Consider the following 55,656-nt stretch of genomic DNA (forward strand, 5'->3'; position numbering starts at 1 on the left):
GTGTCGCCGTCGCTCGGGCCGCCAACCCGAGGCGGCGACCGCCCGTCGGCGCGACAGTCACGCGGGCGTCATCGCGAGGAGCGAAGCGACGTGGCGATCCAGGGGGGCGGACCAATGTTCGCCGTATGCCGGGCAGCCGCCGCGCTGCAACGTCCGCGCAGGCGGCCCCTCGGCGGCGCGCTACCGCTTCGGCGCGACCAGCGCGAACAGCGCGCCCTGCGGGTCGAACGCCTGGACGATCCACTGACCGCCCGGCACCTCCATCGGGCCGTTGGCGATCTGGCCGACCTTGGCCTTGATCCGCTCGACCGCCGGGTCGAGCGCGTCGACGTTGACGTAGTAGAGCCAGAAGGAAGCGGGCGTCTGCGGCATGCGGGTCATGATCCCGCCCGCCTCGCCCGAACCCGTCTTGAACATGCGGTAGACGCCCATCGGCCCCATGTCCATTTCGCCCGTCTTCGTCCAGCCGAAGAAGCCGCAGTAGAAGTCGAACGCCTTGGCGCCGTCGTCGCAGTGCAGCTCATGCCAGCCGATCGTGCCGGGCGCGCCCTGTGCGGGCGGCGGGGGCGGATTGCCGCCGGCGTCGCGGAACAGCATGAAGGTCCCGCCACAGGGGTCGGCGACGACGGCGAAGCGGCCGACGTCGGGAATGTCGGACGGAGCCTTGAACACCTTGCCGCCGGCTTCCATCAGCTTCGGCAGGGCGAGGTCGACGTTCTCGACCCAGATATAGCCGAGCCAGGCGGGCCGCGCGCCCATCGCCCTCGCGTCGGCCGGAATGGTCATCATGCCGCCGACCGGATGGCCGCCGGCCGAGACGATCTGGTAGGGGAAGTCGGACATGCCGCCGTCCTCGGCGGTCCAGCCGACGACATGGGCATAGAAGTCGACCGCCGCCTTCAGGTCGTCGCCCATGTATTCGTACCAGACGAATTTCCCGATCGGACCGCTCATGGTTTCCTCCTGAAGCGTTGGCGCGACGAGGCTACTGCGAGGGTGCGAAAAGATGAAGACGGGCGCGTCGAGTCCTCGCAGCGCAGCCCTCGCGCGCTCGAACGCGCCGGGGGGCGCCGATTCAGAGTGGCGCGCCGGGACAGCGGGGCCAGCTCAGGCGGCCTCGTCCGTCCGCGCGCGAACGTAGGCCCGCTCGCCGGTTCGGGCGCAGAACCAGACCTCGACGCCTTCGCCCGACCCCGGATCGACGAAGCGTTCGCCGGTGAACGTCCAGTCCCGACCCGGCGGCGCATCCAGCGGCCGGCGCTTGTAGCCGCCCGACCGGAACAGGAGCCAGATCAGAAACAGCGCTGCGGGAACGCCGATCCAGACCGCCACGACGACGGCGCCGGTCACGACGCCGGTTCGATCACGGCGGCCGTGCCGTAGGCGACGATTTCGCTCATCGTATTGCCGAGCTCGGCGCTGTCGTAGCGCATCATCAGAACGGCGTTCGCCCCCATGGTCGTGGCGTTCTGCACCAGCCGGTCGAGGGCGTGACGGCGCGCCTCCTCGAGAAGCTGGGTGTATTCGTGGATCTCGCCGCCGACGATCGCGCGCAGTCCTGCGACAAAATTGCCGCCGAGGCCGCGGCTGCGGACGACGACGCCGAAACACTGCCCGAGGGTTTTCACCGTGCGATGGCCGGCGATATTTTCCGTGGTTGCGACGATCATGGACGACCCCTGAGGTTCGCGCGCCCGCCGACGCGGCGCGTTTGCGCGAGCCTATCGCGAATTCAACCGAACATGCCAGAACCGGGAAATCGCGCCGCGCGCCGCGCTCTGAATCCGGACATGCGGCCACAGAGGGCGCTATATGACTACATCAGTCATATGCTGGGGAACCCATGCGCGAAATCCAGCTCAAGGACGCCAAGGCGAACCTGTCCGCGGTGGTCGACGACGCGGTCCGCGGCGAGGAATTCGTCATCACCCGCCACGGCCATAAGGAGGCGGTCGTCGTCTCGTGGGAGACATGGCGGAAACTGTCCAACGTTCCGAGTTTTGGCCGCTTTCTGGCGGCCGCGCCGCTCGACGACGCAGACCTTGCGGAGCGTGACGAGACGCCGCTGCGCGACCCCGGCCTGTGAAGCACCTTGTCGACACGAACGTCATCTCGGCGCTCGCGCCGACCAGGGCCGAGCGGCCGGCGGCGCTGATCGACTGGCTGGATCGCCGCTCGGACGATCTGTTCGTGTCGGTGGTCACGGCCGCGGAAATCCGCGCCGGCGTCGCCAAGTCGGCGCGCGAAGGCGCGAAGCGCAAAGCGGAGGCGCTCGCCTCCTGGTGGGACGCCGTCGAGCACCTTTACGGCGACCGCATTTTGCCGCTCGATCTCAGGGCCGCGACCATCGCGGGCGCGTTGTCGGACCGGGCGGCGGCGAAAGGACACGCGCCCGGCTTCGCCGACATCGCGATCGCGCCCATCGCCGAGGCGAACGCGCTCGTGCTGCTGACCAGGAACATGCGCGGCTTCGAAGGGGTCTGCGACCGGGTGGTCGATCCGTTCGAGGCGACGCCGAGGTGAAGAGGCGGCAGGCGTATGCCGTTTTCACAGGCGGCAGGGCTGATTCGACCGCTGCCGAAAGGGGGACGTTGGCGCGAGTTCGTCGCTTTCAGGGATATTCTTCCAACTGCGCCTCGATCGCCAACACTGCGGCCTTCAGCGGCGGCAAGTGATCTTGCACGACATTCCAGATCAGAGAATCCGAAACTCTATGGTACTCGTGTCGAAGGATGTTGCCGATCCCCGTGATTTGCGCCCAAGGAATGTCCGGCTGACTCGACTGGAGCTCCGGCGGAATGCGCCTCGCAGCCTCGGACACAATTTCGACGCCGCGCTGGACGCCATGACGCAGGAGCCAATCCGCGCGAAATTCATCGAGCGTCTTTCCCCGCGTCGCGGTCTCGATGCCGTCGATCGCTTCGAGAATCGCGCGAAGGGCTGGACGAACAAGCCGCTCCGTCAAAAGACGCGCTCGGCGGAGGCCTCGATCCGCGCCCGAAGCAGCGGGTCGAGACTGTCTCGCGTCGTCAGGTCGACCGGAACGCCCAGCCGGCGCTCGAGCAACTGCTTGATCCCGACGAGATCGACAAGCGAGAAGCGGCTCAACTCATCGTAGTCAATGAAGAGATCGATGTCGCTTTCGTCGGCCGCCTCGTCGCGAGCGGTCGACCCGAACAGATAGAGAGCCTTGGCCCCGAGCGCCTTCGCGGCTTCGGCCTCGCTGCGGATTGCGGTGATCGCGTCTTCTCTGTTCACGTTCCGACTCTACACCGGGCCTTTGTCGTCCGCCATCGCCCGCAGGCGCTGGTTGGCCGCCAAGGTGGGTGACGAGCGGCGGCGCCACCGCAGGACCCTCATGCCTCAAGTCTGTCGAAGGATGCTCCAGCGGGAGGGACCGTCCCTGCGCCCTGGAGAGTCCCTCGACAGGCTCGAGGTGCGAGGTCGAGGGCTTGGCGGTCACGGGCGGTCCGCGTCAACAGTCGGTGGCGCATCGTGTTCCGCCTCGACGACGGCGACGCCTTCGAGGTCGAGATCGTCGCCTCGGTCGGTCGATTTCGACGCCGACGAGGATGCGGCCCTTTCGCACAAGGCACGCCGTCTCGCTCGCATTCGGCGCCCATGTCCACTACCCGTCGCCCGATCAGCGTGTCACAATGAAGCCTAGTCTCGCCGCCTCGCGCCGATCGGTGGACGCCGTGTCGGGCCCGTGCGCCGAGCAAGAGCGGTTGGCGAGGGCATGTCGGGATCGGGCGAATTCACGACTTGGGTCGTCTTGGCATTCGCCGCGATCGTGGCGGGACTATGCTGGATCGTCTCGTCCTCGCCTTTGGTCCTGATCCCGGCGGCGATCGCGGGCGGCTATCTCGGCTATCGGGCCGAACGCGCCGGCCGGCGCTATCTCGCCCGCCGATTGGCGGGACGACCCTGACCTTTTCTACTCCGCCGCGTTTCTGCTCGCCTTCCCCTTCCGCGCCAGCACCGGCTTCAGATACGCCCCGATGTAGCTGCGCGGATTGCGCGCGATCTGCTCGGCGTGCCCGCCGCCACCACCTCGCCGCCGCCGTCGCCCCCTTCCGGCCCCATGTCGATGATCCAGTCGGCCGTCTTCACCACTTCCAGATTGTGCTCGATCACGATCATCGCGGCGCCCTGGTCGACCTGCCCGGTCCGCGCCGCGGGCTGGCCGGACGGGCGTGCCTTCATGCGCCCCGAATTGCTGGACAGGACCGCAAGTCACGCTGGCCTGCTATACGGCATTGCCGTATACTCCATTCATGCAGGTGGAGTTCGACGCCGACAAGGATGCGGCCAATCTCACAAAGCACGGCGTCTCGCTCGCATACGGCGCCCATGTCCTCGCCGACGCCCATCGGCTCGACCTCCTCGACGTTCGGTTTGATTACGGCGAGGAACGCTTCATTTGCTACGGTTCTGTCGAAGGCCGAATTTGGGTTTGCGTGTTCACCATGCGCGGTGAGATGCGCCGTCTCATCAGCGTGAGGAAAGCCAATGACCGAGAAACGCGACGATATCACGAAACCCCGAGGTGAAGCGGACGCCGACGCGCCGTTGACCGACGATGAATTCGACCGGGGATACGGGGCCACTCTGGCGCGCCGGGCGCGCGCGGCCACCGGCCTGTCGCAGGTCGCCTTCGCCGCGCGCTACGGCATTCCGGCCGCGTCGTTGCGCGAGTGGGAACAGGGCCGTCGGGCGCCGGACGCCGCGACGCAGAGCTATCTGCGGGTCATCGCCCGCATGCCGGAAGCCGTCGCCAAGGCGCTGCACGACGCGGCCTGAGTCCTGCATGGCCGCGCCGCCGCCCTCATCCAGCGCTTCGCGCCGCCTTCTCCGGCGAGCGGGCGAAGGGCTCACTCCGCCGCGTTTCTGCTCGCCTTCCCCTTCCGCGCCAGCACCGGCTTCAGGTACGCCCCGGTATAGCTGCGCGCGTTCCGCGCGATCTGCTCCGGCGTGCCCGCCGCCACCACCTCGCCGCCGCCGTCGCCGCCTTCCGGCCCCATGTCGATGATCCAGTCCGCCGTCTTCACCACTTCCAGATTGTGCTCGATCACGATCATCGTGTTGCCCTGGTCGACCAGTTCGTGCAGCACGTCGAGCAGTTGCGCGACGTCGTGGAAGTGCAGCCCGGTCGTCGGCTCGTCGAGAATGTAGAGCGTCTTGCCGGTCGAGCGGCGCGCCAGCTCCTTGGCGAGTTTGACCCGTTGCGCTTCGCCCCCGGACAGGGTCGTCGCCTGCTGCCCGACCTTGACGTAGCCGAGGCCGACGCGCTTGAGCGTCTCCATCTTGTCGCGGATCGGCGGCACCGCCTTGAACAGGTCCGCCGCCTCCTCGACCGTCATGTCGAGCACGTCGGCGATCGACCTGTCGCGGTAGCGCACTTCCAAGGTTTCGCGGTCGTAGCGCTTGCCCTTGCACACGTCGCAGGTGACGTAGACGTCGGGCAAAAAGTGCATCTCGATCTTGATCACGCCGTCGCCCTGGCAGGCCTCGCAGCGCCCGCCCTTGACGTTGAACGAGAACCGTCCCGGCAGGTAGCCGCGCGCCTTGGCCTCCGGGAGACCTGCGAACCAGTCGCGGATGGGGGTGAAGGCGCCGGTGTAAGTGGCGGGGTTCGAGCGCGGCGTGCGCCCGATCGGCGACTGGTCGATGTCGATCACCTTGTCGATCGCGTCCAGCCCCTCGATGGCCTCGTGCGGCGCCGGCGGATCGCTCGCGCCGTTGAGGTGGCGCGCCGCGGCCTTGAACAGCGTGTCGATCACCAGCGTCGATTTTCCCCCGCCCGACACGCCGGTGACGCAGGTGAACAGGCCGAGCGGCGCCTCGACCGTGACGGTCTTCAGGTTGTTGCCGCGCGCGCCGACGATCTTCAGCGCCTGCCCCGGGGTCTGCGCCCGCCGCCGGGCGGGAATCGCCACCGTGCGTTCGCCGGACAGATAGTGCCCGGTCAGCGAATTGGGGTTGTCGGCGATCTCCTGCGGCGTCCCCCTGGCGACGATCTCGCCGCCGTGGACGCCGGCGCCCGGCCCGACGTCGACCACGTAGTCGGCCGCCCAGATCGCGTCCTCGTCGTGCTCGACCACGATCACCGTGTTGTCGAGGTCGCGCAGGCGCCGGAGCGTGTCGAGCAGGCGGGCGTTGTCGCGCTGGTGCAGGCCGATCGACGGCTCGTCGAGCACGTAGAGCACGCCGGTCAGGCCCGAGCCGATCTGGGAGGCGAGGCGAATGCGCTGGCTCTCGCCGCCCGACAGCGTTCCGGAAGCCCGCGCCAGCGTCAGATAATCGAGCCCGACGTCGCGCAGGAAGACCAGCCGGTCGCCGATCTCCTTGAGAATCCGGTGGGCGATCTCGTTGCGCTTGGCGTCGAGTTTTTGCGGCAGCCCCTCGGCCCAGTCGATCGCCGCCTTGACCGACAGAAGACTGACCTCGCCGATGTGCTTTCCGTCGATTTTTACCGCGAGCGCTTCCGGCTTGAGCCGGAACCCATGGCAGGCGTCGCAGGGCGTCGCGCTCATGTAGCGCTGAATCTCCTCGCGCGACCACTCGCTTTCGGTCTCCTTGTAGCGGCGTTCGAGATTGGTGACGACGCCCTCGAACGGCTTTCGCACCTCGTAGGCGCGCAGGCCGTCGTCATAGGCGAAGCGAATCTCTTCCGCGCCCGAGCCGAACAGGATGGCGTTGCGTCCCGCCTCGGGAAGTTCGCTCCACGGTCGGTCGAGCCGGAACTTGTAGTGCTTGCCGAGCGCGTCGAGGGTCTGGAGGTAATAGGGCGAGCTCGACTTCGCCCACGGCGCGACCGCGCCGCGCTTGAGCGTCAGCTTCGGGTCGGGGACGACCAGCGACGGATCGACGCGCAATTCCGAGCCGAGGCCCCCGCACACCGGGCAGGCGCCGTGCGGGTTGTTGAACGAGAACAGCCTCGGCTCGATCTCGGCGATGGTGAAACCGGAGACGGGACAGGCGAATTTGGAGGAGAACAGGATTCTTTGCGGCTCGCTCTCGCCTTCCCCCTTCTCGGCGAACTCGACCACCGCCAGCCCGTCGGCGAGCTCCAGCGCCGTCTCGAAGCTCTCCGCCAGCCGCGCGGCCATGTCGGGGCGCACGACGATGCGGTCGACCACCACCTCGATGTCGTGCTTGAGCTTCTTGTCGAGCGCCGGCGCGTCGGCGATCTCGGTGAACTGGCCGTCGATCTTCAGCCGCTGGAAGCCGCGCTTCATCCAGTCGGCGATTTCCTTGCGGTATTCCCCTTTTCGCCCGCGCACGACGGGGGCGAGCAGATAGAGCCGGGTGCGCTCGGGCAGCGCCAGCACCCGGTCGACCATCTGGCTCGGCGTCTGGCTCTCGATCGGCAGGCCGGTCGCGGGCGAATAGGGAATCCCGACCCGCGCCCACAGGAGGCGCATGTAGTCGTGGATTTCGGTCACCGTGCCGACGGTCGAACGCGGGTTCTTCGAGGTCGTCTTCTGTTCGATGGCGATGGCGGGAGACAGGCCGTCGATCTGGTCGACGTCCGGCTTCTGCATCATCTCCAGGAACTGGCGGGCGTAGGCCGAGAGCGACTCGACATAGCGTCGCTGCCCCTCGGCGTAGATGGTGTCGAAGGCCAGCGATGATTTTCCCGAGCCCGAGAGGCCGGTGAAGACGACGAGCTTGTCGCGCGGGATGGCGAGGTCGACGTTCTTCAGATTGTGCTCGCGCGCGCCGCGCACGACGATCGCCCGGCCGCCGAACAGCGCCTCGACCGAGGCGCCGTCGCGGACGGGGTCTTTGCGGGAATTGCGCTTGTCGTTGCCGCCGGCCATGGGTCCTCGACCGAAACGCTCGAGCCTCGAGCGGGAATCGCGCTTGCGCGCGTCTGTCGCCGATGCTAGAACAAAAGTAGAACAAGGGGAAGGCGATCCGCCCCGGCTCACGCTTAAATAGGCGCGGCGGCGCGCTTTCCCAAGCGGCAGCCGCCCGCGTTTGTGGACAAGTGGCGTTCGAGCGCGTTTCCAACGCGTCGCTCCCGGCGCCTATGCGCTATGGAAGGCCGAGCGCGCGGCGCGCGAACCGCGCCGCCTCCGGCCGCGCCCAGAGGCGGCGGCGGCGACCCCGCCCTGCAAGGCGATGTTTTGACTGCGCTCGGAGCGCGGCGGGCGCGGGCGACCGCGCCATTTCGAGGAGGTCCCCATGGCGGGCAGCGTCAACAAGGTCATTCTGGTCGGAAATCTGGGCAAGGACCCCGAGGTGCGCCGGCTCAATTCCGGCGATCCGGTGGTGAGCTTTTCGCTGGCGACGTCGGAGAGCTGGCGGGACAAGACCAGCGGCGAGCGCAAGGAGCGCACCGAGTGGCACAACATCGTGATCTTCAACGAGAATCTCGGCAAGATCGCAGAGCAGTACTGCAAGAAGGGCGCCAAGGTCTATATCGAGGGGCAGCTCCAGACGCGCAAGTGGCAGGACCAGAACGGCGCCGATCGCTACACCACCGAGATCGTGCTGACGAAGTTCCGCGGCGAACTGACGCTGCTCGACTCGCGCAGCGGCGGCGGCGAGCGCGACAGCTTCCCGGAGGAAGGCGGCGGCGCGCGGCCGAGCTTCAACCGCGCCTCGTCCGGCGGCGATCGCCGGCCGGCCCTGTCGTCCGGCGGCGGCGGGGGCGGCGGGACGAGTTCGGGACCGATCGACGACGAGATCCCGTTCTAGTCAACACACTTTCTTTCTGTAACGAGAAATTCCACAAGGGCCGCAGACATGCGGCCCCTTTCGCATGACGTTCGCGTCGGCGCGGGCCTGTGGCGCAACCCGGACGATTTCCCAGCCGAGCGCCGCCACTCGTGACGCAGGCCGCAATCGCCGCGCCAATATCCGCATCCCCCACACGGGCCGGATCGATGGCGAGGCCTGCCGGCCGATCGCGCATCCTGCCGGCTTCAAGATGACGCAACTGACCTTGACGGAGAAAACGCGCAATACCACCCTCGGCCCAAAGTCAGGTCGAGACCGTCATCGCCCTGCAATTTTCGACCGAGGTCAAAGACATATTCTCGGAGAATTCTCTTCTCCTTCGGCAAGGAATCGCGCGCGATACTCGGTTGGACTGATCCCGATCCTCTTTCGAAAGTGGTGGCGGAGCGCATGAGGATTGCGGAAGCCCGATGCTTGCGCGATATCTTCCATGCTGGCGCGCTCCAAACGAAGCAGCCGTTGGGCGGCGTCGACGCGTTCGCTGACCAGCCAGTCGCCGGGCGTCTGGCCGGTGGCTTCCTCGAAGCGTCTGATAAACGTGCGTAAACTCATCCGGCAGGTTACGGCCATGCTTTGTACGCTCCAGTCGGCGGCCAGATCGCTGCGAATGGCGTCAAGGAGCGGCGCGATCGCACTGGCCTGGCGTTGCGCGACGGGCCGCACCAGGAACTGCGCCTGCCCGCCATTGCGGTGCGCCGGCATGACGAGACGCCGCGCCACGGAATTCGCCGCCGCCGGGCCGAAATCCCGCCGCACCATTTCGATCATGAGGTCGATGCCGGCGGCGCTGCCCGCGGACGTGAAAATGCCGTTGTGCTCGCGGTAGAGCGAGGCGTCGTCGACCTGCAGATCAGGGTGACGCGCCCGCAATTTGTCGGCGTAGCGCCAGTGGGTGGTGATCGTCCCGCCGGACAACAGGCCCGTTGACGCCAGAACAAAGGCGCCCGAGCAGATCGAGGCCAGCCGGGCGCCGCGCTCGTGCGCCTGTCGCAATCGGGCGATCAGCCCATCAGCGACGGCAATGTCCGCGCCCTTCCAGCCGGGAATGACGACGATATTCGCCTGATCGATCAGATCGGGACCGCCATCGGCCACGAAAACGAGCCCGCCGTGCGCCCGCATCGGGCCATTGTCCACGGCGCAACTGGCGAACCTATACCAGTGCGGTCCCATCTCCGGACGGGACAGTCCGAAGATTTCGGCGACGATACCGAATTCGAAGGTGCAAAGCCCATCATAGACCAGGGCGACAACGAGCGGGCCTGAAAGGTCTGGCATCAAGAGGCCTTGAGAGGGTTGGCATGATATCAACGGATACTGTCATTCACGCCAATTGAACAGACCTTCCGGACCGGCCATGTTGAGCGCGAAAGGAGATCAACATGGCCACATCGGTTACAGCCATCGCGCCAGCGCCCGGCGACCTCGCCCGCGAGCACTTTGCCAGCGCGTTCACCTTCGAGACCGACTGCTGGGACGTTCATGACGCACTTGAAAAGGAAGCTGATTTCGTCTTGCTCGATGTCCGTGGCCCGAGCCTTTTTGCGGCGGGGCATATTCCCGGCGCCATCAACCTGCCGCACGGCAAGATCACGCGCTCGAAGATGGCGGCCTGGCCGGAGGAAACCATCTTCGTGACCTATTGCGCCGGGCCGCACTGCAACGGCGCCGCGCGCGGGGCGCTGCGATTGGCCGAACTTGGACGCCCGGTCAAGATCATGGCGGGCGGCGTCGCCGGCTGGCTCGACGAGGGATTCACGCTGGCGACGACGGCGACCGGATGACGGCGCGGATTGGATCGGCGCTGCCATCTGACGCCGATGGACGGCTTGACCTGATCCTGCAGCACGCGGCCTACGAACGTATCTCCCGAGCCGGCAGCGAACAGCGCCGTCATCGCGAGCGACCCCCGGGTCGAAGAGCCCGGGGGGAAGCGATCCAGGGCCGCTGGGCCGCTGTTGCGCCCTCTGATCGTCCCGCCGCCCTTCGTTGCGAGCAGAAGACGGAGCGATTGCTTCCGCAGGAGGCAAGCGGCGGCATGGGTTGCTTCGTCGCTTCGCTCCTCGCAATGACGGGGTTGGGAGTAACCTACGAACAGGCGGAGGCGAGCATCACGCTGGAGACGCTCGCCAATATCCTCGTGGCCGAATCCCCGCCCACGCGGATAGTCGTCGCCGAATCTCGCGGGGTGCTGGTCGGCTATGCGGCGCTGACATTCGACTACTCCTTGTGGAGCGGCGAGTGCTACGCCCATCTCGACGGACTGTTCGTCCTTGAGACCTCGCGCCGCCAGGCCATTGGAAAACGGCTCTTTCATGAGATGCGCCGGACCGCTCGGGACGCCGGCGCATCGCCTCGAATGGCAGACGCCGGCCTGGAATGAGGACGCGATCCGCTTCGGGCGAGCGAAGGCCATGATCGGCTGCGCCCAGCGGGCGAGGTCTCGGATTGCGACGAACCGCTGATTGTTTGGGCGCCGCTCGGGCCGATGTTCGGATAAGTTGACGGGCCGCCCCGCGCGGCCGGATCAACGCCGGGTTACGGTCCAACCGGGCGTCTCTTCCGTATCAACCGGCGTCCCGCGCGCTTTTTCGGAGCCTCCATGCCCATTCCGTCCGACATCCCCCTGAAGACCATCGACGGCAAAGCCGAGACGCTCGGCGATTTCGACGGCAAGGCGCTGCTGGTCGTCAATGTCGCCAGCAAGTGCGGCTTCACCCCGCAGTACGAGGGGCTCGAGGCGCTGCACAAGCGCTTCCACGACCGCGGTTTCGCCGTCCTCGGTTTCCCCTGCGACCAGTTCGGCCATCAGGAGCCGGGCGACGAGGCCGAGATCGCCAATTTCTGCAAGCTCTCCTACGACGTCAGCTTCCCGATGTTCGCCAAGACCGACGTCAACGGCGCCAACGCACATCCGCTCTACAAGGCGCTGAAGAAGGCCGCGCCGGGGCTCCTCGGCACCGAGGCGATCAAGTGGAATTTCACCAAGTTCCTGCTCGACAAGAACCATGACGTGGTCCGCCGCTACGCTCCGACCGACAAGCCGGAAAGCATGGGCCTCGACATCGAGGCGGTGCTGTAGCGGCGGGCGCAGGGCGGCCCGCGGTCGGGACGGTCCACGGACGGGCGGCGCAGCGCCGCCCCGCGCCGCCGTCAGCCGCGCCCGGCGGCGCGCAGGCGGCGCTCGAGCCAGCGGCTGTAGCGCGACGCGACGAAGCAGATCGAGAAGAAGACCAGCCCGGCGACGAAATAGGCGGTGGTGAAGCACCCGGGCCAGTCCTGCTCGTGGCTCGCCGCCTCGCGCACCGCGCTCAGGAAATCGGTCATGCCGATCACCGCCACCAACGGCGTCGACAGGAGGACGCCGATGCCGAGATTGACCAGCGCCGGGATCACCGCCCTCAGCGCCTGCGGCATGAGGACGAGTTGCACCGTGCGCCAGTAGCTCAAGCCCAGGGCGGCCGCCGCCTCGGTCTGCCCGCGCGGCAGCGCCTGCAGCCCGGCGCGGACGATCTCCGCGAGATAGGAAGCGACGAACAGGATCAGCGCCGTCTCGACGCTGACGAACAGGTTGATCTCGAGGCCCGGCGCCGTCATCGGCACGATGAAGCGGCTGACGTAAAGCGCCACCAGCATCGGCACGCCGCGCACGAGCTCGATCACGACGATCGCCGCGGTCCTGAGGCCGCCCATGTTCGAACGGCGCGCCAGCGCGAGCGGAATGGCGATGACGAACGCGCCGGCGTAGGCGATCATCCAGACGAGCAGCGTCAGCGGCAGCCCGCCCCATTCGTTGGTCGAGACCGGCCGGCCGCCGAAAGCGCCGGACAGGAGGACGCAGACGAGCGCCGGCACGGCGCCCCAGGCGAGCGCGAGCCCGAGGCTCCAGAGGCGGGGGATCATGCTGGCCGCGATCAGCGCGGCCATCAGCGCGAGGCTCGCGGCCGGCCGCCACAGCAAGTCCTGCGGATAGACGCCGAACGTCATCAATTGCGCGTTCGCCCGCACGAACGGCCAGCAGGCGCCGGCGTGGACGCGGCAGGCCTCCGCCCCACCCAACCAGGCGGCGTCGAGAACCGCCCAGCGGAAGAAGACCCAGAAGGCGGCCGCGATCAGGCAGGCGACGACCACGGTTACGGCGGCGTTGACCGGCGACGAGACGAGCCCGGCCGCGGTCCTCCGCCACCCCTCGGCTTTCGGCGGCGCGGTCGGCGCGCCTTCGAGCAGGATCGTCATGACGCGACCGCCCCGCGGCGCGCCAGCACGCGGTTGTAGGCGTTGATCGCCGCCGACACCGGCAGGCTGATCGCGAGAAACACGACCACCAGCACGAGAATCGTCTCGACCGCGTTGCCGGTGTTGTTGGCGCTGGTCTTGATGACGGCGGTGACCTCGGTGAAGCCGATCAGCACGCCGAGCGTCGTGTCCTTGGTGAGGTCGAGCCAGCTCGATGTCATCAGCGGCGTGATCACCCGCATCGCCTGCGGCAGCACGACCAGCTGCAGAATGCGCGCGCGATGCAGTCCGAGCGCCCGCCCCGCCTCCCACTGCCCGTGCGTGACCGACTGCAGCCCGCTGCGCACGATCTCGGCGATGTTGGCGGCGTAGTAGACCGAAAGGCCGGTGAGCATCGCGGCGAATTCCGGCGTGAGACTGATCCCGCCGACGATGTTGAAGCCCCGGAGCGCCGGCAGGTCGGCGGACAGGCGCACGCCGTCCGCCCAGACCCAGAAGGCCGGGACGAGGAGCGCCGCCGCCGCGGCGAACCCCCATTCCGTCGCCGACAACGGCCGCCCGAGTCGCTTGTGGATCTCGTGGACGACGAGCGCGACGAGCAGCAGGAAGGCGGCGATCGGCCACACCGCCCCGCTCTCGACCGTCAGCCCCGGCAGGTAGACGCCGCGCACCGACAGATAGGCGTGCGGCAGCGGCTGAAGCGCCTGCCTGACCGGCGGCAGCGCGCGGGTCAGCGCGATCCAGAAGAACAGCTGCAACACCAGCGGCGTGTTGCGCGCGAGTTCGACGTAAGCCGCGACGAGCCGGGCGAGCAACGGATTGCCGGCGGCGCGCAGGAGGCCGAGCGCGACCCCGAGGACGGTGGCGAGCGCGCAGCCGGCGACGGCGAGCTTCAGGGTGTTGAGCAGACCGACGAGAATCGCGCGGGCGTAGGGGTCGCCGGCGCGGTAGACGATCAGCGATTCCGAGATGTCGAAGTTCGCCGGCTCGGTCAGATAGGTCAGGCTCGGCGCCATGCCGAACCGATGCATGCTGGCGAGCACGTTCGCCGCGAGAACCGCCAGCACGAGGGCGGCCGCGCCGAGGCCGACGCCTTGCGCGAGCCCGTGCGGGCCCCACCAGCGCCGGAGCGCGGCGAGCCGCGTGTCGTCCGCCGGAGGCGGCAGCGCGGATGAGTCCGTCATCGAAGTCGAGTTCGCCTCGTCATGTCGCGATCCATTACCCCTGCCGGCGCGCTCGTCGCCACGCCTTACGCGACGATCTTGATCCGGTGAAGAAGCGCGCGCCGGGGATCCAGCCGTCGCAATCGGCGCCGGCTCCGAAAACCGGGTCCTCACGCGGCGCCGGCGACGCGCGCGGGCGACCAGTCGCCGAGCGTCGCCTGGACGAGCGCCAGCGCCGCCACCGCCGCCGTGTCCGCCCGCAGCACGCGCGGGCCGAGGCTCACGCGCAGGACCTGCGGCAGTCGCAGGATCGCTCCCCGCTCGGCCTCGTCGAAGCCGCCTTCCGGGCCGATCAGGACGGCGACGCCACCGTTCCTGCGCGCGCGGCCGAGCGATTCCAGCGGCGAGGCCGCCGGCGCCGCTTCGTCGCAGAAGACGAGCCATCGCTCGGCCGGCCACGCGCCGAGCGCCTTGTCGAGCGATTCCAGCGGTGACACCGCAGGCGTCCACACGGCGCCGCACTGTTCTGCGGCCTCGATCGCGTTGGCCTCGAGCCGCTCCAGATTGAGCCGCGCGACCTGCGTCCGCCGCGTCGTCACCGGCCGCAGCCGTCCGGCCCCCATCTCGACCGCCTTTTGCGCGAGATAGTCGAGCCGCGCGTGCTTCAGGGGCGCGAACAGCAGGTCGACGTCGGGGGCGGGCTCCGGCGCCCGGGTGCGGCGGGTCGGGGCGAGCGTCAGACCCTTCCTGCCGACGGCGACGATTTCGGCGAGATACTCGCCGTCGCGGCCGTTGAACGCCAGCACCCGCGCGCCCGCGCCGAGGCGCAGCACGTTGGCCAGATAATTGACCTGTTCCGACGACAGCGCCGCCGTGGCCCCGACCGCGAGCGAGGTTCCGACATGCAATCGTGGGGCGCGGAGGTCGTCGGCCATGCGGGCGCTCGCAGATCCAGGCGAGCGGAACTCCAGCGGCCGCATCGCCTGCGGGAGGCGAGCGGCGCCGGACTTCCCCCGCCTTCAGGGAATCGCCGGCGGCGCCACGCCGCCAGCGTCGAGCGACCCGTAACAAGCTTCGGCGTCGCAGCGAAACAGGAAAAACGGCGCCTCCCGGCGCCGCTCGCGGAGACGATCCCGATGAGTCGAACATTCCCGTTTCTCGCTGCGCTTCTGCTCGCGCAGTCCGCCACCGTCGCCGCGGCGCTCGCCGCCGACGCCGCGCGCCCGACCGTGGTGGAGCTGTTCCAGAGCCAGGGCTGCTCCTCCTGCCCGCCCGCGGCGGCCAACGTGCGCGCGGTCAGCGACCGTTCCGACGTGCTCGCCCTCTCGTTCGAGGTCGACTATTGGGATCGCCTCGGCTGGAAGGACACCTTTTCCAAGCCGGAATGGACGGCGCGTCAATACGCCTACGCGCGCGCCATGGCGCGAGACGGCGTCTATACGCCGCAGGTGGTGGTGAACGGCCGCGCCGAGGGCGACGGCATCGAGGCCAGCGGTCTCGCCGACCTGATGCGCCGCGGCGAGCGGGCGGGCGGACCCGAGGTCGCTTTCGCCGGCGGCGCGGTGACGGTCGGGGCGGGACCTGCGCCGGCCGGCGGCGCCGACGTCTGGATCGTCCGCTACGATCCGCGTGTCGTCGAGGTCGCGGTGAGGCGCGGCGAGAACGCCGGCCGCACCCTGCCGCACAAGGACGTGGTGCGCGAGATGGCGTTGCTCGGTCGCTGGGACGGGCGGGCCGCGTCGTTTCCGGCGCCCGCGGCCCCGTCCGGCCTCGCCGAGGCGGTCCTCGTCCAGGCGGCCGGGACCGGCCCGATCCTGGCGGCGGCGAGGAAGTAGCCGGCGCAACGCCTGCTTGCCCTGGACCCGATCGCGGGCATAGACTTGTCGCGGCGGGGTCCAGTCGCAGTGTATCGGCGCGCGTTCAAGCAAGATCCCGCGCGAAGGCGCCCCAGCAAAGGCCGATCGAGGACTCGATAACGCTGATAACCCGCCCGTCTCCAAGGACGACGGGAAAGTGAACGCGCTATTGGAGCGGCGTTGCGGGGCGTTGCTGGAGACGCCGTCGCCGTGGCGGCGACCCGGACGCCGGCGGAGACAAGGCGCGTCCGGCGGCGACGGGTCGATCAACGAGGAGGCGCCCGATGCGTGTCCGCCGGTTTCCCTCCGCCCGGGCGCTCGCCCTCCTTCTTCTGCTCCTGTCGCCCGAGGCGCGCGCCGACGCGTTCTCGACCGCATGGCCGGCGCCGCCGTCGATCGCCTTCGGCGACCTCTATAGCGCCGTCGAGATGAGCGGCCTGTTCGCGGACCAAAAAACCTTCGCCGACGCGATTCCGAAAGAGCCGCCACACGACATACTGGCGGCCTGGGAACGGGAGAAGGCGCTGCCGGACTTCGATCTGCGCGCCTTCGTCGACCGGCATTTTTCGCCGCCGACCCGCCATCTCGTCGCCTTCACGCCCCGGCCCGACGAAGGCGTGCGCGCCTATATCCGCGACACGTGGGACACGCTGACGCGCACGCCGGATGTCGCCGAGCCGTTCTCCTCGCTGCTGCCCCTGCCCCGCCCTTACGTCGTTCCCGGCGGTCGCTTCAGCGAAATCTACTACTGGGACAGCTACTTCGTCATGCTCGGCCTGATCGAGGACGGGCGGGCCGATCTCGCCCGCGACATGCTCGACAACATCGCCTCGCTGATCGCGCGCTACGGCCACATGCCGAACGGCAACCGCAGCTACTACCTCAGCCGCTCCCAGCCGCCGTTCTTCTCGCTGATGGTCGAGCTTCTCGCCGCGCACGAGGGGGACGCGGTCTTTGTCCGCTATCTGCCGCAACTCCAGGCCGAATACGACTACTGGATGGACGGCGCCGACACGCTCGCGCCCGGTTCGGCCGCCCGCCACGTCGTGCGCCTCGCGGACGGGACGCTGTTCAACCGCTACTGGGACGATCGCGCGGCGCCGCGCGACGAGTCCTATCGCGAGGACGTCGAGACGGCGAAGCGGTCCGGCCGTCCGGCGCAGGACGTCTACCGCGATCTGCGCGCCGGCGCCGAGAGCGGCTGGGATTTCGGCTCGCGCTGGCTCGCCGACGGCCGGACGCTTTCGACCATCCGCACAACCGACATCGTCCCCGTCGATCTCAACGCCGCGATGGGTCATCTGGAAGCGACGCTCGCGACGGCCTGGCGGCTGAAGGGCGACCCCGAGGCGGCGCGGCGGCGGCGGGCCGACGCGGACCAGCGGTCCGAGGCGATCCGGCGGCTGCTCTGGAACGGCCGGGACGGGTTCTTCGCCGACTATCTGTGGCGCGAGGGGCGGCTGAGCGACGCGCTGACCGCGGCGACGGCGGCGCCGCTCGCCTTCCGGATCGCAGCCCCGGAGCAGGCGCACGCGGTGGCGGACACGATCCGGAAGCGCCTTCTCGGCGCGGGCGGCCTCGACACGACTCTGACGGAGACCGGTCAGCAATGGGACCGGCCCAACGGCTGGGCGCCGATCCAATATCTCGCCGTGGAAGGCCTGCGCGTTTACGGCGAACCCGATCTTGCGCGCGAGATCGCGCGGCGCTGGATCGCGACCAATGTCGCAAGCTACGCCGCGCTCGGGGTGCTGGCGGAGAAATACGACGTGGACCGGCCGCCCGCGGCCGGCGCGGCGGTCGGCAGGGGCGGCGAATACGGGCTGCAGGTCGGGTTCGGCTGGACCAACGGCGTTCTCGCCGCGCTCATGGCCGACTATCCGGACCTCGCCGCGGAGGCGGAGCGCAGGAACCCGTGACGGGGGAACTTCGCCGCACGGGCGCGGCCGGCGCCCGACCGTCGGCGGCCCCGCATGGGGGCCGCCGATATGATCAGTGGTGCCAGAACAGCGCCAGCAGGATGATCACCGGGATCGGCACGCCGATCAGCCACAGCAAAGCGCCTCGCCCAAAACCCATGACGTCCTCCTCGACAGACAGTCCCCGACGGACCTGCATGCAAAACGTCTTTCACCCCAAATGGTTCCCGGATTTGCGCCGTCGAACGGGGGCGACCGGCCCGCACGCTGGCGCCGGGCGGCGCCGCCCGTTCTCGATCAGCGGGCAGGCGGACGTCGTTCAGGGCTCGCTGTTGCGGCGGCGGCGATCGGCGGCCTGCGCAGAGCAACTTATTTACTTTTTCAGAAATATCGACTACTGTTCTTCCATAACGGGGCAGCGGAGCGGACCGTCAGCGGAGCGGGGCCGACATTGGACGCAGCCGGGTTCGGGGCGAATTCTTTGGCCGGTGTTAGGATGGAGTTTGTCGCGCCGAAGGCGGCCGGCCGAAGACGGCGGGATGACGTTCCGCCCTGTCGCGCGGAGCGATCCGGAACCGGGGACGCGCCGAACCAGGAATCGCTTCGGCGGCGGCGCCCGGATCGCTTCGCTCGCGGCGTCGGAGCGGGCGCGTCCGTCGCCGGCGGGGATTCCCGCCCGGAACACCCAACCCGCCGTCCTCGCCCTCGCCTCGGTGTCGACGACCGCCCGTCATTCCCAAGGCGCGCCAAGGCTTGAGTTGCAACCGCCCGTAACTCCCAAGGCGGGGTGAAGAACGCCGTCATCGCGAGCGAAGCGAAGCGATCCAGGGCCGCTGGGCCGCTGTTGCTCCCTCTGATCGTCCCGCCACCCTTCGTCGCGAGCAGAAGACGGAGCGATTTTTTCCGCAGTGAGCAACCGGCGGCATGGGTTGCTTCGTCGCTTTGCTCCTCGCAAAGACGGGGTTTGGCGTTGCAACCGCCCGGGAATCTCGCCGTAAGTCATTGATAACGCTCGAAACCGGCCCGGACATGCTGGCCGGAGGGCGCGACGGCGCGCTTCGGGCTCCCGTTGGCGGCGCAGGGCGCTGTCCCTGGGAGGGAATCCCGCCCGGGAATCTCGTCGCAAGATCTTGAGAAAGCTCGAAACCGGCCCGGATATCGCGGAGCGCGAGGGCGCGCTCGGTTGGTGCCGGCCCGCCGGGCAGTCCGGCCTTGCGCCACGGTGTCGCGGCTGGGCTCGATTCCTCGCGCGATGATTGTCCCCATCAACTTCGCGCTTGCCTTCCGCGTCACGTTCTGCAAACGTTCTTTCGAGGCGGGCAATCCCGGGGGCGGGACATGGTGGCGCGCGTATCGACGGTGGCGTTCGAGGGAGTCGAGGCGAGGCCGGTCGATGTCCAGGTGCATGTCGCCTCGGGCAACGTCGTGTTCAACATCGTCGGCCTCGGCGACAAGGCGGTGCGGGAATCGCAGGAGCGCGTCCGCTCCGCCCTGATCGCCTCCGGTCTCGCCCTGCCGGCCAAGCGCATCACCGTCAATCTGGCCCCGGCGGACATGCCGAAAGAGGGCAGCCATTACGACCTGCCGATCGCGCTCGGCGTGATGGCGGCGATCGGGGCCATCCCCATGGATGCGCTCGAGGGCTACGCAGTGATCGGCGAACTGGCGCTCGACGGCGCGGTCAGCGCGGTCGCCGGCGTCCTGCCGGCCGCCATCGCCGCCAATGCCGCCGGCAAGGGGCTGATCTGCCCGGCGTCCTGCGGTCCGGAGGCGGCGTGGGCCTCGGCCGACCTCGACATCCTGGCGCCGCGCTCGCTGATCCAGCTCGCCAACCACTTCAAGGGCACGCAGGTGTTGTCGCGGCCCGAGCCCGCCGTGCGCGCGCCGGGCGGCCCACACCCGGACCTGCGCGACATCAAGGGGCAGGAAAGCGCCAAGCGCGCCCTCGAGGTCGCGGCGGCCGGCGGCCACAACCTCTTGATGAGCGGCGCGCCGGGAGCCGGCAAGTCGATGCTGGCGCAGCGCCTGCCCTCGATCCTGCCGCCGCTCACCCCCCGCGAACTGCTCGAAGTGTCGATGATCCATTCGATCGCCGGCGCGCTCGCCGGCGGGGCGCTGACCGATCGGCGGCCGTTCCGGAGCCCGCATCACTCCGCCTCCATGCCGGCGCTGGTCGGCGGCGGCGTCCACGCCAAGCCCGGCGAGATCTCGCTCGCCCACAACGGCGTGCTGTTTCTCGACGAGCTTCCGGAGTTCCAGGCCCAGGTCCTGGACTCGCTCCGCCAGCCGATCGAGACCGGCGAGGTCGCGATCGCCCGCGCCAACCACCGCGTGGTCTATCCGGCCCGTTTCCAGCTCGTCGCGGCGATGAATCCCTGCCGCTGCGGCTCGGCCAACGAGCCGGGCTACGCCTGCAAGCGCGCGCCCAACGAGCGCTGCGTGGCGCAATATCTCGGGCGCCTGTCGGGGCCGCTGCTCGACCGGTTCGACCTCGTCGTCGACGTGCCCTCGGTGTCGGCCGCGGACCTGATGCGGCCGCCGCCGCGCGAAGGCTCGGCCGAGGTTCTGGCCCGGGTCGTCGCGGCGCGGGCGCTCCAGATCCGGCGCTACGCGGAGCTGGGGCTCGACCGCGTGACGTGCAACGCCGCGGCGCCGTCGAGCCTCGTCGAAGAGATCGCCGGCGCCGACGAGTCCGGGCTGCGCCTGCTGCGCGACGCTGCCGAGCGCCTGAGGCTTTCCGCGCGGGGTTTTCACCGCGTGCTGAAGCTCGCGCGCACGCTCGCCGATCTCGACGGCGGCGGGCCGGTCCGCCGCGCCCACCTAGCGGAGGCCCTGTCCTACCGCGGCGCCGCCGACCGCGCCGCGGCGGCCGCCTGACCGGAGTCGGGTCAGGTTGGAGATGACGTCGCAGGGCGTTGAAATCTTGAAACACCGGGTTGGAACGGGCGCGCTCCGCGCCGCCCCTCGAAAGGTTTCAACCTCACACGATCCGGGAAGGGAATCTCAACGGCGCTGCGCGAGGCTCGGCGTCTCGACAGGCGAGGCCTCGATGGATATCGGCGCGGTCAATACGGTTTTCGCTCAGATCGGCGCCGTCGCGTTGCTGGCGGCGTCGCTGTGCAAGCGCGCGCGAACCAGGACGGAAGAGCACGCCCGCCGCGGCGGGCGCGACCGATCCGCGAGCCTGGACGAGGCGCGCTTTCTCGCCACCCTGAGCCACGAGATGCGCACGCCGCTCGCGGGCATTCTCGGGATGGCGGATCTCTTGCGTCTCGCGGGCCTCAGCCCTGAGCATACGTGCTACGTCGAGGCCATCCGCCGCTCGGGCGCAGCTCTGATCGCCCTGATCGACGAGACCCTCGATCGCTCCCGCATCGAAGCGGGCCGGCTCGCGCTGGTGGCGGACGCCGTCGATCTTGCTCGCCTCGTGGAGGACGTGGTCGAACTGCTGGCGCCCTGCGCCCAGGGCAAGGGCCTGGAGATCGCCGCCTCGATCGGCGCCGACGCGCCGAAGGTCGTGCGCGCCGACGCCATGCGCTTGCGGCAGGTTCTGCTGAACCTCGCCGGCAACGCGGTCAAGTTCACCGAGCGCGGCGGGGTCTGCGTCGCCGTCGAGCGCGGCGAGGGCGATGCGCTGCGTCTTGCGGTGATCGACACCGGCCCCGGCGTGCCGCCGGACCGGCGCGAGGCGATCTTCGAGGACTACCAGCAGGGGGACGGCTCGTCCGGCCGGCGTCTCGAAGGCGCCGGCCTCGGGCTGCCGATTTCCCGCCGGCTCGTCGCGCTCATGGGCGGGACGCTGTCGCTTTCGGACACGCCGGGCGGCGGGTCGACCTTCGCCTTCACGATTTCCGCGCCGGCCTGCGAAGGCGCGGCTCCCGACCCGAATCCGGGCCTCCCTCCCGGCGCCCGGGCCGTGATCGTCGCCAATTCACCGTTCGAAGCGCCGGCCATCGCCCTTCGTCTCGCCGAGATCGGCGTGACGGTCGCGCGCGCCGAGGGGCTGGCGTCCGGATTGGCCGCGCTCGCGGGGCGCGACCGCCCGGACGTCGTGATTGTCGATTGCGCCCTCGGTCCCGAGGCGACCGGCCGCCTCGCGGAGGCCGCGCGAGAGGCGGGGGCGCTCAAGACCCTGGCGCTGTTCTCGCCGTTCGAACGACGGGCGTTCGGCCAGAGGTCGCTCGACGGATTCGACGGCTGGCTGGTGAAGCCGGTGCGGGCCCGTTCGCTCTATGAACGGCTCGCGGCTGAGGTTCCGGCAGCGCCGCAGCGCGCGCGGCGCGCCGCGCCGGACGACCCCCCGCCGCGCCGGGCGCTCGTCGCCGAGGACGCCGACATCAACGCGCTGATCGCCGAAAAGGCCTTGCGCCGTCTCGGTTTCGAGCCGGTTCGGGCGAGAGACGGCGTGGAGGCGGTTCGTCTGGCGTCGCCCCGAGGCCAGGGCGCGCCGCCGCCCTTCGACCTGATCCTGATGGATCTCAGGATGCCCCGCATCGACGGCTTCGAGGCGGCGCGTCGCTTGCGTCGCTGGGAGCGGCAGGCGGGCGCGCGGCCGACGCCGATCGTCGCCCTCTCCGCCGACCGCTTCGCCAGGGACCTTGGGCGCGCCCAGGAGCATTTCGACGCCCTGCTGACGAAACCGTTCGATGTCGAGGATCTCGCCAACGCGGTCGATCGCCTTTGCCGTCAGGGCCGGACGGCGGCGGGGGGGCTTTCCAAAGCGTCATAAAAGCTTCGGGCGAACATGGTTCTCCTTTGGATCGTGCATGATGGTGGAGACGCCGGGGTGGCGACGACGATTGGATCGAAGGCGGGGGCGAACGGCGCCGTGCGACCCTTGCTGCAAATATTTTCGCGCAGCTTCGACCTCGGCGGATTGGGACCGTCGCTCGCCCAATCCGGTCCGCTCGAGGCGCGTCTCGCCACGGTCAGGGCCGATGTGCGCAAGGCGCAGACACTTCGTTATCGCGTGTTCTTCGAAGAGGGCGGCGCGACGCCGGATACGACGTCGCGGCTCATTCGCCGCGACGTCTGCCGGTTCGACCGGGTCAGCGATCATCTCGTGGTGGTGGACAGAGCCGCTCCCGACCGGGACGGCTCGCCACGAATCGTCGGCGTCTATCGCCTGCTGCGCCAGGAGGTGGCGGAACGGAATTTCGGCTTTTACAGCGCCTGCGAATTCGATGTCGACCCCCTGATCGCCCGACGACCGGCCACGCGCTTTCTCGAGCTTGGTCGCGCCTGCATCGCTCCGACCCATCGCGGCAAGCACGTCCTCGAACTGCTTTGGCGCGGCCTCTGGGCCTATGCGCGTCACCATCGGATCGACGCCATGATCGGATGCGCGAGCCTGCCGGGCGCCGACGTCTCGGTCCACGCGCCGGCCATTCGCGCGCTGTGCGACCGCGGCGAAGCGTCCTGGCATGTCGCGCCGCGCGCCGACCTGGCCCGACTCTCGAGCGAGACCGACAGCGTCCCGCCCGCCGAACCGCGCACGCTGCTTCGGGTCCTGCCGCCGCTGGTCAAGGGCTACTGGCGGTTGGGCGCGACCTTCAGCCCGACTCCGGTCGCCGACCGCGCCTTCAACACGACCGACCTGTTCGTGGTGATGCCGCTTGCCGACATCGAGGACCGCTATCTCGACTATTTCGGCGTGCAGGCGATTTCGTCGCCGCTCGCCGCGTGAGAAGGGCGCAAGAAGGCCGCCGTTTGGGATTCCCATCGCCGATGAATTCGGCTATGGAGGGAGCGTGGGCGGCCCGGGCCGCCCACGCAATGCGCCCGTAGCTCAGCTGGATAGAGCGTTGCCCTCCGAAGGCAAAGGTCACAGATTCGAATTCTGTCGGGCGCGCCATTCCTTCTCAGATGATCATCGGCGTTTTCCGCGCTGAAGGAGCGCGCCGATCCCGCGTCGCCCGGCAACCGAAGCGGTCAGCCGCGCTCGCCTCCCGCATTCGACACCACGGAGCGCCTCGCTGCCGTCGGTCCCGCTTCGCCCGCCTCCAGCCTGCGCAGGTGCCGGTCGACGCCGAAGTCGGCGGCGACGCGGTTCGCCTCGTGCGCCGGGTCGATTCCGTAGCGGCGCAGGTAGGCGTAGAACGCGCCGCCGCCCAGGTCGACTTTGCGCGCGTGGCGGACCGCGACCGACCCGACCACGCCGACGCTGCCGGGGCCGAACGCCGCCCGGACCGCCGGCCCGAGCAGCAGGTCGGTCCCCCAGCCGCTGACCGTTTCGGAAAACGTCCAGCCCGCCGCCTCGAGCGCGCGGCGGCTCATGATCGGCGCCATGATCTCGACCGACGACACCCGAAACATCGCCTGCGGCGCCTCGGGCCGCTTGAGGAATCCGAAGGCCGATTCGGAATCGGCGGTCAGGGCGGGCTGAGCGAGGTCGAGCCGGCTGCCCTCGAAGGCGGAGAACAGCGCGTCGATGTCGGACGCGCTCGTCTCCACGTCGTCGTCGAGGAAGAGGACCGCGCGGTGGCCGAGCAGGAGGTCGGGTCGCTCCGCGAGCAGGCGGCGAATCGCGGTCGTCTTGGTTCCCGTCTGGACGACCACTGTCTCCGCGCGCGCGTCGGTCTCGGCCTCCTCGAAATAGTTGAGCAACGCGTCGAAGCCGCGCGGGCCCTCGAGCCAGGGCGGATCGAAGTCGCGCCCGCATTGCACGAACACCAGCCGATCGCGCCCGCCGGCGGCGGCCTGCCGTTCGATGCGCAGGCGCGAGGCGGCGTAGAACCGTTGCTGGCGCGCGAACAATTCCTCGCGGCAGAGCGGCGGATCCATGTCGCCGTCGTGCGGCTTGGGATCGAACACGCGCATCGCGGCTTCCTCGATCGACCGTCCCCGGCCGCGGATCGCGTCGCGCACAAAGGCCATGTCGATATCGGCTCTCGGGCGTCGTCCGCTCGCGAGGCCGATCTCGAGGAAATGCAGGAAGGGGTGCGGGTGGGTCACGCGCCAGTCCGGGTTTTCGGCCACGTACCAGGCGGGGTCGAATTGCGGCGATGGCGGAAGCGGTTCGACCGATGTCCGCGCCAGATAATGGTCGAGCAGGCCGCCGACCCGGGCGCCGAGGCCCGCGCGCTCGCGGTAGAAGCGCGGGTCGAAGAAGCCATTCGGCCGAAAACCCATCGCCTCGCCGGCGAGGGCGTAGTGGAGCGGCGCGAGGGCGGCCGCGCGCTCGCTGCCGAAGCGGCGGCGGGCGTAGGCGCGAGGCCAGAAGGCCCGGCGGGCGAGGGGCGAACCGAACAGGGCCATCGCGACGGCTCAGGCCGGGACCGTGGCCGGCGCCAGGATCGCCGTCGCGCCAAAAATCCGCTCGAACGAAGCGCGAAGGGCTGCGTCCACGTCCGCCATCGACGCGGCGCGGCCAAGGTCGGCGAGGCTCGTCACCCCGTAGTGTTGGGCGGCGATCCCGCACGGGACGATGCCGGAGAAATGGGAGAGGTCGGGCGCGACGTTCAACGCGACGCCGTGAAACGTCGCCCAGCGCCGGATTCTCACGCCGATCGCGGCGATCTTGTCCTCGGCCGTCGATCCGTCCGCAGCGCGCGGCCTGTCGGGTCGGGCGACCCACACGCCGACGCGATCCTCGCGGGTCTCGCCCTCGACGCCGAAGGCGGCGAGCGCCCCGATCAGCCAGCTCTCGAGTGCGACCACATAGGCGCGCACATCTGGCCGCCGCCGCCTGAGGTCGAGCATGGCATAGGCCACGCGTTGCCCAGGCCCATGATAGGTGAACTGCCCGCCGCGGCCGGCGCGAAAGACGGGAAAGCGCGGATCGAGCAGGTCGGCCTCCCTGGCGCTGGTTCCCGCAGTGTAGAGCGGCGGATGCTCGAGGAGCCAGACGCGCTCGTCGGCTTCCCCCGCCGCGATCGCCTCGGCCCGCGCCTCCATAGCGGCGAGCGCCTCCGGGTAGCCGGTCAGGCCCGGCGAGACGAGCCATTCGACCGGCGGGGCGCCGGGAGCGGCTAGGAAAGGCGGGCGGGGGGCGAGGCGGGAGGTCTGCATGCGCCGTCACTCCTATCAGGACGGGGGCCACACGCGGAAGCCGGGATCGTGTTCCAGGGCTTGGTGTAGCTCGGATGGTAGCTAGCCGCAGAGATTTCCGGTCCGGGCCGGATTGGTCCGACGACCTTGGCCGGCAATCCGACGATCGCATCCCCGCGAAAGGCGGCCAAATGGTCTCCAGCGTCACGTAGGGGGCGCGCTCGTCCATGAAGCCGACGAGCTTGGGGAGTTTCGGCCGAAGCTGGTCTGCGCCCCTGCGCCTTGGCGGCCTGGGGGCTGTCCTGTTCGAAGGCGGTCGTCGTGAAGGCATGGACGACGCGCGGCCGCTCTTGCCGGCGTGGGCCAGCGCGTTGCGCAGGTGTGGACGCGGCGACGCCGCCAGGCGGCGTTCATCGGCTTGCTGACGGAGGCCTTGATGCGCTCGTGGGCTTCGGGATGCGCAGCTCGACCGTGCCGGCGCGTCTCCCAGTCCGGGTCGCGACAGCCGGTGCGCCGGACGAGCCGGTCGGCGGACTTGTCGCCGAAAGCCGCGCCCGTCTCCGCGCCGACCTCCAGCATTGGTTACGAGCGGGCCGCGCATCTCGACGGGCGACGCGGCCAGATAGGGCGTGTACATAACGTGGATCAGCGACGCGCAGCCGCCTGGGGCAATCGTCCAGGCCGCCTTATTTTTGATGTTCATCGGCTCGCCTCAGAATGAAAACAGGCCCAAGGCGTCGCGGACCTCGGTGTGGGTTGCTGTCGTGACATCGCGGGCATGGGAAGTCCCACTTCGCAGGATCTCCAACACGTAGCCGCGATCCCGTTCCAGCGTCATGCGGCGTTCGCGAATTGGCCCGATGATCTCGCACAGCACGGTCGCGAGACGGCGTTTCACCGTCATGTCGCCGAGGCCGCCACGGATATAACGAGCCTTGAAATCGGCCACCGCTTCACGGTCGCTGTCGAACGCGTCGAGGTAAGTGAACACCACGTTTCCTTCGACCCGACCCGGATCGCTGGTCCGAATATGATCCGGATCGGTGTACATTCGAAGCACTGCGTCCGTAATCTCCGCATCAGTTGCAGATAAAGAAATCGTGTTTCCTTGAGACTTGCTCATCTTGGCCCGACCATCCAACCCTGGCAGCCGACCCATGGCCGGGATCAAGGCGCGCGCCTCGACCAAAAGACCGCGCCCGACCTGCCGATTGATGCGGCGGACAATCTCGTTTGTCTGTTCGATCATCGGAGCCTGGTCCTCTCCGACCGGCACGACCGTCGCCCTGAAGGCGGTAATATCGGCGGCCTGCGCCGCCGGATAGCATAGAAACCCCGCCGGAATGTCACGACCGAAGCTACGGGCCTGGATTTCGTCCTTGATCGTCGGGTTCCTTTCCAGACGCGCGACCGTGACGAAGTTCAGGTAAAGCATCGTCAACTCGGCCAGCGCCGGCAGCGCCGATTGGACGCAGATGGTCGTGGCGTTCGGATCAATCCCGGCGGCGAGATAATCCAGCGCGACCTCCATCACGTTGCTACGCACCTTGGCCGGGTCATGAGCATTGTCGGTGAGAGCTTGCGCGTCGGCAAGTAGAAGGTATTGGCGATGGCTATGCTGGAGCGCAACGCGATTGCGGAGCGATCCGACATAGTGGCCGAGATGAAGCGGGCCCGTTGTGCGATCGCCAGTCAAAATGACAGGGCGCTCATCGTTTGGAGGCGTTGCGTGCATGGACATGGCTCTCCTTGAAGGAGCCGCCGCAATGTCAGACGTTCAGATAGACCCTGCCTGCCAAAGTCGGCGGCGTTGGTCGTTGTATGACGACGACAGGCCGCTCCTCAGAAGGAGCGCCACCAGCAGGTAAGGGTGGGGAAAGCGAGCGAAGCCATCGCCCTATCTTTACATTGGCGGCCCGCGAAAGCAAGGCGGCTTGCCACCGGCGGCTGAACAAGGACCATGGTCGTCGATCCATTTGGAATTGCGACGGAAGCGCCGCGGGCGTCGGTCCGAAGCGCCGCTCTCATCGCCGAGCCCACTGCGGCGCCGCCGGGCCGCGGTTGCCACGACCCTCGCCCTTGGACACGTCATCGACCGGATCGAACTGCGTGCCCCCGCCTGTCGCTGACCGCGAACGGCGCCCTGGACGCCTCACTGACAACTGCCGATCCCGTCGCTGCGAGGGGCAACCCATGCCGCGCAGCGTCCTGCGGAGCGGATCGCCCCGCCTACGGTTCGCAACGCCGCCGCGGAGGACGGCGAGCGCGATCCGCAGCGCCGCGCCCCGTCGCCACGCCGAAAGCCGCAAGCAACCCGTCGAGGCGGACCGGCCGAACAATCAGCACTCGTCCCTCGATGCTGCCAACATCATGATATGGCACACAATTTGCGGAACTCGCTCTTGCCGATCGGCGTTGACTGTGGCGCCATCGCTCCGTTCAACCTTTGGAGACACCGTATGGTGAGCCTGGAGTTCCGCCGTCAGCTCGAAGGGTTCGGTCTGACGACCGCCAATATCCTCTACCGCCTGCCCGACCATCCCGGAATTCTGCAAACCTTCATCTGGCAGCAGCACGATCTGCATCCGCATTTCCCGGAGTTGAAGAAATTCCTCGACTTCTGGACGCGGGAGCTCGACGGACTGCTCCATTCCGTCACGGTTGCGCACGCCCGGCTCATCCGGCCGGCGGAGTTACGCTCCGTGGACGCGGAGTTCCGCCTGCACTGACTTTGGGCGCCCGGACGCCCTGCGGGGCGGCGGGCGCCCCGTTCGATCGAGACTCAGGCGGGGAACGCCCCGACGGTCACGCCGCACGCCTCGAGAAATTTGCGCACCTCGATCACCTCGGCTCTCGACAGCGTGTGATTGGCGAGGTGTAGCGTCGTCTCCTTGCCGTGCAACTTGACCCCAACACGGTTCTTGGTGCGGACGTCCGTCTCGGCGCCGAGGCCATTGAACACCGCTGACACGTCTTTCATCTCGAGGTTGGCGTTGACCGGATGGGCGAAGATCGCATGCAGGATTTTGCGCTGGTGGTGGTTCATGGGGCCCGCTCCTTCGAAGGTCTTTCCGGAACGAAAGGTCAGTCTGCAGCCGAACGCCGCGGCTTTGTTTGACGGCCGTCAAATCGTCGTCGCCGGGCGTCCCTTCGGCCGCGATCTCCGAACCGGCCTGCCGAGCCGTTGGCGGGATCGGCCGGATCGACAGAGCCGCGGCGAGTGTCCTTGGTCTCGTTTGTCTTGACCGAGGCGGCAATTTCCTGTTTGCGGGCGAGATGCTAAGAACCCCGCGTTCGGCTGCGGAGAGGCGCCCGCCCGGTTTACTGGACGCCTCGTCAATCGCCCCGCGCCGGCGAAGGAGAACTCTTGGTGTTTTGGCGCGCGCTTCGCGATCGCATGGCTTCGTTTCTCGACGCCTCCTCCAACGCCACCGTGCGCCGGCTGCTGTCGGACCAGGGCGCCAAGCACTGGAAAGGCTACGCTTTCGCCTTCGCCATGATGGGCCTGATCGCCGCGACCACGTCGCTGTCGGCGTGGATCATCGGCAAGATCGTCGACAAGATTTTCGTCGCCCACAAGCTCGCGGCGGTCTGGGAGATCACCGCGGCCATTGTCGCGATTTACGTCGTCAAGGGGTTCGCCACCTACGGGCAGCAGGTTTCGCTGTCGCGGATCGCCAACAGCATCGTCGCCGACGTCCAGACGCGCATCTTCGACAAGATGCTACGCATGAAGGTCTCCTATTACAGCCGGTCGCATTCGTCGGAATTCATCGCGCGGCAGGCGTTCATCGCCCAGTCGGCGAGCGGTGTCCTCAACCTTCTGATCACCACCTTCTCCCGCGACGCGCTGACCATCGTCGGCCTCGTGATCGTGATGGTGTCACAGGACCCGCTCTTGTCGCTGCTCGCCTTGATGTTCGTGCCGATCGCCGCGGTCGGCGTGCGCCAGATCGGCCAGCGCGTGCGCAAGATCATGGCGACCGAGTTCCAGGGCGCGATGCAGATGATGGAGTCGCTGCAGGAGACGGCGCAGGGCGTGCGCATCGTCAAGGCGTTCACCCTCGAAGACTTCATGCGCCAGCGCCAGGGCGCCGCGATCCGGGGCTTCCAAACGGCGGCCAACAAGCTCGCCTCAGTCAGCTCGCGCACGAGCCCGATCATGGAGAGCCTCGGCGGCTTCGCCATCGCCGCCGTCGTGCTCTACAGCGGCTACACCGTCATTCTGCGCGGCAACCAGCCCGGCAGCCTGTTCTCGTTCATCACCTCGGTCATCATGCTGTACGAGCCGATGAAGCGGGTCGCGCGCTTCCACGTCGATCTGTCCTCCTCGCTGTTCGGCGTCAGCATGCTGTACGACTTTCTCGACGCGCCCGAATTCGAGGAGGATCCGCCAGGCGCGGACGACCTCGTGGTCACGGCCGGCCGGATCGAGTTCCGCGACGTGGTTTTCGGCTATCGTCCGGAAGAGCGGGTTCTCCATTCCGTCAGCCTCGTCGCCGAAGCGGGCAAGACGACGGCGCTCGTTGGACGCTCTGGCGGCGGCAAATCGACGGTGATGAGCCTCATCTTGCGGCTCTACGACGTCGAATCCGGCCAGATCCTGTGCGACGGCGTCGACATCGCGACGGTGACGCGCGACTCGGTGCGCCGGCAGATCGGTTATGTCGCGCAGGAGAACTTCCTGTTCAAGGGCTCGGTGCGGGACAACATCGCCATGGGACGGCCGGGGGCGAGCGACGAGGAGATCGTCGCCGCCGCCAAGGCCGCCTACGCCCACGATTTCATCATGGATTTCGAGCGCGGCTACGACACGCCCTGCGGCGAGCACGGGATGCAACTGTCAGGCGGCCAGCGCCAGCGCATCGCGATCGCCCGCGCCTTCCTCAAGGACGCCCCGATCATCCTGCTCGACGAAGCGACCTCGGCGCTCGATTCCGAATCCGAGCAGGCGATCCAGAAGGCGCTGCAAACCTTGTGCGAGGGCCGCACCACCCTGGTCATCGCGCACCGCTTGTCGACAGTCGCCCAGGCCGACGAGATTTGCGTCATCGACCACGGCCAGATCGTCGAGCGGGGCCGTCACCGCGAATTGCTGGCCAAGGGCCATACCTACAGTCTGATTGCGCGGACCCAATTTCCGAGGGACGCAGCGTAAAAAGAGCAGTGAGACCGCGCTCCGGAATGCGGATTCGGGCCACGAACGCTCAGCCATTGAGGAGCGCCCAAGTGGCCCAAATGAAAGGGTGATGTTACGGATCAACGGCGCACGGACGGTGTCCTTCGCCGGGTTAGTAGCGCGGTGTGAGCGTAGCCCACGTAGATCGTGGCTCTTGGGTCGCCTGAACCAGCCCCCGCACCTTAAGCGTGGACAGACAGCCGAAGTTCAATTACGGACTGGCCACAACAAAGGTGCATTTGCCGGAGAGAGTCCATTGGGCGAGATCTATAAGATGCAGAAGGCCGACGAGAAGCTCCGCTTCACTGGCGAGCGCGTGACTTTCGACACAGAGGGTCAGGCTGTCTATGAGCATCTTCATCGGTACTTTTTCGCGCGTGAGATTTGTCGTGGCCTCGACGTCCTTGATGTCGCTTCTGGAGAGGGTTACGGAGGAGCCTATCTCGCTCAAACCGCCCGCTCGGTCGTAGGCGTCGACATCTCCGCGGAATCCGTTACGCACGCGGACGAGTGCTACGCGACCTCCAATCTCCGCTATGAGGTTGGAAATGCGACGAGCCTTAATTTTGCGGACGCGTCGTTCGATGCGGTCGTCTCGTTCGAGACGATTGAGCACCTCGACGATCAAAAGGCATTCCTGAAGGAAATTCGCCGAGTCCTCCGTCCGAAGGGCCTGCTAATTGTCAGTTCGCCGAACAGAGACTTGTACTCGCCCGTCGATACGCCGCCAAATCCTTTCCACGTCCGCGAACTGACGCGCGATGAACTTCTCGCTGCGCTCGGCGCCGAGTTCCGCTTCTGCATGACCTTCGCTCAGCGGCCCCTGACGGGAACGCTTCTCATCGCTGAGAGTGGGACCGAGAAGGACCACGTCGCCCACTTTAGAACGTTCGAAAGGCGCGGCCAAGCTCACTTCGAGTCATCGGAGGGTCTGGCGCGGCCTCTTTACTTTCTCGTTGTCGCATCAAACAGTAGCCAGGTGCCGCTGTTCAGCAGCGTGTACATCGAAACCGGAGACGTCGACGCCTCAATCCGGTATCGAGGGATCGTCGACGAACTGCGGAGCACGAGCAACGCCGCGGTGCAGCAGGCCCGAGAGGCGGCAGCGAATTCGGAGGCCGAGGCGGAGCGGTTACGAGGCAGACTCGCGAGCGCGATCGAACTTGGAAGAAAGTCGGAGCAAAACGCTGCCCAAAACGCGTGGCTGCATACGCAGATTAGGCTGCTCAGCGACGAGCGCGACAATGTCGCCCGAGAGCTTTCGAAGGCATATCGCCGACCTTGGCGACCGGCAAAGTATTTGATTTACCACTACGTTCTGCGCGCGCTCAGCGCCGCAAGCGGCCCGTTTTCGCGAGAGATGGCGGCGCGGCTCAAACGATCCGCGCAGAAGCGAAGCCCCACGCGGTTCGACAGGAGCGGCCCTGGAGAAGTCGATGTGTCCGCGCCTGTGGGCCCGCTGCCCGTGATGCCGATCGTACGCGGCGGCAGGATCCTCACGCAGGACGATGCGCGGCTGATCACTCGCGCGGACGTAGATGAAGTCAGTTTGCCCACGCACGAAACACCGCTCGTTTCGGTCATAATCCCGAGCTACGGCAAGGCATGGCTGACCTTGCAGTGCCTTCGGTCGATCGCCGACAATCCGCCGTCGACATCTTTTGAAGTCATTGTCGTCGACGATGCTTCGGGAGATCCCGACATCGAACTGCTGCGCTTGGTCAAAGGGCTCCGGCTCGAAATCAATACGAGCAACCTCGGCTTTCTGAGGTCCTGCAACCGCGCCGCCGAGGAGGCCAGAGGCGACTACCTCTTCCTCTTGAACAACGACACTCTCGTGTGTACTGACTGGCTAGAACCCCTGCTGGCCGTTTTCCAAGCATTTCCCGATGCCGGGCTCGCCGGCTCCAAGCTGCTCTTTCCCGACGGGTCTCTTCAGGAAGCAGGCGGGATCGTCTGGAACGACGGCTCTGCGTGGAACTACGGGCGCTCGGACGACCCGGCGAAGCCTGAATACAACTACGTTCGGCAGGCGGATTACATTTCCGGTTGCGCGATTCTGGTGCCCCGGCCGCTTTGGCGCGAACTCCACGGATTCGACGAACATTTCGTCCCTGGGTATTGCGAGGACACCGATCTGGCGTTCCGCATCCGGGCGGCCGGCAAGACCGTGTACTACTGCCCCTTCTCGGTTGTCGTGCATCTGGAGGGCGCGTCGCACGGGAGGGACCTCACGTCCGGAATCAAGGCCTATCAAGTCGTCAATACGAAGAAGTTGTTCGAACGGTGGCGAGAAACGCTGACGGCGGAACACTGGCCCAATGGCTCGCACATCATGCGCGCCCGAGATCGGAGCCGGAACCGGAAGATCGCGCTGATCGTCGACCATTACGTCCCCGAACCGGACCAGGACGCCGGATCGCGCGCGATGATGGCGGTGATCCGAGCGCTGCTGGATTGGGGTTATGTCTTGAAATTCTGGCCTGACAATCTGAACTACAGCGCCGAATACACGCCGCTCCTCCAAGGCCTCGGCATCGAGACGCTGTACGGACACTACCGGTCGTTCGGCGACTGGATTCGGGAGAACGGCGAAGAGATTGCGCTCGCCGTCCTCAGTCGGCCAGATGTGGCCGCACGTTATGTTCCCGAGCTGCGTGCTCATTCCGACGCGACAATTGCATACTACGGTCACGACCTGCATTTCAGACGATTGGGCATGGAAGCAGAAGCGAAAGGCGATTCCGAACTCGCCGCCAAAGCCGCCGATATGGAGGCGCTGGAACGCTCGATCTGGCGCGCGGCCGACATCGTTATCTACCTGTCCGAGGAGGAGGCTGCGGTCGCGCATCAGGAAAACGCTCGGGCGGCGGCAATCGTCCCCTACGCCTACGATGATTTCGCCAATGCGCGCGTCCCACCGCAGGACCGCGAGATCATCTTCGTCGCCGGGTTCGGCCATACGCCGAACGCCGACGCCGCCGTATGGCTCGTCAATGAGATATTGCCGAAGATTGTCGATAAGGTTCCCGATGCGCGGCTGGCGATTGTCGGGTCCAATCCGACCGAGGCCGTGCGGGCGCTGGCGAGCGACCGTGTCGAGGTTACAGGGCAGGTGAGCGAGGAGGAGCTCCGCGCCCGCTACGCCAGCGCGCGCCTTGCGCTGGTGCCTCTGTGTACGGGCGCCGGTGTCAAGTCCAAGGTGGTCGAGGCGCTCCGTGAAGGCTTGCCCCTCGTGACGACCAGCGTCGGGGTGCAAGGGCTGCCGGGCGTTGAGCATATCGTCGTCGTGGCAGATGACGCTCAGCGCTTGGCCGACGCAGGAGTGGAGTTGCTTCGCGACAATTCGCTTTGGGCGCAAGTGTCTCGCCAGCAGATTGAGTATGCTCGCGAAAACTTCTCTCTTGACGCTTTTAGTCGTTCTCTCGAAAAAGCGCTTGGCAGATCGATATAAAGGTTTTCATCACACGTGCTGCTACAAACTTGGCATAAGTCGCGCCACAAGAAAAGAGAAAGCTCAAACACAGATTTAAGACTTGCTGCCGGCTATACATAATACGACGCCGCTGGTGCTCTTTAGAGTCTGGGCTGGAGAGTCTAGGCTAGCGGTCCTTGATTCTCGGCCGGCATTTCTCCGCTAAAGGCGGACAAAGAGCAAGTGAAGATGTCCTATCCCGTGTATCGTTGGGAGTCGAAAGAAAGCGAACAGATCGAGTCGGCCCCAACGAAGGTCACCATTCCTTATGCGTAATATTTCACCCATTCAGGGTCTTTAAGACGAACAGCTGTCGATGCTCTACGATTACGGTAAAATTTCTCTGGCCAACCTTCTTCCGCACTTTTCGTGAAATAAGCCAACATCAGGGTGGGCCTGATGCATCCTGCATCCAAGAGTATATCATTCAAACGGCTCAGAAATTTTATCCACTCGACGTCTTCTGACTTGCTCACGTCGTAGGCGCGCCCATAGCCGCGATCAACGATCAGGTCGACGAAGCCGCCACAGCCAAGAAACTTGTACGGGTGGAAGCGCTCAAGTATGAGCGGGAGTACGTCCTGTGCGCGAATCCCCTCGAAGCCGTCGCTGGAGCAATCGTGGTCTGTGAACGTGTCATCGAGGCGCTTGAGTTGGGCGTGCCATTTTTCGCTATCGCTAAGCATAGGCCAAAACGCTTTGATGATGGCGGCGGTCTCGGGCCAGCGCATATGACCATTCCGGCCAATCATGTCGTTTGTTGCAAATATCCCCCGATCCCTAAGATGAGATTTCAAATAATCAAATATTTTCTCAAGCTCAACAATATGGTGCAAAGAATGGTTGGCCATGATCATGTCGAACCTGCGATCCGGCAGACTCAAATTCAAATCGACTTCGATTGTTTCAATATATTTGCCGAGGTTCTTTAAGTCTGCTTTTTTACGCAAGCGATCTAAGAGTATCGGAGACAAATCAGCGCATGTCATAACAAATTTACTTTCGCCTTTGCTGAGTAGATATTCTACTATATCAAGTTCCACGCCCCCGTCTCCGCACCCTATGCTCAGAATCCTACCCGTATTGTTCATTAATCTACTAATAAATGCCGTATTCTTCTTTGTTTCCAGGTACGCCTTGGCGTAGAATTCAGGGATAGTCGTAACCCCGAAAACCTCAACCAGCCCGGGATTGATGAAGCCGTGCGACCATATGTGAAACGCTTCTGGGAGGTCGTGGATGTTGTCACAATTGGCGTACTGTTCGATTTGTTGCTTCACGCGATCTTCGTACGACACCGAGCTCATTGACTTTTCCCTTCTGCTGTGACGGCCGTTTCAGGATAGCAAGCCGATCGAGCGGCAGACGCGCGTTATGATGGCTGCGGTAGGCGACGTGTCGCTTTCTTCAGGGTTTTTAGTTCAGCGATCACTGTTTCTAGCACAAGCTCCTCGGGGCCAACAGATAGCAGGTCAAAATTGTTCATCAGATCGAAAAATGTTAGACGTGAGATCGTTTCGGTCGAGTTGAATCTGGGCGTGACGGGTGCCCGAATCCTCTTCCACACGACGGTCTGCGCATTACCCGCCTCAACAATTGTCTTGAATGACAAAGTCGGCATGAAATCGTGGATGAACGCGATGACCTTGAAAACGTCTCCGTGCCAGGCGGGTCCGCTGCCGCCGTTCATCTCTCGGAACTTAATTGCCTCACCGTGATCTCTGAGGGAACTGAAGACATCGGACGGCAACACGTCATCGATCAGAATTACGGAGTTTGTATGCGTCATCGTCAGTACGGACATCAAGTCTCTTAAAGTCTGTTCATACGTGTGCAAGCCATCCAGAAAAACCAGATCGTAGACCCTCTTGTCGCCCTCCATTGAAAAAAACTCATCGCTGATGACAGGGAAAAAATCGATGCTCTTTTCGGCGAATTCTTTAGGATCGAACCTAAAATTGGGATCGACTCCAGTCTTTCGTTCTACGTTTACTCGGAAAAATGTTTCACCTCTTTCCACCCCAACTTCCAGATAGGTCGTTGCCTTAAGACCCGAAGCAAGCGTGTTAAGTCTCCTGGCCGTGTGCGTTAAATTTGGCATATTTTCTCCTGACTCGACACCATGAGGCGCGGGGCCGGTATTAAGGAGGTCTCGTCCAGCAAGTCTTTGAATCGAACGGCGCAACGGCCTCGTCGCGCGACGAATGGACACAGCGGCTCCATTCAGTTTTCGTCCGAGCGGAGTCGCGAGCGAACTCTTTGGCTTCCCCTTTTGCATCTCGCGCTCAGTACTCCCGCGAGGCTCCGGAAGCGGCTCTCGCATTCTTTCAAAATATGCAGCGGCAAATACGGCAAGTTCATCAAGTTTACGAAAATTGTAATTCTCGTGAAGAAGCGCTCGCTCCAGCTCGCTTGGGGGGCTTTCGCGTGTCTCGCTCACGTCTTCTATAAAGTCTTCCGGGATGTAGACAGGAGGAACGCCATCCTCGACTTGGCTCGCCACCCAAGGCGCAGGATTCAGCGCCAACGTTCGCGGGTTGGAGTGAACCAATCCCGGCACGCGGTGGAACCAGCCTAGCTTGTGCTGCACTGTGCCGTGATGGGAAAAATAGGCAGGAACGTATCGGCCACAAGCAACGCTGCTCCGGATGTCCAGTCCGGCAGTGACGAGGATTTTCTCTTCTATGCGAGGGACATCAGACAAGGCGTCCACTATCGATCTACCCAGCGCCAGATCGCCCTCCACCAGGCGCCTGTACTCGTCGCGGCTATAACTCGCATTTTCAAGAAAATCTGCGGGCAGAGAGTGCCCATCGAAGAAGAAGCTGGCGTCTGGGAGCGCGCGCAGTACCTCGCGGACAATTCCGACCACAGCCGGCACAAAATTCGTCGCCGTCCGATTGCGGGAGCGCAACGAGACGGCGTACGGCCTGCGAGCCTTACAAAAGGCCAGAGCCGTTGGATCGTTTCGCTCTGCGAACTCCTCACATAGCGTCTCAAGTTCGGCACGTATTTCTGAAGTCACGAGTGTGTTGCCGACAGCCACGAAGCGGGTGTGCGTTTGATTAAGCTTTTCAAGCTCGATATCGCGTACCGTACTGATCCGATCCGTTGACAGTCCGGTCAAAGTTGAAATTTTCCCGATCGGCTCGTGAGTAGCTACAACGACAAAATCTTTCGACTGTGCACCGATACTACGCAGCGCAGAGAGCTGATTCCAAATGAAATGCGCAAAATTCGAATCCCCCGTCAGAACCGTAACAACGTTGTTTGCAGCGGCCCGCGGTTCATACAAATTATGCATGTGCGGACGGAATTTCTCCAGAAGCTGACGGTTGACGCCCCAAACTGGATCGCCAAGATTAAAACAGCATTGGCTGTCAATATCGATCAAACCTGTCAGCGGGAAGCCCAAAGAGAGATTTGTTGCGATGACGGCGTAGTTATCAGATCCTTCTAACCGATACAATACTGATTTATCATCTACAACTATAGCTTCTCTTGCTGTATAACAGCCCAAATTAAATGCACCGTTGCAAATATATTCTGTTTGATAAGGCAGCGGATCCTTACGATTTCCAATGGCACTCCGAGCCGTCATTGCCTCACATAGTTTTTTTACTTTCGGCGGCAGTCCACTGATCGACTGCTGAACCTGGATGATCGAAAGATCATTACAAAACATCTTGAACCTTGGCGATGGAACGTAGGCAGATCTCAACGAGATCCCGACTTCGGCTAGCCTTGCAAGGCTATAAATAAAGGACCAATTAGATCAGCGACAGCGCCATGACAAGGGCGCATTCTGAATTCCGTCGGATCTTTCGTTGGGGCCTCGAGACATGGGTTGTTTGTGTCCTTGTGGTCCAAAAAATAAGGAGGGCGGGGCCTAATTTTTGGTCACCGCTACGACACCCTGCAAGCCGCTGCTATTTCGAGTTCAGACCCATAGACACGCGCGGAAGGCGCGAAAGGCGGCGCAAATCCTGGTTGGACGCCGGGGCTCGCCGCTCACGGCGGAGCCGTCGCCTACGCGCACCCGCCGGGGTGGGGAGGACGCAGTTACCGGGGGTTATCAGTCCGCTCCGCGCTCCCGCGAAACAGGGCGCCTCCCGCTTCCTCCGTATCGATCAGGTCCGCCAGCGCGCAGGTGATGTGGTACATCGAGCTTCCCGGCGCAGGCTCCTCTATCCAGCCGCCGTCGGCCCTGAGCTTGTCGCGCCAGGCCCCGCGCGCCGGCGTGTCGAAATACCGGAGCAGCCCGGCATAGGCGGCGGCGGCCTCGGCGCGCTCGTCGGCTTCGCCGGTGCGGCGGTAGCGGGCGACGGCCGCCTTCAGCCGCTCCGTCTGCGGCCACAGGCGCGCCGCCCGGTTGCGAACCGAGCCGTCGGTCAAAACCTCGTTGATCGTGATTCCTCGTTCCGCATCGATGCCGTGGCGGCGGCCGAAGCGCGCGAGCCGGTCCGAGATCGGCGCCGCATCGGCGACGCCCCACTGCCCCAGTCGTTCGAACAGCCAGGCCCACTCGAAGCAGTGCCCCGGCTCGACGACTCGGCCCTCCTCGCCCGCGACCGGCGTGAGGTCGGCGTCGAAATATTCGAGCAGCGCTCCGGTTTCGCGATGGAGGAACGATCGCCGGCACAAGGCGGCGACGTGCTCCGCGTCGCGCCGCCAACGGGCATCGCCGGTCGCGTCGTAAAGCGCGATGAAGCTCTCCAGGAGATGCATGTGCGGGTTCTGGCGAAAGGGCGGGCAAACCGCGATATCGCCCTCGTGATATCCCCCGTGCGGCAGGCGCCATTGGGCGTCGAGCGCGTCATCGAGCGCCGCCGCCGCTTCGAACAGGTCCGGACGCCCGAGCGCGCGGCCCGCGTGGGCGAGCGCAAGCAACATGAAGGCCTGATCGTACAGGTCCGCCCGGGCGTCGAACACGGCGCCGCGATGGTCGAAGCGGTGAATGTAGAGGCCGTCCGCACGGCGCCCGCGCTCGACGAGGAAGTCGACGTTTGTCTCGACCATCCCCCGCCACGGGCCGCTCCAGCCCAGGCGACCGAGTTCGCAGTAGGAAAAGACGTGGCGCGCCTGAACGAACATCCGATGCGGGCAGGCCTCCTTCTCGCCGTGAATCGACATCCGTTCCGGAAAGAGCGGACCCTCCGGCTCGGCGCGCCAGAGCGGGGCGGCGTCCAGGAACAGCCAGTCTCGCGCATGGGCGGCCAGTTCGTTCAGCGTCGCCGTCGGGCCCGGCTTGGCGGCTCGCGCGGTATTCATCGAACGCTCTCCAGGGTCATGGACGCGCGCCGGAACCCGACCCCGTCAGCGAACCGCGGGACGGATTGCAGGAACGCCAGAAGGTCGCCGCTGCGGAAGAGGGAACCGGGCAGCCCCGCGGCCTCCGCCGCCTCGATGTCGCTCGCCTTGTCCCCGATCAGGAAACTCCCTTCGCGCTCGACCGGCCAGCGATCAAGCAGGTCGACGATCATCCCGGGACTCGGCTTCCGCCAGTCGTGCGCGGCGCGATAGGCCTCGACGCTCCCCTCCGGATGGAAGGGGCAATAGCGCCAGTCGTCGATCGAAGCGCCGATCGACGCCAGTTCCTGCGCCATCCAGCGGTGAAGGGCGACGACGTCGGCCTCGCCGTAGAGCCCGCGGGCGACGCCCGCCTGGTTCGTGACGACAAAGACATAGTAGCCGGCGTCGTTGAGCGCCTTCACCGCCTGCCGGGCGCCGGGAACCCACTCGACCTGTTCCGGCGCGTGGACGTAGCCGTGATCGATGTTGAGAATCCCGTCCCGGTCGAGAAAGGCCGCCGGGCGGCGGCGCGGCAGGAGGTCGCCTTCGACTGCGGGAGCGTCCGGAACGGCGGCGTCGACGTAGAGCCCGGAATAGGCGTAGCCCCGCAACGCGCGGCGCGCCGCCAGCCCGGGCAGGATGTCGTTCTCGAGCGACGAAGCGCCGTCGCACCCCTCGAGCATCCGACGGGTGAAGTAAGATACGCCGCCGTTGACGAGCGCCGACCCAGACCGCTCGTCGGGCGAATGGATCGTCGTCACCAGGCTTCCATCCAGGTCGACTGGACCGTATCGATCCGGGAACGCGGTCGCCCGCAAGGCCAGGGCCGCCCCGACGCGCTCCCGCCGGGCGCGGGCCATGAGGTCGAGCCAGTTGAAGTCGAACCACCCGTCGCCGTTCAACAGCAGGAAGTCGTCGCGCAAACGGTCCCGGGCGCGACCGATCGCTCCGCCCGCGCCCGGCGCGGCCGGCTCCACCGAAAGCTCGACCCGACACGAGAAGCGTTCCTCGAGCCGGCGCTCGGCGACGAAGGCGGCGACGGCCTCGCCGCCGCCCCCTGCGAGCAGCAGAAACTCGTCGAAGCCGCGCCGCCGCGCTTCGAACAACAGCGTTTCGAGCAATGCGCACCCTCCGGCCTCCGCAAGGGGCTTCGGCCCGGCGGTCGCCGTCTCGCCGAGCGCGGCTCCCGGTCCTCCGAGGAGAATGGCGCATTGATTGGGCAAGTCGAATCTCCCAGTGAAATCAGCCGCCTCGAGCCGCCTGCGGCGGCGAACGGCGTTCGGTCCCGTCCAAAGGTCGGGTCAGGCGCCGCTCGTACGCGGCGTCGGCCCCGCCGCGCAATCTCTGCGTTGTGGCCGCCGCCCTCGCCCTTCAGCGGGCTGAGGATCGGCGCGCTCCTCTTCCGTGTAGCGTCGACCAATGATGAACCCAGACAACCGAACGCCGCGCCTTCGGAGAAGCCCGCGCGCTGCCAGCCCGCCCGGTCGCAGCGCCCCGGGTCGGGGTCGCGTTCCGGAACAGAGATTCTCATTTACGGTGTTTTCCAAGCCAAGCCAACTGTGGTAGAGACGCGGCCGCAGGGTTGTTATCAGCTGTTGCGGTGAACCATTGAACGTCATGCAGGTTACAAACCCGTCCTGGGTATCGAGGTGGCGCGGATCCAGCGTGTTTGTCTTGGGCGACGTGATGCTCGACAAATTCGTGTACGGCCACGTCGATCGGATCTCGCCGGAAGCGCCGATTCCGATCCTCCATCGCCAGTCCGAGACGGCGATGCTGGGCGGCGCGGCGAATGTCGCGAGAAACGTCGTCGCGCTGGGCGGCAAGGCCATTCTCGTCGGAGCGGTCGGCGACGACGCTGAGGGCGACCTGATCGCAGGACCGCTCGTCGACGGCGACGGAATCGTCGGGCGCTTCGTTCGGGCGGCGGGCCATCCGACGACCACAAAGGTTCGCTACGTTTCGGGCGGCCACCAGCTCCTGCGGCTCGATATCGAGCGCCGGCTCCATCTCGGCCCGCACGACATCGACATGATCTGCGAGTGGCTGACGGAAGTCGCCGGCGAGATTTCGGCGATCGTTCTCTCGGACTATACGAAGGGCGTGCTGATTCCCGTCCTCGTACGCCGAATCATCGACATCGCCCGCACGCACGGCATCCCCGTCGTGGTCGACACCAAGACCCGCGACGTCACGCGCTTCGCGGGAGCGACGGTCATGACTCCGAACGCCACGGAGGCGGCCATGATCACCGGCGTCGAGTGCGTGGACGATCATCACGCCGAAATCGCCGCGAAGATCCTGCACGAGCGGGCGAAAATCGACGCGGTGGTGCTCACGCGCGGCGCTGAGGGCATGACCATCTATCACCCGACCGATCCGGAAGGATCCGTCGTGCACGTTCCTACCCATGCGCTGGAAGTGTTCGACGTGTCCGGAGCGGGCGACACGGTGGTGGCCGCGCTGGCGCTGGCGCTCTCCGTCGGCGCCTCGATCATGACGTCCGCCCGCATCGGAAACGCCGCCGCCGGAATCGCCGTCGGCAAGCGCGGGACGGCGGCGGTGCGGGCGCGCGAACTCGCGACGGCGCTCGGCGGCGGCTCCGAAGGCGACCCGAAAATCGTCGACGGCGAAGCCGCCCAGGAAATCGTCGCGGATTGGAGGGCCCATGGCCTCAAGGTGGGATTCACCAACGGCTGTTTCGATCTGCTTCACCCCGGGCACGTCGAGCTTCTGAAGCGCTCGCGGGCCGCCTGCGACCGCCTGGTCGTGGCGCTCAACACCGACGCCTCGGTTCGCAAGCTCAAAGGCGACTCGCGCCCCGTGCAGAACGAACACGCGCGCAGCGTGGTGATGGCGGCGGTCGACAGCGTCGATCTCGTGACGCTCTTCGACGACGACACGCCGCTCGGCCTGATCGAGCTACTGCGGCCGGACTTCCTCATCAAGGGCGCGGACTATACGATCGAGACCGTGGTCGGCGCGGATCTGGTCGCGTCCTATGGCGGCCGCGTGCTGCTGGTGCCCATCGAACAGGGACACAGCACGACAGCGCTCATCGCCCGCGCCAACACGCGAGCCCGCTGAGCGGGGTATCCTCACCCGAGGCCCGTCCGTCGCTCGTCGGTCGGTGCGCCGCCCGACCCCGCGATCGCGGCGCTGTAACCGTCGCTGTCGGCGAGCCGATAGCCCGCCGCCACGACGGCGGCGCCGAACAAGCGCTCGGTCGCATGCTCGAGCCCGCCGTCGAGGAGGCCCTTCTCTTCCGGAAACTCAGCCGAAAGGGCCAGCGACCTCAGCGGCGCGAGCGCTTCCGGACGCACCCAGAACATGGTCCCGCCGAAGAAATCGAGACGGAAGCGGTCCCTCGGCACGCCCATTCTCTCCGCCAGCTCCAGCACCCGCTCCCTGTTGGTCGACCAGGACAGCGCCTCGGAATAGGTCCGGCTCGGCAACCGGAAGGCCCCCGGGCCCACCATGCCGATCGACGGGTCCCGCTCGAACAGGTCGAGAATCGATTGCGCGAGCCCGGGGGCGGCGAGCAGATCGAACAACAGCCGCCGCCGCCAGAGCGAGCCCATGTAGGACTTGCGCCCGCCGTCGGTGGATTTCTTGCCGTGGAGCTTGCAAACGTATCGGTAGCGGTCGAGCCTGCCGCGCTCGAGCAGCGTCAGGAACGGGCGCACGTCCCGGCCGCGATTGTCCATCACCTCGATCTCGGCGCGCGGGAACTCGCGGCGGATCGACTCGACGAGCCGTTCGCGCCCCGGCGTTGTGGTGACGATCAGGTCGAACGGAACGGAGAGGCGCCGCAGGACCCCGCCGATATCGCCCCATGTCTCCTCGTAATAGAGATGAACGACGATCGCGAGCGGATTGCCGACGGTCGGCCCGCCCCGGGCGCCCCGCGGCGCCGTCTCGTCGTCCCAGCCGTCGAGGAGTTCCGGATGAGCCGCGATCAGGTCGCCGTCGAGCGAAACGCCGATGTTGAACATGTGTTGATTGAAGGTGGTGAAGCGCTTGCGTTCGGGCTTCGGGCCGTAGCAGAACACCGAAAAATCCGGAAAGACGAGGGATTTCTTTTTCTTGAACAGCAGGGCGAGGCGCAGGCGCGCCCAGAGCGAGGTCAACGCGTCCAGCCGCTCGACCGAAAAATCCGCGGTCTCGATGACGAGGCCGCCGGCGCCTGCGGGAAGGGCGAAGTAACCGAGGCCGATCGAATAGGGCAGCAGCAGGTTCCGGGCCTCGTTGCGGCCCTCGACTCGAAGCTGCGCGATGTGGTCGTGCGCCTGCGGCTCGAGCGGACGCAGCCGGTACGCGCGCCGGAAGAACGATCGAAAACGGCTCATCGACATGCTGCTTCCCTAGCCGGGCCTTCCCGGCGCATCAACCTTGTCTCCGCGCTTGACCCGGTTGCGGAGGCCGCATAGCCAAGGCCGCCTTCCGATGGAGCGACCGATGACCGCCGCCGCGCCGAACATCCTCCTCGTCATGGCCGACCAGATGGCGCCGGCGTTCCTGCCGTTCCATGGCGACGGCGTCACGCGCGCCCCGCACATGAGCGCGCTCGCCCGCGACGGCGTCGTGTTCGACGGCGCCTATTGCGCGAGCCCGCTCTGTTCGCCGTCGCGGGCGTCTTTCATGACCGGCCTCCTGCCCTCGCGCACCCGGGTCTACGACAACGCCGCCGAGTTCGCGTCCGACATCCCGACCTTCGCCCATTGTCTCAGGCTCCGCGGCTACCGGACGATCCTCGCCGGCAAGATGCACTTCTGCGGACCCGATCAGTTGCACGGGTTCGAGGCGCGGCTGACCACCGACATCTATCCCGCCGATTACGGCTGGACGCCCGACTGGGACCGTCCCGACGCGCGGCCGAGCTGGTATCACAACATGAGCTCGGTCGCCGAGGCCGGCGTGTGCGTGCGCACCAATCAGCTCGACTTCGACGACGAGGTCGCCTTCGCCTCGGAGCGGGCAATCTACGATATCGCGCGGGCGAAGGACCGGCGGCCGTTTCTGCTGGTCGCCTCCTTCACCCATCCGCACGACCCGTTCGCCGTGCCGCAGCGCTATTGGGATTTGCACCGCGACGAAGACATCGCCCTGCCGGACCCGACCGCGGCGGCCCTCGATCCGCACGCGCGCCGCTTGCGTCATGTCTGCGCCATGGACGCCGAGCCGGTGACGGAGGCCCAGGTTCGCGCCGCCCGGCGCGCCTACCTCGGCGCGATCGCTTACGTCGACGATCACGTCGGCCGGCTGACGGCCGCGCTGCGAGCGGCCGGGATGGCCGAGAACACGATCGTCGTCCTGACCAGCGATCACGGGGAAATGCTGGGCGAGCGCGGGCTCTGGTACAAGATGAACTTCTTCGAGGGCGCGGCGCGCGTGCCGCTGGTCATGGCCGCCCCCGGCCGCTTCGCGCCGCGGCGCGTCGCCGCCGCCGTCTCGCTCGTCGACCTTTTGCCCACGCTCGTCGACCTCTCGGGCGGCGACGCAGCCGCGCTCGCGGACCGAATCGATGGCCGCAGCCTGACGCCGCATTGCGCCGGCCGCGCCGGCCATGACGAGGCGATCGGCGAGTACCTGGCCGAAGGCGCGATCGCGCCGATCGTGATGATCCGCCGCGGCCGGTTGAAGTTCATTCACTCGCCGCCCGATCCCGACCAGCTCTACGACCTCGGCGCCGATCCCGGCGAGCGCGACAACCTCGCCGCCGCATCCGCCCACGCCAAGACCGTCGCCGCCTTCCGGGAGGAGGTTTCCCGCCGCTGGCGGCTCGACGCGCTCGACGCCGAGGTGCGGGCGAGCCAGCGCCGGCGCCGTCTCGTCGACGCCGCGCTCGCGACCGGCGCCGTCCGGGCGTGGGATTTCCAGCCGTTCCGCGACGCGTCGCGCGCCTACATCCGCAACGGCGTCGACCTCGACGATCTCGAAGCGATGGCCCGGTTCCCCCGCGTCGCGCGGCCGTAAGGGCGTCGCCTTCGAGCCGCGCGCCCCGCGAGCGGCGGCGTCCCGCCGCCGGACGCGCGACCACGGGAGGCGCCGCAGCCCGCGCAGGAATCGGGCGGACGCGGCGCGGGCAATGGGGGTAGAAGCGCCGAATCGAAAAGAATCGTCAGGATTGCCATGGGCGCGGCCCCTCAACGTCCGATGACCGCGCGCGAATGGGGCCTGCTCGCCTTGCTTTCGGCGCTCTGGGGCGGGTCGTTCCTGTTCGTCGGCGTCGCGGTGAAGGAACTGCCGCCGCTCACGCTCGTGGCCTTGCGGGTCGGGCTGGCTGCGGCCCTGCTCTGGGCGCTCGCGCCGATGCTCGGGATCGGGCCGCCCCGCAGCGTCGCGGCGGCGTCGGCGCTGCTGGTTCTCGGCTTCGTCAACAACGCCCTGCCCTTCTCGCTGATCGCCTGGGGCCAGACCCATCTGCCGAGCGGCCTCGCCTCGATTTTGAACGCGGCGACGCCGCTGTTCACCGTGGTCGCGGCCCACTTCCTGACCAGCAACGAAAAACTCAGCGGCCTCAAGCTCGTGGGCGCGCTGCTCGGCTTCGCGGGCGTCGCCGCCCTCGTCGGCCCGAACCTGCTCGCCGGCGCCGGCGTCGACCTTTGGGCCGAACTCGCCGTGCTCGCCGCTGCGCTGAGCTATGCGCTCGGGGCGATTTTCGCCCGGCGCATGCCCGGTCTCGGCCTGAAGCCGATCGACGTCGCTGCCGGACAGGCGACCGCCGCGGCGCTGTGGCTCGCGCCCTGCGCCCTCGTCTGGAACCGCCCATGGACCCTGCCCATGCCGGGCGCGGCGACCATCGCTTCGGTGCTGGCGATCGCGTCGCTGTCGACCGCGCTCGCCTACATCGTCTATTTCCGCATCCTGGCCGGGGCGGGCGCGACCAACGTGCAACTGGCGACGCTGCTGATCCCGGCCGTGTCGGTCGCGCTCGGCGCGCTGATCCTGGGCGAGCGCCTGGCGGCGCGGCAATTCCTCGGCTACGCCCTGATCGCGGCCGGCCTCGCCTTCATCGACGGCCGGCTGCCGGCGAAGCTGTTGCGCTTCAGGGACCGGCCCGATCGTCGGGCCGCCGATTCGCGACTCCCCACGCGCCGGATTCCGCGCTAACGTCGAGCGCGAAAGGGCCGGCCAATGGCGATGGAGACCAGAACACCGGGCGACGTGGCGCGGCGCTCGGCCAGCCGGCGCGAGGCGCGCGTCGCCGCGATCGACAGCGCGTGGCGGCGCGAGACCTTTCGGCTGCCGCGGGCGGAGGCGCGCGCCAAGGCGCGCGAATGGTTCGAGCGCTTCCCCAAGGCTGCCTACATGACCGAGATCGAATCGTGGCGGGAACTCGCCGACGACGAGATCGAATTCGTCATGCGCCGCCTGCCGACCGCCGACTGATCCGCCGCGCGGGAGGCGCGGGAAAGCCGTCGTTGCGCGGCCGGCGGGCGCGCCAGCCCCTCCGCCGGCTCGTGGACGGCGCCGATACTCACGTTTAACACCGTCTTAACCATCAAGAGACGGCGTACCGGCGCTGATTAACCGTGATCGTCTCCGAGTAATGAACCATTAGCAATAGAAACGCAAAGACTTCATTTCCATTTCCATATGAATACGTTTGCCACGGCGCTGCGGCTGAACTCCCTTGGAAAAGTTAGCCAAATCCGAGCGGGCCGTTACAGGAATCGTTATCCCTAATGCTTACCGTTGGAGCACGACCGGGAACGGTGTCAGCCGACCGGCGGGGATGTTTCTTGGTGTTCGAGGAGACCACAATGACCAGAGTCCTGATCGGCGCGCTGCTCGCCGGAGTGGCGAGCGCCGCGCTCGCGGCCGATCTTCCGCCGCGTCAGCCCTACAATTACTCGGCCCCGGTCTACGCGCCGGCGTTCACCTGGACCGGCGTCTATTTCGGCGTCAACGGCGGCGGCGGCTGGGGCGCCACCAGCAACGGCTCGTTCGGCAACCTGTCGGGCTGGACGTTCGGCGGCACGGTGGGCGCCAACTATCAGATCAACCAGTTCGTGATCGGCGCCGAAGGCGACTGGGACTGGGCCAACGTCGGCCACACCCAGTATTTCACCTTCAGCTCCAACCAGATGAACGTCAACCAGACGCTGACGCTGAGAGCCCGCGCCGGCTTCGCCATGGACCGCGCGCTGCTCTACGTCACCGGCGGCTACGCCGGCGTCAACGCCAACGCCAGCTTCTCGACCCCGCTCGCCGGCTGGGGCGGCTCGCAGAGCCAGTGGATCAGCGGCGGCGCGATCGGCGCCGGCGTCGAATACGCCTTCACCAACAACATCACCGCCAAGGCCGAATACCTCTACCTGCCGCTGTCGAGCACCACTTTCTTCGGCTCGGCCCTGTATTCGACCCGCGCGCCGGTCGACCTGAGCCTGCTGCGCGCCGGTCTGAACTACAAGTTCTGACCCGCCACCGGCCCGGCGCCGCGGCGTCGGGCCGTTGGCCCGCTCGCCGCCGGCCGCCCTCCCGGCCTCAGCCTGCTCCGGTCGGCGCCTCACGAGCGGGCCGCCTCCTCCCCCATCGCCAGCATCGGCGCGCGGCTGAGGTCGTTGCAGCCGTCCACCGCCTTCGCCAGGAGGCGCATGAACTCGGCCGCTTCGCCTGTGTCGAGCCCGCTCAGCATGACGCGCTGCGCCCGTTGAACCGCAGGCTCTATGCGCGCGACCAGGTCCGCCCCCTCGGCGGTGATCTCCAGCGCCCGCGCCCGCCGGTCCGACGGATGCGCGCGCCGGCTCACGAATCCCCGTTGCGCCAGCCGGTCGACCACGCCGCCGATCGTCGTGCGATCGAAGGCGATCAGCCCGGCGAGCGTCGCCTGATCGACGCCGGGGTGCGCGACGAGCGCCGTCAGAACCGAATATTGCACTGGGGTGAGGTCGAAACCCGCCGCCGCGACCTCGGCGTGAAAAACCGCGACGGCGATCTGCTGGAAGCGTCGCGCCAGGAAGCCCGGTTTTTGGGTCGGTCCGATGGTGTGATTCATCCCGTTCCCTCGCCACGTTCTCCGACAGTTTGACAGCATACTGATTATAAGTATACTGCCTATATGCCGGCGCCAAGGCCGGTCGAGACTCGCCGCCCAGGAAGGACACGCCCTTGCAGTTCTATCTCGACGCCTTCCGCACCGGCGATCCCGAACTCCTCCCGCCCAATCCCGATCCGGCCATGCTCGCCGACACGGACGCGCTGCCGGACGAGGTCGACGTGCTGATCGTCGGCTGCGGCCCCGCCGGCCTGACGCTCGCCGCCCAGCTTTCCCGCTTTCCCGCGATCAGGACCCGCATCGTCGAGCAGAAGGACGGCCCGCTCATGTTCGGCCAGGCCGACGGCATCGCCTGCCGGTCGATGGAGATGTTCCAGGCCTTTGCCATGCGCGAGCGCGTCGAGCGCGAGGCCTACTGGGTCAACGAGACGGCGTTCTGGAAGCCGAGCGCGGAGCGGCCGGGCGAGATCGTGCGCTCGGGCCTCATTCAGGACGTCGAGGACGGGCTCGCGCCCTATCCGCACGTGATCATCAACCAGGCGCGGGTGCACCAGTTCTTCCTCGACATCATGGCGCGCGCGCCGAACCGGCTCATCCCCAACTACCATCGCCGCTTCGCCGGCCTCGAGATCGGCGCCGACGCCGTGACCGCGCGCATCGAACGGCTCGACGACGCGCATGAAGGCGAGATCGAGACGGTCCGGGCGCGCTACGTGGTCGGCGCCGACGGCGCGCGCTCGTCCGTGCGCGAGGCGCTCGGTTTCCGGCTGGTCGGCGACGCCGCCAATCAGGCCTGGGGCGTGATGGACGTGCTCGCCGTCACCGACTTTCCCGACATCCGCAAGAAGTGCGTCATCCAGTCGGAGCGCGAGGGCAACGTTCTCGTCATCCCGCGCGAGGGCGGCTACATGCTGCGCATCTACGTGGAGATGGACAAACTCGCCGGCAACGAGCGCGTCACCGACCGCGCGATCGGCCTCGACGACATCGTGCGCGCCGCCGAGCGCATCTTCAGGCCTTACACGTTCGAGGCGAAATCGGTGTCCTGGTGGTCGGTCTACGAGGTCGGCCAGCGCATCACCGATCATTTCGACGACGCGTCGCCCACGCAAGGGGCGCGCGACCCGCGGGTCTTCATCATGGGCGACGCCTGCCATACCCACAGCGCCAAGGCCGGCCAGGGCCTCAACGTCTCGGTCATGGACGCGTTCAATCTGGGCTGGAAGCTCGCCGCCGTGCTCGACGGGCGCGCGCCCGCGGCCCTGCTTTCGACCTATTCGGCCGAGCGGCGCGCGATCGCCCAGACCCTGATCGACTTCGACCGCGAATGGGCGGCGATGATGGCGGCGCCGCTGAAATCGCCGGCGGTTCCGCACGGCGTCGACCCGGCCGAGTTGCAGGCCTATTTCGTCCGGCACGGCCGCTACACGGCGGGCGTTGCGACGCGCTATGCGCGATCCGCCCTGACCGGCGGGACCGAGCATCAGGCGCTGGCGAAGGGCTTCGAGATCGGGACGCGCTTCCACTCGGCGCCGGTCGTGCGGCTCGCCGACGCCAAGGCGATCGAACTGATCGAGACGATGGAGGCAGACGGCCGCTTCCGCCTGATCGCCTTCGCCGACCGCGGCGATCCAGCGGCGCGGGGCTCGAAAATCCGGGATTTCTGCGAATTCGTGGCCGAAACGCTCGCGCCGCGCTTCACCCCGCGGGGCCGCGACATCGACGCGATGTTCGATCTGCGCGCGGTGTTCCAGCAGGGCCATCGCGACCTCGACCTCAGGGCGATGCCGGCGCCGCTGCGGCCGGCGAAGGGCCCGCTCGGGCTCACCGACTACGAGAAGATGTTCTGCCCGCATTTCAAGTCGGGCGTCGACATTTTCGACCTGCGCGGCGTCGATCGCGAGCGCGGCGCCCTCGTCGTGGTGCGGCCGGACCAGTACGTCGCGCACGTGCTGCCGCTCGACGCCCACGCGGAGTTGGCCGCCTTCTTCGCCGGGTTCCTGATCCCGGTCGCGGCGTGATCCCGGTCGCTTGCAGAAAACGGTAGTCCGCCGCCGGCGCTTCTGTAGCCGCGCTCGCTGCGCGCGGCGCCCGGCCAGCGGCCGCGCCTACACCGAAGCGGTCAGAACCCGCCGATCTTCAGCGTCGCGGCGACGTTGCGCGCGGTGCGGCGAAGGTTGCCCGCGGCGTCGGCGAGCGCTTCCGCCAGCGTGCACGGCCGCTCGAGCACGCTGAACACGGCCGCGATCCCGTGCTCGTGGACGGCCTCGAACCCCGGGCCGAGGCTGCCGGCGATGGCGATCACCGGTTTGCCGCGCCGGCTGGCCGCGGCGGCGACGCCGATCGGCGTCTTGCCGTGGACGGTCTGGCCGTCGATGCGCCCCTCGCCGGTGACGACGAGATCGGCGTCCGCGACGATCCGGTCCATCCCCACCGCGGCCAACACGATCTCGGTCCCGGAGCGCAGGCGCGCGCCCAAGAACGCGTGCAGGGCCGCGCCCAAGCCCCCCGCGGCGCCCGCGCCGGGCATGTCGGCGACCGATACGCCGAGCGTGCGCTCGATCGCCGCGGCGTAGCGGGCGAGGTTGGCGTCGAGAACCCGGACCATTTCCGGCGTCGCGCCCTTCTGCGGCCCGAAGATCGCCGACGCGCCGCGTGGGCCGACGAGCGGATTGTCGACGTCGCAGGCAACCTCGATCGTGGACTCCGAGATGCGGGGATCGAGCCCGGACACGTCGATTCGCGCGAGGGTTTCGAGCGCCCCGCCGCCGCGGGCGAGTTCGCCGCCGCTCGCGTCGAGAAACCGGACGCCGAGCGCCTGCAGCATGCCGGCGCCGCCGTCATTGGTGGCGCTGCCGCCGACGCCGACGATGAAACGGCGCCGGCCATCGTCGAGCGCGGCCCGGATCAGCTGGCCGACGCCGAAGGTGGTGGTCAGAAGCGGGTTGCGCCTGCCCGGCGGAACGCGTTCGAGCCCCGCGGCCGCGGCCATTTCGATCACCGCCGCGCCGTCGCCGGCGACGCCGTAAAAAGCCTCGACTTCATCCCCGAGCGGGCCAGCGACCCGCAGCCCGACGCGACGCCCGCCCGTCGCCGCGACCAGCGCGTCGACCGTGCCCTCGCCGCCGTCGGCGACCGGCAGGAGGACATAGTCGGCGTCGGGAAAGACGGCGCGAAAGCCCGCGCAGATGGCCTGCGCGACCTCGACCGCGGTGAGGCTTTCCTTGAACGAGTCCGGCGCGATGACGATCTTCAACGCTGCGCTTCACCCCCTGAACCGGGTCTCCTCGAAGCTCGGCGTCGCCGCGGCGAACAGGTCGAGCCAGGCGACGAGGCCGGGATGGCGGGCGCGCCACGCCCCCTCGAACCGCAGGTCGAGATAGCCGAGCGCGCAGGCGAGCGCGATCGTGCCGATGTCGCTGAGCTCTTCCGGCAGCGCCGACTCGAAGGCCGACAGGCCGCGGGCGATCTTGTCCTGCTGGTAGGCGATCCACTTGTCGGAGCGCTTGTCGGGCTCGCGCCATACCGATTCGTAGCGGATGAGCACGGCGGCTTCCATGATGCCGTCCGCCAGCGCCTGCTGGGTCAGCGAGCAGAAACGCTTCGGGCCGCCCGCCGGAATGATCTTGCCGCCGCCTGCGAGGGTGTCGAGATATTCGACGATCACCGCGCTGTCGTACACGACGGCGCCGCCTTCGAGCACGAGCGCCGGAATTTTCCCCAGCGGATTCTCCGTCCGCAGTGAATCGGCCGGATCGTTCGTGTCGGCCGGCACGACCTCGATCCGGTCGTCGAGCTCCAGCACGGCGGCGGCGATCCGCACCTTGCGCGCGAACGGCGACGGCGCGGCGGCTCTCAGGACAAGCATGGTCATACCCCTCTTTCACGGGCGAATGGGCGCGACCGGCCGCGCTTTCGCTCGCCTGCCCGTTGTAGCGCAATCGCGCCCCCCATATAAGGGCGTGAAACCAACGGCCTGCACGGGAACCGGCGCCGGCGGGAATTTTTCCAGGGGATCGCCATGTCTTCTCATCACCCCCGGCGCGAGCGCGTGGTCATCGTCGGGTCGGGACCGGCCGGCTACACCGCGGCGATCTACGCCGCCCGCGCCATGCTCGAACCGCTCCTGCTGTCGGGATACGAGGCCGGCGGCCAGCTGATGATCACCACCGATGTGGAGAACTATCCGGGCTTCGCCGAGCCGATCCAGGGGCCGTGGCTGATGGAGCAGATGCGCGCCCAGGCCGAGCACGTCGGCGCGCGGATCGAAGGCGAAACCGTGGTCGCGCTCGATCTCGGGAGCCGCCCGTTCACGATCCGCTGCGACAGCGGCCGGACCATTCTGGCCGACGCCGTGATCCTCGCCACCGGCGCCAAGGCGCGCTGGCTCGACCTGCCGAGCGAACAGACGTTCCGCGGCTTCGGCGTCTCGGCCTGCGCGACCTGCGACGGCTTCTTCTTCCGCGGCAAGTCGGTGATCGTGGTCGGCGGCGGCAATTCGGCGGTCGAGGAGGCGCTCTACCTCTCGCACATCGCGGCTGCCGTCACCGTCGTCCACCGTCGCGACGGGTTCCGCGCCGAGAAGGTCATGATCGAGCGGCTGCTCGCGCGGCCGAACGTCACGGTGCGCTGGATGAGCGTCGTCGACGACGTTCTGGGACAGGAGGAGCCGCGCGGCGTGACCCACGTCCGGCTCAGGAACGTCGCCACCGGCGCGGTCGAGGACCTCGCGACCGACGGCGTGTTCGTCGCGATCGGCCATGCGCCGGCGACCGAGCTCGTGCGCGGGCAGGTCGAGCTCAAGCCCAACGGCTATGTGAAGACCACGCCCGGGTCGACCGCGACGAGCGTCGCGGGACTGTTCGCGGCCGGCGACGTCGCCGACGACGTGTTCCGGCAGGCGGTGACTGCGGCGGGGATGGGCTGCATGGCGGCGCTCGAGGCGGACCGGTGGCTGGCCGCGCAGGCGCCGGCGCGGCAGGCGGCGGAATAAGGACGCGAAAGGGCGCGCGCCGGACGACGCTCCCCGCGACGATGCGACCGGCAGGGCTCTTTGGAAAACGTCATGGACTGGGACAAGTTGCGTATCTTTCAGGCCGCCGCCGACGCCGGGTCGTTCACCCACGCCGGCGAGACCCTCGGCCTGAGTCAGTCCGCGGTCAGCCGGCAGGTCGGGGCGCTCGAAGCCGACCTCGGCGCGCCGCTGTTTCACCGCCACGCGCGCGGCCTGATCCTCACCGAGCAGGGCGAGATGCTGCTCGGCGCGGTGCGCGATGTGGTGCTCAAGCTCGACGCCGTCAGGAGCCGCCTGATCGACAGCCGCGAGAAGCCGACCGGCGAACTCCGGATCACCACCACCCTCGGCCTCGGCGCCAACTGGCTCGCGCCCCGGCTCGGCGAATTCGTCGATCTCTATCCGGAGGTGAAGCTGCAGCTGCTGCTGTCCGACGAGGATCTCGACCTCGGCATGCGCGAGGCCGACGTGGCGCTGCGGCTGCGCGAGCCGAGCCAGCCCGACCTGATCCGCCGCCGGCTGTTCACCGTGCATTTCCACGCCTACGCCTCGGCCGATTACCTCAAGAAACATCCGCAGCCGCGCAAGGTGGATGATCTCGACCATCACCATCTCGTCGCCTTCGGCGCGGCGACCGCGACGCATCTGCTCTATGACCTGAACTCGTTGCTCTCGCTCGGGCGCGATCCAAAGAACCCGCGCACGCCGCACATCGCCGTCAACAACCTCAGCGCCATGGCGCGCGCAGTCGAGAACGGCGTCGGCGTCGCGGTGCTGCCGGACTATGTCGTGCAGGCCGGCTCGAATCTGGTGCGGCTCCTGCCGCAGGCGGACATGCCGGAGATGGACTGCTTCCTCGTCTATGCCGAGGAACTGAAGAACGTCGCGCGCGTGCAGGCGTTCCGGGACTTCCTGGTCGCCGCCGCGCAGCGCTGGCGCTACTGATCGGCGGGCCCGGTCAGAGCAACTGGACGAATTCCACGATCACCCCGCGGGTCGCGGCGGGTCGCAGGAAATTGCAGAGAAACGGGCCCGCGCCCTTGACCGGCTCGGACTCCAGAAACGTCATGCCTCGGGCTTCGTAGTCGCGCATGGTCGCCATGAGGTCGGCAACCTCGAGGGCGATGTGATGCAACCCGCCGGCGCCCTTGTTGAACCGCTCGAGCGGTCCGCCCCGCGGGACGACGAACTCGATCGGCGACCCCTTGCCCGCCCTGGCGAAGATGCACAGAGCCGACCATTGCGGCACGAAGCCGCGATAGTCTTCCTCGAGGCCGAGGGTCGCCATCATCGCAAAGGCGTCTTCCTCGCTCGGCTGCACGATGCCGACGTGATGGAGCGGCAGTCCGGCGATCATGTTCCCGCCTCCCCGAGCCATTGCGCGACCGGCCCGACCAGCCAGTCGGTCAGCACCTCCGCGCCGTGACGGGTGAGATGTCCGTAGTCGGCGTACCATTCCGCGTGCGTGGACAGGAATCCGGCGTTCAGCACCGGGCCATAGCGCTCGTACAGCGTCCGCTCCTGAACGTCCGCGAGCGCGCTCGGGCCGGTGTAATACGGCAGGAACACGAAGGCCACCCGGACGCCGTTCTTCTGCGCCATCTCCGCGATCTTTCGGACATAGTGGCGCTCGTCGCCGAACTCCACGTCGGCTAGGCTCGCCGGCAGAAACGGCGGGTGGTTTCCGCCCTCGAGCTTTCTGACGCCGCGCACGAGTTCGTCGTGCGACGCCGGATTCTCGCCGTCCTTGACGTGTCCGTCCGGCAGGACGAGGCTGCCGG

51 protein-coding genes, 1 tRNA gene and 2 pseudogenes (1 of these 54 only partly in view) are annotated in these 55,656 nt (G+C 67.1%); 26 read left to right on the top strand and 28 right to left on the bottom strand.

Translation table 11 applies throughout. The features are described from left to right. Window positions 1–180: 180 nt before the first annotated feature. The 3 genes from DFR50_RS02760 to DFR50_RS02770 all read right to left on the bottom strand — a co-directional run bounded on the left by DFR50_RS02760 (window position 181) and on the right by DFR50_RS02770 (window position 1,670). Window positions 181–954 (bottom strand): VOC family protein, encoded by a 774-nt coding sequence (locus tag DFR50_RS02760; RefSeq protein WP_113887657.1) that lies wholly within the window; start codon window positions 952–954, stop codon window positions 181–183. 153 nt (window positions 955–1,107) lie between these two features. Next, window positions 1,108–1,350, bottom strand: coding sequence for a hypothetical protein (locus tag DFR50_RS02765; RefSeq protein WP_113887658.1), 243 nt, complete (start codon window positions 1,348–1,350; stop codon window positions 1,108–1,110). Then, on the bottom strand, window positions 1,347–1,670 hold the full coding sequence (locus DFR50_RS02770) for a heavy metal-binding domain-containing protein (protein ID WP_113887659.1): 324 nt from the start codon (window positions 1,668–1,670) through the stop codon (window positions 1,347–1,349). The genes DFR50_RS02765 and DFR50_RS02770 overlap by 4 nt, the downstream gene beginning before the upstream one ends. A gap of 173 nt (window positions 1,671–1,843) precedes the next feature. Between DFR50_RS02770 and DFR50_RS02775 the strand changes: the two genes are divergently transcribed. Further along, a complete protein-coding gene (locus tag DFR50_RS02775) occupies window positions 1,844–2,086 on the top strand; it encodes a type II toxin-antitoxin system Phd/YefM family antitoxin (RefSeq protein ID WP_113887660.1) in 243 nt (80 codons plus the stop codon). Further along, on the top strand, window positions 2,083–2,523 hold the full coding sequence (locus DFR50_RS02780) for a PIN domain-containing protein (protein WP_113887661.1): 441 nt from the start codon (window positions 2,083–2,085) through the stop codon (window positions 2,521–2,523). Before DFR50_RS02775 ends, DFR50_RS02780 begins: the two co-directional genes overlap by 4 nt. 88 nt (window positions 2,524–2,611) lie before the next feature. On the opposite strand, the gene DFR50_RS02785 is transcribed toward DFR50_RS02780, so the two are convergent. Then, complete coding sequence (locus DFR50_RS02785; RefSeq protein ID WP_113887662.1) at window positions 2,612–2,965, bottom strand: HepT-like ribonuclease domain-containing protein; 354 nt, start codon at window positions 2,963–2,965, stop codon at window positions 2,612–2,614. After that, window positions 2,962–3,258 carry a nucleotidyltransferase family protein gene (locus tag DFR50_RS02790; protein WP_113887663.1) on the bottom strand — a complete coding sequence of 99 codons (297 nt, stop codon included), beginning with the start codon at window positions 3,256–3,258 and terminating at the stop codon, window positions 2,962–2,964. The genes DFR50_RS02785 and DFR50_RS02790 overlap by 4 nt, the downstream gene beginning before the upstream one ends. Before the next feature lie 481 nt (window positions 3,259–3,739). On the opposite strand from DFR50_RS02790, the gene DFR50_RS31845 reads away from it, so the two are divergent. After that, entirely contained in the window at window positions 3,740–3,931 is a 192-nt protein-coding gene (locus DFR50_RS31845; RefSeq protein WP_113887664.1) for a hypothetical protein, read from the top strand. Window positions 3,932–3,987: 56 nt separating this feature from the next. On the opposite strand, the gene DFR50_RS02800 is transcribed toward DFR50_RS31845, so the two are convergent. Continuing rightward, entirely contained in the window at window positions 3,988–4,206 is a 219-nt protein-coding gene (locus DFR50_RS02800) for a hypothetical protein (RefSeq protein WP_113887665.1), read from the bottom strand. Between the two features lie 71 nt (window positions 4,207–4,277). Here DFR50_RS02800 and DFR50_RS02805 point away from each other — a divergent pair, with 71 nt between their 5' ends. Further along, window positions 4,278–4,553 carry a BrnT family toxin gene (locus DFR50_RS02805; RefSeq protein ID WP_113887666.1) on the top strand — a complete coding sequence of 92 codons (276 nt, stop codon included), beginning with the start codon at window positions 4,278–4,280 and terminating at the stop codon, window positions 4,551–4,553. After that, window positions 4,513–4,803: a helix-turn-helix domain-containing protein gene (locus DFR50_RS02810; protein ID WP_113887667.1), complete on the top strand. Its 291-nt coding sequence runs from the start codon at window positions 4,513–4,515 to the stop codon at window positions 4,801–4,803. The genes DFR50_RS02805 and DFR50_RS02810 overlap by 41 nt, the downstream gene beginning before the upstream one ends. 71 nt (window positions 4,804–4,874) lie before the next feature. On the opposite strand, the gene uvrA is transcribed toward DFR50_RS02810, so the two are convergent. Next, a complete protein-coding gene (gene uvrA, locus DFR50_RS02815) occupies window positions 4,875–7,826 on the bottom strand; it encodes an excinuclease ABC subunit UvrA (RefSeq protein ID WP_113887668.1) in 2,952 nt (983 codons plus the stop codon). Between the two features lie 367 nt (window positions 7,827–8,193). Between uvrA and ssb the strand changes: the two genes are divergently transcribed. After that, window positions 8,194–8,709, top strand: a complete 516-nt coding sequence (gene ssb / locus DFR50_RS02820; RefSeq protein ID WP_113887669.1) for a single-stranded DNA-binding protein — start codon at window positions 8,194–8,196, stop codon at window positions 8,707–8,709. A 327-nt stretch (window positions 8,710–9,036) separates the two neighbouring features. On the opposite strand, the gene ftrA is transcribed toward ssb, so the two are convergent. Next, window positions 9,037–10,029: a transcriptional regulator FtrA gene (gene ftrA, locus DFR50_RS02825; RefSeq protein ID WP_113887670.1), complete on the bottom strand. Its 993-nt coding sequence runs from the start codon at window positions 10,027–10,029 to the stop codon at window positions 9,037–9,039. A gap of 104 nt (window positions 10,030–10,133) precedes the next feature. On the opposite strand from ftrA, the gene DFR50_RS02830 reads away from it, so the two are divergent. The 3 genes from DFR50_RS02830 to DFR50_RS02840 all read left to right on the top strand — a co-directional run bounded on the left by DFR50_RS02830 (window position 10,134) and on the right by DFR50_RS02840 (window position 11,833). Next, on the top strand, window positions 10,134–10,535 hold the full coding sequence (locus DFR50_RS02830; protein ID WP_113887671.1) for a rhodanese-like domain-containing protein: 402 nt from the start codon (window positions 10,134–10,136) through the stop codon (window positions 10,533–10,535). Beyond that, window positions 10,532–11,134, top strand: coding sequence for a GNAT family N-acetyltransferase (locus DFR50_RS02835; protein WP_113887672.1), 603 nt, complete (start codon window positions 10,532–10,534; stop codon window positions 11,132–11,134). Before DFR50_RS02830 ends, DFR50_RS02835 begins: the two co-directional genes overlap by 4 nt. 219 nt (window positions 11,135–11,353) lie before the next feature. Continuing rightward, window positions 11,354–11,833 carry a glutathione peroxidase gene (locus DFR50_RS02840; RefSeq protein WP_113887673.1) on the top strand — a complete coding sequence of 160 codons (480 nt, stop codon included), beginning with the start codon at window positions 11,354–11,356 and terminating at the stop codon, window positions 11,831–11,833. Between the two features lie 71 nt (window positions 11,834–11,904). Here DFR50_RS02840 and DFR50_RS02845 read toward each other — a convergent pair whose 3' ends face one another. From DFR50_RS02845 to DFR50_RS02855, 3 genes are all read right to left on the bottom strand, one after another. Further along, on the bottom strand, window positions 11,905–12,987 hold the full coding sequence (locus tag DFR50_RS02845; RefSeq protein WP_113887674.1) for an amino acid ABC transporter permease: 1,083 nt from the start codon (window positions 12,985–12,987) through the stop codon (window positions 11,905–11,907). Continuing rightward, entirely contained in the window at window positions 12,984–14,171 is a 1,188-nt protein-coding gene (locus DFR50_RS02850) for an amino acid ABC transporter permease (protein WP_245427267.1), read from the bottom strand. The genes DFR50_RS02845 and DFR50_RS02850 overlap by 4 nt, the downstream gene beginning before the upstream one ends. Before the next feature lie 149 nt (window positions 14,172–14,320). Beyond that, window positions 14,321–15,085, bottom strand: coding sequence for a 16S rRNA (uracil(1498)-N(3))-methyltransferase (locus DFR50_RS02855; protein ID WP_113887675.1), 765 nt, complete (start codon window positions 15,083–15,085; stop codon window positions 14,321–14,323). A gap of 201 nt (window positions 15,086–15,286) precedes the next feature. On the opposite strand from DFR50_RS02855, the gene DFR50_RS02860 reads away from it, so the two are divergent. Both DFR50_RS02860 and treF read left to right on the top strand, forming a co-directional pair. Next, complete coding sequence (locus DFR50_RS02860) at window positions 15,287–15,985, top strand: DUF1223 domain-containing protein (protein WP_113887676.1); 699 nt, start codon at window positions 15,287–15,289, stop codon at window positions 15,983–15,985. Between the two features lie 305 nt (window positions 15,986–16,290). Next, complete coding sequence (gene treF / locus DFR50_RS02865) at window positions 16,291–17,925, top strand: alpha,alpha-trehalase TreF (protein ID WP_113887677.1); 1,635 nt, start codon at window positions 16,291–16,293, stop codon at window positions 17,923–17,925. 73 nt (window positions 17,926–17,998) lie between these two features. Here the strand turns inward: treF and DFR50_RS33275 are convergent, their stop codons facing one another. Beyond that, window positions 17,999–18,124: a hypothetical protein gene (locus tag DFR50_RS33275; protein WP_281015863.1), complete on the bottom strand. Its 126-nt coding sequence runs from the start codon at window positions 18,122–18,124 to the stop codon at window positions 17,999–18,001. Between the two features lie 1,139 nt (window positions 18,125–19,263). Here DFR50_RS33275 and DFR50_RS02870 point away from each other — a divergent pair. From DFR50_RS02870 to DFR50_RS02885, 4 genes are all read left to right on the top strand, one after another. After that, complete coding sequence (locus DFR50_RS02870) at window positions 19,264–20,802, top strand: YifB family Mg chelatase-like AAA ATPase (RefSeq protein ID WP_113887678.1); 1,539 nt, start codon at window positions 19,264–19,266, stop codon at window positions 20,800–20,802. A 172-nt stretch (window positions 20,803–20,974) separates the two neighbouring features. Next, window positions 20,975–22,654 carry an ATP-binding protein gene (locus tag DFR50_RS02875; RefSeq protein WP_113887679.1) on the top strand — a complete coding sequence of 560 codons (1,680 nt, stop codon included), beginning with the start codon at window positions 20,975–20,977 and terminating at the stop codon, window positions 22,652–22,654. A gap of 57 nt (window positions 22,655–22,711) precedes the next feature. After that, a complete protein-coding gene (locus DFR50_RS02880) occupies window positions 22,712–23,611 on the top strand; it encodes a GNAT family N-acetyltransferase (protein ID WP_170153024.1) in 900 nt (299 codons plus the stop codon). Window positions 23,612–23,702: 91 nt separating this feature from the next. Further along, a tRNA-Arg gene (locus tag DFR50_RS02885) sits at window positions 23,703–23,779 on the top strand. 77 nt (window positions 23,780–23,856) lie between these two features. Here DFR50_RS02885 and DFR50_RS02890 read toward each other — a convergent pair. The 5 genes and pseudogenes from DFR50_RS02890 to trpS form a co-directional block, all read right to left on the bottom strand. Further along, window positions 23,857–25,182, bottom strand: a complete 1,326-nt coding sequence (locus DFR50_RS02890; protein ID WP_113887681.1) for a hypothetical protein — start codon at window positions 25,180–25,182, stop codon at window positions 23,857–23,859. A gap of 9 nt (window positions 25,183–25,191) precedes the next feature. Next, complete coding sequence (gene lipB, locus DFR50_RS02895) at window positions 25,192–25,935, bottom strand: lipoyl(octanoyl) transferase LipB (protein WP_113887682.1); 744 nt, start codon at window positions 25,933–25,935, stop codon at window positions 25,192–25,194. 202 nt (window positions 25,936–26,137) lie between these two features. Further along, window positions 26,138–26,367: pseudogene (locus DFR50_RS32780) on the bottom strand (IS256 family transposase); the annotation flags it as partial. Further along, window positions 26,337–26,490, bottom strand: a pseudogene (locus tag DFR50_RS32785) (IS256 family transposase); the annotation flags it as partial. The pseudogenes DFR50_RS32780 and DFR50_RS32785, both read right to left, overlap by 31 nt. 136 nt (window positions 26,491–26,626) lie before the next feature. Continuing rightward, window positions 26,627–27,655: a tryptophan--tRNA ligase gene (gene trpS, locus DFR50_RS02900; RefSeq protein WP_245427268.1), complete on the bottom strand. Its 1,029-nt coding sequence runs from the start codon at window positions 27,653–27,655 to the stop codon at window positions 26,627–26,629. A gap of 718 nt (window positions 27,656–28,373) precedes the next feature. On the opposite strand from trpS, the gene DFR50_RS02905 reads away from it, so the two are divergent. Beyond that, window positions 28,374–28,643: an usg protein gene (locus tag DFR50_RS02905; RefSeq protein WP_113887683.1), complete on the top strand. Its 270-nt coding sequence runs from the start codon at window positions 28,374–28,376 to the stop codon at window positions 28,641–28,643. Window positions 28,644–28,696: 53 nt separating this feature from the next. On the opposite strand, the gene DFR50_RS02910 is transcribed toward DFR50_RS02905, so the two are convergent. Then, a complete protein-coding gene (locus tag DFR50_RS02910; RefSeq protein ID WP_113887684.1) occupies window positions 28,697–28,960 on the bottom strand; it encodes a hypothetical protein in 264 nt (87 codons plus the stop codon). Window positions 28,961–29,284: 324 nt separating this feature from the next. On the opposite strand from DFR50_RS02910, the gene DFR50_RS02915 reads away from it, so the two are divergent. Beyond that, window positions 29,285–31,072 (top strand): ABC transporter ATP-binding protein, encoded by a 1,788-nt coding sequence (locus DFR50_RS02915; RefSeq protein WP_245427276.1) that lies wholly within the window; start codon window positions 29,285–29,287, stop codon window positions 31,070–31,072. A gap of 277 nt (window positions 31,073–31,349) precedes the next feature. Next, on the top strand, window positions 31,350–34,547 hold the full coding sequence (locus DFR50_RS02920; RefSeq protein WP_170153025.1) for a methyltransferase domain-containing protein: 3,198 nt from the start codon (window positions 31,350–31,352) through the stop codon (window positions 34,545–34,547). Between the two features lie 287 nt (window positions 34,548–34,834). Here DFR50_RS02920 and DFR50_RS02925 read toward each other — a convergent pair whose 3' ends face one another. The 4 genes from DFR50_RS02925 to DFR50_RS02940 form a co-directional block, all read right to left on the bottom strand. Next, window positions 34,835–35,848: a class I SAM-dependent methyltransferase gene (locus DFR50_RS02925; RefSeq protein ID WP_210208785.1), complete on the bottom strand. Its 1,014-nt coding sequence runs from the start codon at window positions 35,846–35,848 to the stop codon at window positions 34,835–34,837. 92 nt (window positions 35,849–35,940) lie between these two features. Next, window positions 35,941–38,253 (bottom strand): class I SAM-dependent methyltransferase, encoded by a 2,313-nt coding sequence (locus DFR50_RS02930; RefSeq protein WP_113887688.1) that lies wholly within the window; start codon window positions 38,251–38,253, stop codon window positions 35,941–35,943. A 377-nt stretch (window positions 38,254–38,630) separates the two neighbouring features. Next, window positions 38,631–39,839, bottom strand: coding sequence for an AGE family epimerase/isomerase (locus DFR50_RS02935; protein WP_113887689.1), 1,209 nt, complete (start codon window positions 39,837–39,839; stop codon window positions 38,631–38,633). Then, window positions 39,836–41,083, bottom strand: a complete 1,248-nt coding sequence (locus tag DFR50_RS02940) for an HAD-IIIA family hydrolase (RefSeq protein WP_113887690.1) — start codon at window positions 41,081–41,083, stop codon at window positions 39,836–39,838. Before DFR50_RS02940 ends, DFR50_RS02935 begins: the two co-directional genes overlap by 4 nt. A 442-nt stretch (window positions 41,084–41,525) precedes the next feature. Between DFR50_RS02940 and rfaE2 the strand changes: the two genes are divergently transcribed. After that, window positions 41,526–42,947 (top strand): D-glycero-beta-D-manno-heptose 1-phosphate adenylyltransferase, encoded by a 1,422-nt coding sequence (gene rfaE2 / locus DFR50_RS02945; protein WP_245427270.1) that lies wholly within the window; start codon window positions 41,526–41,528, stop codon window positions 42,945–42,947. Window positions 42,948–42,958: 11 nt separating this feature from the next. On the opposite strand, the gene DFR50_RS02950 is transcribed toward rfaE2, so the two are convergent. Further along, window positions 42,959–44,209: a rhamnan synthesis F family protein gene (locus DFR50_RS02950; protein WP_170153026.1), complete on the bottom strand. Its 1,251-nt coding sequence runs from the start codon at window positions 44,207–44,209 to the stop codon at window positions 42,959–42,961. Between the two features lie 109 nt (window positions 44,210–44,318). Here DFR50_RS02950 and betC point away from each other — a divergent pair, with 109 nt between their 5' ends. The 4 genes from betC to DFR50_RS02970 all read left to right on the top strand — a co-directional run bounded on the left by betC (window position 44,319) and on the right by DFR50_RS02970 (window position 48,283). After that, a complete protein-coding gene (gene betC, locus DFR50_RS02955; RefSeq protein ID WP_113887754.1) occupies window positions 44,319–45,836 on the top strand; it encodes a choline-sulfatase in 1,518 nt (505 codons plus the stop codon). Window positions 45,837–46,016: 180 nt separating this feature from the next. Next, window positions 46,017–46,973 (top strand): DMT family transporter, encoded by a 957-nt coding sequence (locus DFR50_RS02960; protein ID WP_113887755.1) that lies wholly within the window; start codon window positions 46,017–46,019, stop codon window positions 46,971–46,973. Between the two features lie 24 nt (window positions 46,974–46,997). Next, window positions 46,998–47,252 (top strand): hypothetical protein, encoded by a 255-nt coding sequence (locus DFR50_RS02965; protein WP_113887693.1) that lies wholly within the window; start codon window positions 46,998–47,000, stop codon window positions 47,250–47,252. A 374-nt stretch (window positions 47,253–47,626) separates the two neighbouring features. Continuing rightward, entirely contained in the window at window positions 47,627–48,283 is a 657-nt protein-coding gene (locus tag DFR50_RS02970; RefSeq protein ID WP_170153027.1) for an outer membrane protein, read from the top strand. An 89-nt stretch (window positions 48,284–48,372) separates the two neighbouring features. Here the strand turns inward: DFR50_RS02970 and DFR50_RS02975 are convergent, their stop codons facing one another. Next, on the bottom strand, window positions 48,373–48,861 hold the full coding sequence (locus tag DFR50_RS02975) for a MarR family winged helix-turn-helix transcriptional regulator (RefSeq protein WP_113887695.1): 489 nt from the start codon (window positions 48,859–48,861) through the stop codon (window positions 48,373–48,375). A gap of 113 nt (window positions 48,862–48,974) precedes the next feature. Here DFR50_RS02975 and DFR50_RS02980 point away from each other — a divergent pair, with 113 nt between their 5' ends. Continuing rightward, complete coding sequence (locus DFR50_RS02980) at window positions 48,975–50,882, top strand: FAD-dependent monooxygenase (protein ID WP_113887696.1); 1,908 nt, start codon at window positions 48,975–48,977, stop codon at window positions 50,880–50,882. Window positions 50,883–50,983: 101 nt separating this feature from the next. Here DFR50_RS02980 and DFR50_RS02985 read toward each other — a convergent pair whose 3' ends face one another. After that, the gene (locus DFR50_RS02985) at window positions 50,984–52,117 is read right to left on the bottom strand and encodes a glycerate kinase (protein ID WP_113887697.1); all 1,134 of its coding nucleotides are present in this window, start codon (window positions 52,115–52,117) and stop codon (window positions 50,984–50,986) included. A gap of 9 nt (window positions 52,118–52,126) precedes the next feature. Continuing rightward, on the bottom strand, window positions 52,127–52,729 hold the full coding sequence (locus DFR50_RS02990) for a glutathione S-transferase (protein ID WP_113887756.1): 603 nt from the start codon (window positions 52,727–52,729) through the stop codon (window positions 52,127–52,129). Between the two features lie 153 nt (window positions 52,730–52,882). Between DFR50_RS02990 and trxB the strand changes: the two genes are divergently transcribed. Then, a complete protein-coding gene (gene trxB / locus DFR50_RS02995; protein ID WP_113887698.1) occupies window positions 52,883–53,854 on the top strand; it encodes a thioredoxin-disulfide reductase in 972 nt (323 codons plus the stop codon). A 72-nt stretch (window positions 53,855–53,926) separates the two neighbouring features. Next, complete coding sequence (locus DFR50_RS03000; protein WP_113887699.1) at window positions 53,927–54,820, top strand: LysR family transcriptional regulator; 894 nt, start codon at window positions 53,927–53,929, stop codon at window positions 54,818–54,820. Between the two features lie 13 nt (window positions 54,821–54,833). Here the strand turns inward: DFR50_RS03000 and DFR50_RS03005 are convergent, their stop codons facing one another. Together DFR50_RS03005 and DFR50_RS03010 are read right to left on the bottom strand one after the other, a co-directional pair. After that, window positions 54,834–55,232: a VOC family protein gene (locus tag DFR50_RS03005; RefSeq protein ID WP_170153028.1), complete on the bottom strand. Its 399-nt coding sequence runs from the start codon at window positions 55,230–55,232 to the stop codon at window positions 54,834–54,836. Next, on the bottom strand, window positions 55,229–55,656 hold the 3' portion of the coding sequence (locus DFR50_RS03010) for a hypothetical protein (RefSeq protein ID WP_113887701.1). The gene runs 598 nt beyond the window's last position; 428 of the gene's 1,026 nt are visible here — the last part of the coding sequence; its start codon lies beyond the right edge, outside the window — the gene reads right to left on this strand; the stop codon is at window positions 55,229–55,231. Before DFR50_RS03010 ends, DFR50_RS03005 begins: the two co-directional genes overlap by 4 nt.

It is taken from the genome of Roseiarcus fermentans, from assembly GCF_003315135.1.
GTDB lineage: Bacteria > Pseudomonadota > Alphaproteobacteria > Rhizobiales > Beijerinckiaceae > Roseiarcus > Roseiarcus fermentans.

Excerpts from the sequence above, each read along its gene's own strand:
- DFR50_RS02810 (WP_113887667.1), top strand. The coding sequence starts at position 4,513 with ATGACCGAGAAACGCGACGATATCACGAAACCCCGAGGTGAAGCGGAC.
- DFR50_RS02830 (WP_113887671.1), top strand. The coding sequence starts at position 10,134 with ATGGCCACATCGGTTACAGCCATCGCGCCAGCGCCCGGCGACCTCGCC.
- DFR50_RS02935 (WP_113887689.1), bottom strand. The coding sequence starts at position 39,839 with ATGAATACCGCGCGAGCCGCCAAGCCGGGCCCGACGGCGACGCTGAAC.
- DFR50_RS02910 (WP_113887684.1), bottom strand. The coding sequence starts at position 28,960 with ATGAACCACCACCAGCGCAAAATCCTGCATGCGATCTTCGCCCATCCG.
- DFR50_RS02870 (WP_113887678.1), top strand. The coding sequence starts at position 19,264 with ATGGTGGCGCGCGTATCGACGGTGGCGTTCGAGGGAGTCGAGGCGAGG.
- ftrA (WP_113887670.1), bottom strand. The coding sequence starts at position 10,029 with ATGCCAGACCTTTCAGGCCCGCTCGTTGTCGCCCTGGTCTATGATGGG.
- DFR50_RS02890 (WP_113887681.1), bottom strand. The coding sequence starts at position 25,182 with ATGGCCCTGTTCGGTTCGCCCCTCGCCCGCCGGGCCTTCTGGCCTCGC.
- DFR50_RS02875 (WP_113887679.1), top strand. The coding sequence starts at position 20,975 with ATGGATATCGGCGCGGTCAATACGGTTTTCGCTCAGATCGGCGCCGTC.
- DFR50_RS02930 (WP_113887688.1), bottom strand. The coding sequence starts at position 38,253 with ATGTTTTGTAATGATCTTTCGATCATCCAGGTTCAGCAGTCGATCAGT.
- DFR50_RS33275 (WP_281015863.1), bottom strand. The coding sequence starts at position 18,124 with ATGCAGGTCCGTCGGGGACTGTCTGTCGAGGAGGACGTCATGGGTTTT.
- DFR50_RS02770 (WP_113887659.1), bottom strand. The coding sequence starts at position 1,670 with ATGATCGTCGCAACCACGGAAAATATCGCCGGCCATCGCACGGTGAAA.
- ssb (WP_113887669.1), top strand. The coding sequence starts at position 8,194 with ATGGCGGGCAGCGTCAACAAGGTCATTCTGGTCGGAAATCTGGGCAAG.
- DFR50_RS02805 (WP_113887666.1), top strand. The coding sequence starts at position 4,278 with ATGCAGGTGGAGTTCGACGCCGACAAGGATGCGGCCAATCTCACAAAG.
- DFR50_RS03005 (WP_170153028.1), bottom strand. The coding sequence starts at position 55,232 with ATGATCGCCGGACTGCCGCTCCATCACGTCGGCATCGTGCAGCCGAGC.
- trxB (WP_113887698.1), top strand. The coding sequence starts at position 52,883 with ATGTCTTCTCATCACCCCCGGCGCGAGCGCGTGGTCATCGTCGGGTCG.
- trpS (WP_245427268.1), bottom strand. The coding sequence starts at position 27,655 with ATGTCCATGCACGCAACGCCTCCAAACGATGAGCGCCCTGTCATTTTG.
- DFR50_RS02840 (WP_113887673.1), top strand. The coding sequence starts at position 11,354 with ATGCCCATTCCGTCCGACATCCCCCTGAAGACCATCGACGGCAAAGCC.
- DFR50_RS02905 (WP_113887683.1), top strand. The coding sequence starts at position 28,374 with ATGGTGAGCCTGGAGTTCCGCCGTCAGCTCGAAGGGTTCGGTCTGACG.
- DFR50_RS02860 (WP_113887676.1), top strand. The coding sequence starts at position 15,287 with ATGAGTCGAACATTCCCGTTTCTCGCTGCGCTTCTGCTCGCGCAGTCC.
- DFR50_RS02845 (WP_113887674.1), bottom strand. The coding sequence starts at position 12,987 with ATGACGATCCTGCTCGAAGGCGCGCCGACCGCGCCGCCGAAAGCCGAG.
- betC (WP_113887754.1), top strand. The coding sequence starts at position 44,319 with ATGACCGCCGCCGCGCCGAACATCCTCCTCGTCATGGCCGACCAGATG.
- lipB (WP_113887682.1), bottom strand. The coding sequence starts at position 25,935 with ATGCAGACCTCCCGCCTCGCCCCCCGCCCGCCTTTCCTAGCCGCTCCC.
- DFR50_RS02850 (WP_245427267.1), bottom strand. The coding sequence starts at position 14,171 with ATGACGGACTCATCCGCGCTGCCGCCTCCGGCGGACGACACGCGGCTC.
- DFR50_RS02975 (WP_113887695.1), bottom strand. The coding sequence starts at position 48,861 with ATGAATCACACCATCGGACCGACCCAAAAACCGGGCTTCCTGGCGCGA.
- DFR50_RS02855 (WP_113887675.1), bottom strand. The coding sequence starts at position 15,085 with ATGGCCGACGACCTCCGCGCCCCACGATTGCATGTCGGAACCTCGCTC.
- treF (WP_113887677.1), top strand. The coding sequence starts at position 16,291 with ATGCGTGTCCGCCGGTTTCCCTCCGCCCGGGCGCTCGCCCTCCTTCTT.
- DFR50_RS02970 (WP_170153027.1), top strand. The coding sequence starts at position 47,627 with ATGACCAGAGTCCTGATCGGCGCGCTGCTCGCCGGAGTGGCGAGCGCC.
- DFR50_RS02800 (WP_113887665.1), bottom strand. The coding sequence starts at position 4,206 with ATGAAGGCACGCCCGTCCGGCCAGCCCGCGGCGCGGACCGGGCAGGTC.
- DFR50_RS02960 (WP_113887755.1), top strand. The coding sequence starts at position 46,017 with ATGACCGCGCGCGAATGGGGCCTGCTCGCCTTGCTTTCGGCGCTCTGG.
- DFR50_RS31845 (WP_113887664.1), top strand. The coding sequence starts at position 3,740 with ATGTCGGGATCGGGCGAATTCACGACTTGGGTCGTCTTGGCATTCGCC.
- DFR50_RS02950 (WP_170153026.1), bottom strand. The coding sequence starts at position 44,209 with ATGAGCCGTTTTCGATCGTTCTTCCGGCGCGCGTACCGGCTGCGTCCG.
- DFR50_RS02775 (WP_113887660.1), top strand. The coding sequence starts at position 1,844 with ATGCGCGAAATCCAGCTCAAGGACGCCAAGGCGAACCTGTCCGCGGTG.
- DFR50_RS03000 (WP_113887699.1), top strand. The coding sequence starts at position 53,927 with ATGGACTGGGACAAGTTGCGTATCTTTCAGGCCGCCGCCGACGCCGGG.
- DFR50_RS02965 (WP_113887693.1), top strand. The coding sequence starts at position 46,998 with ATGGCGATGGAGACCAGAACACCGGGCGACGTGGCGCGGCGCTCGGCC.
- uvrA (WP_113887668.1), bottom strand. The coding sequence starts at position 7,826 with ATGGCCGGCGGCAACGACAAGCGCAATTCCCGCAAAGACCCCGTCCGC.
- DFR50_RS02835 (WP_113887672.1), top strand. The coding sequence starts at position 10,532 with ATGACGGCGCGGATTGGATCGGCGCTGCCATCTGACGCCGATGGACGG.
- DFR50_RS02760 (WP_113887657.1), bottom strand. The coding sequence starts at position 954 with ATGAGCGGTCCGATCGGGAAATTCGTCTGGTACGAATACATGGGCGAC.
- DFR50_RS02990 (WP_113887756.1), bottom strand. The coding sequence starts at position 52,729 with ATGCTTGTCCTGAGAGCCGCCGCGCCGTCGCCGTTCGCGCGCAAGGTG.